Source organism: Micromonospora sp. DT48 (assembly GCF_049844495.1).
In the GTDB taxonomy this organism is placed as follows: Bacteria; Actinomycetota; Actinomycetes; order Mycobacteriales; family Micromonosporaceae; genus Micromonospora.
The window spans coordinates 1-57143 of record NZ_JBNCLE010000011.1; the positions used below are offsets into that span (position 1 = coordinate 1).

At 71.6% G+C, this 57143-nt stretch carries 51 protein-coding genes and 3 pseudogenes (1 of these 54 running past the window's edge); 40 read left to right on the top strand and 14 right to left on the bottom strand.

Features of this window, described 5'->3' with window-relative positions:
• Positions 1-193: 193 nt before the first annotated feature.
• Positions 194-367 (top strand): annotated as a pseudogene (locus ACLQ2S_RS14745) (GNAT family N-acetyltransferase); the annotation flags it as partial.
• A 24-nt stretch (positions 368-391) separates the two neighbouring features.
• Here the strand turns inward: ACLQ2S_RS14745 and ACLQ2S_RS14750 are convergent.
• Positions 392-1075: a hypothetical protein gene (locus ACLQ2S_RS14750; protein WP_425701855.1), complete on the bottom strand. Its 684-nt coding sequence runs from the start codon at positions 1073-1075 to the stop codon at positions 392-394.
• 69 nt (positions 1076-1144) lie between these two features.
• Between ACLQ2S_RS14750 and ACLQ2S_RS14755 the strand changes: the two genes are divergently transcribed.
• The 3 genes from ACLQ2S_RS14755 to ACLQ2S_RS14765 all read left to right on the top strand — a co-directional run bounded on the left by ACLQ2S_RS14755 (position 1145) and on the right by ACLQ2S_RS14765 (position 5576).
• A complete protein-coding gene (locus tag ACLQ2S_RS14755; RefSeq protein WP_309223648.1) occupies positions 1145-3763 on the top strand; it encodes a valine--tRNA ligase in 2619 nt (872 codons plus the stop codon).
• 179 nt (positions 3764-3942) lie between these two features.
• Complete coding sequence (locus tag ACLQ2S_RS14760; protein ID WP_425701954.1) at positions 3943-5214, top strand: bifunctional folylpolyglutamate synthase/dihydrofolate synthase; 1272 nt, start codon at positions 3943-3945, stop codon at positions 5212-5214.
• Complete coding sequence (locus ACLQ2S_RS14765) at positions 5211-5576, top strand: DUF4233 domain-containing protein (protein ID WP_425701856.1); 366 nt, start codon at positions 5211-5213, stop codon at positions 5574-5576. The genes ACLQ2S_RS14760 and ACLQ2S_RS14765 overlap by 4 nt, the downstream gene beginning before the upstream one ends.
• A 51-nt stretch (positions 5577-5627) precedes the next feature.
• On the opposite strand, the gene ACLQ2S_RS14770 is transcribed toward ACLQ2S_RS14765, so the two are convergent.
• The gene (locus ACLQ2S_RS14770; protein ID WP_425701857.1) at positions 5628-7094 is read right to left on the bottom strand and encodes a VOC family protein; all 1467 of its coding nucleotides are present in this window, start codon (positions 7092-7094) and stop codon (positions 5628-5630) included.
• 141 nt (positions 7095-7235) lie between these two features.
• On the opposite strand from ACLQ2S_RS14770, the gene ndk reads away from it, so the two are divergent.
• Positions 7236-7661, top strand: a complete 426-nt coding sequence (ndk, locus tag ACLQ2S_RS14775; protein ID WP_309223646.1) for a nucleoside-diphosphate kinase — start codon at positions 7236-7238, stop codon at positions 7659-7661.
• Positions 7662-7676: 15 nt separating this feature from the next.
• Here the strand turns inward: ndk and sigJ are convergent, their stop codons facing one another.
• Both sigJ and ACLQ2S_RS14785 read right to left on the bottom strand, forming a co-directional pair.
• The gene (sigJ, locus tag ACLQ2S_RS14780) at positions 7677-8555 is read right to left on the bottom strand and encodes an RNA polymerase sigma factor SigJ (protein WP_309223645.1); all 879 of its coding nucleotides are present in this window, start codon (positions 8553-8555) and stop codon (positions 7677-7679) included.
• Positions 8552-8992: a carboxymuconolactone decarboxylase family protein gene (locus ACLQ2S_RS14785; protein WP_155220817.1), complete on the bottom strand. Its 441-nt coding sequence runs from the start codon at positions 8990-8992 to the stop codon at positions 8552-8554. The genes sigJ and ACLQ2S_RS14785 overlap by 4 nt, the downstream gene beginning before the upstream one ends.
• Positions 8993-9385: 393 nt before the next feature.
• Between ACLQ2S_RS14785 and ileS the strand changes: the two genes are divergently transcribed.
• Together ileS and ACLQ2S_RS14795 are read left to right on the top strand one after the other, a co-directional pair.
• Positions 9386-12574, top strand: coding sequence for an isoleucine--tRNA ligase (ileS, locus tag ACLQ2S_RS14790; RefSeq protein ID WP_425701858.1), 3189 nt, complete (start codon positions 9386-9388; stop codon positions 12572-12574).
• Positions 12575-12719: 145 nt separating this feature from the next.
• Positions 12720-13418 (top strand): lysophospholipid acyltransferase family protein, encoded by a 699-nt coding sequence (locus tag ACLQ2S_RS14795; RefSeq protein WP_425701859.1) that lies wholly within the window; start codon positions 12720-12722, stop codon positions 13416-13418.
• A gap of 22 nt (positions 13419-13440) precedes the next feature.
• On the opposite strand, the gene ACLQ2S_RS14800 is transcribed toward ACLQ2S_RS14795, so the two are convergent.
• On the bottom strand, positions 13441-14754 hold the full coding sequence (locus tag ACLQ2S_RS14800; RefSeq protein ID WP_425701860.1) for a hypothetical protein: 1314 nt from the start codon (positions 14752-14754) through the stop codon (positions 13441-13443).
• 202 nt (positions 14755-14956) lie between these two features.
• Between ACLQ2S_RS14800 and ACLQ2S_RS14805 the strand changes: the two genes are divergently transcribed.
• From ACLQ2S_RS14805 to obgE, 7 genes are all read left to right on the top strand, one after another.
• Complete coding sequence (locus ACLQ2S_RS14805) at positions 14957-16942, top strand: TIGR03960 family B12-binding radical SAM protein (RefSeq protein ID WP_155220813.1); 1986 nt, start codon at positions 14957-14959, stop codon at positions 16940-16942.
• Between the two features lie 99 nt (positions 16943-17041).
• Positions 17042-17761: a TIGR03936 family radical SAM-associated protein gene (locus tag ACLQ2S_RS14810; protein WP_425701955.1), complete on the top strand. Its 720-nt coding sequence runs from the start codon at positions 17042-17044 to the stop codon at positions 17759-17761.
• 129 nt (positions 17762-17890) lie between these two features.
• On the top strand, positions 17891-20929 hold the full coding sequence (locus ACLQ2S_RS14815) for an Rne/Rng family ribonuclease (protein WP_425701861.1): 3039 nt from the start codon (positions 17891-17893) through the stop codon (positions 20927-20929).
• Positions 20930-21098: 169 nt separating this feature from the next.
• Positions 21099-21605, top strand: a complete 507-nt coding sequence (locus ACLQ2S_RS14820) for a hypothetical protein (RefSeq protein ID WP_425701862.1) — start codon at positions 21099-21101, stop codon at positions 21603-21605.
• A gap of 162 nt (positions 21606-21767) precedes the next feature.
• Positions 21768-22082, top strand: a complete 315-nt coding sequence (gene rplU / locus ACLQ2S_RS14825) for a 50S ribosomal protein L21 (RefSeq protein WP_131304423.1) — start codon at positions 21768-21770, stop codon at positions 22080-22082.
• Positions 22083-22093: 11 nt separating this feature from the next.
• Positions 22094-22348, top strand: a complete 255-nt coding sequence (gene rpmA / locus ACLQ2S_RS14830; protein WP_155220806.1) for a 50S ribosomal protein L27 — start codon at positions 22094-22096, stop codon at positions 22346-22348.
• 90 nt (positions 22349-22438) lie between these two features.
• The gene (obgE, locus tag ACLQ2S_RS14835) at positions 22439-23890 is read left to right on the top strand and encodes a GTPase ObgE (protein ID WP_425701863.1); all 1452 of its coding nucleotides are present in this window, start codon (positions 22439-22441) and stop codon (positions 23888-23890) included.
• A gap of 33 nt (positions 23891-23923) precedes the next feature.
• On the opposite strand, the gene ACLQ2S_RS14840 is transcribed toward obgE, so the two are convergent.
• On the bottom strand, positions 23924-24403 hold the full coding sequence (locus tag ACLQ2S_RS14840; protein ID WP_425701864.1) for a DUF4383 domain-containing protein: 480 nt from the start codon (positions 24401-24403) through the stop codon (positions 23924-23926).
• Positions 24404-24546: 143 nt separating this feature from the next.
• Positions 24547-25794, bottom strand: coding sequence for a cytochrome P450 (locus ACLQ2S_RS14845; RefSeq protein WP_425701865.1), 1248 nt, complete (start codon positions 25792-25794; stop codon positions 24547-24549).
• 282 nt (positions 25795-26076) lie between these two features.
• Here ACLQ2S_RS14845 and ACLQ2S_RS14850 point away from each other — a divergent pair, with 282 nt between their 5' ends.
• Entirely contained in the window at positions 26077-26460 is a 384-nt protein-coding gene (locus ACLQ2S_RS14850; protein WP_155220799.1) for a hypothetical protein, read from the top strand.
• A gap of 54 nt (positions 26461-26514) precedes the next feature.
• Here ACLQ2S_RS14850 and ACLQ2S_RS14855 read toward each other — a convergent pair whose 3' ends face one another.
• Positions 26515-26733 (bottom strand): DUF397 domain-containing protein, encoded by a 219-nt coding sequence (locus ACLQ2S_RS14855; protein ID WP_093407559.1) that lies wholly within the window; start codon positions 26731-26733, stop codon positions 26515-26517.
• 69 nt (positions 26734-26802) lie between these two features.
• On the opposite strand from ACLQ2S_RS14855, the gene pepN reads away from it, so the two are divergent.
• From pepN to ACLQ2S_RS14905, 10 genes are all read left to right on the top strand, one after another.
• Positions 26803-29316 (top strand): aminopeptidase N, encoded by a 2514-nt coding sequence (gene pepN, locus ACLQ2S_RS14860; RefSeq protein WP_425701866.1) that lies wholly within the window; start codon positions 26803-26805, stop codon positions 29314-29316.
• A gap of 87 nt (positions 29317-29403) precedes the next feature.
• On the top strand, positions 29404-30000 hold the full coding sequence (gene nadD / locus ACLQ2S_RS14865) for a nicotinate-nucleotide adenylyltransferase (protein ID WP_309223642.1): 597 nt from the start codon (positions 29404-29406) through the stop codon (positions 29998-30000).
• A gap of 99 nt (positions 30001-30099) precedes the next feature.
• Entirely contained in the window at positions 30100-30504 is a 405-nt protein-coding gene (gene rsfS, locus ACLQ2S_RS14870; protein ID WP_309223641.1) for a ribosome silencing factor, read from the top strand.
• Complete coding sequence (locus ACLQ2S_RS14875; protein WP_309223640.1) at positions 30501-31151, top strand: histidine phosphatase family protein; 651 nt, start codon at positions 30501-30503, stop codon at positions 31149-31151. Before rsfS ends, ACLQ2S_RS14875 begins: the two co-directional genes overlap by 4 nt.
• A 47-nt stretch (positions 31152-31198) precedes the next feature.
• Positions 31199-32062, top strand: a complete 864-nt coding sequence (locus ACLQ2S_RS14880; protein ID WP_155220794.1) for a DegV family protein — start codon at positions 31199-31201, stop codon at positions 32060-32062.
• 52 nt (positions 32063-32114) lie between these two features.
• Positions 32115-32888 carry an SDR family NAD(P)-dependent oxidoreductase gene (locus ACLQ2S_RS14885; protein WP_155220792.1) on the top strand — a complete coding sequence of 258 codons (774 nt, stop codon included), beginning with the start codon at positions 32115-32117 and terminating at the stop codon, positions 32886-32888.
• A 159-nt stretch (positions 32889-33047) separates the two neighbouring features.
• Positions 33048-34061, top strand: a complete 1014-nt coding sequence (locus tag ACLQ2S_RS14890; RefSeq protein ID WP_309223639.1) for a helix-hairpin-helix domain-containing protein — start codon at positions 33048-33050, stop codon at positions 34059-34061.
• On the top strand, positions 34058-36487 hold the full coding sequence (locus tag ACLQ2S_RS14895; protein WP_309223638.1) for a ComEC/Rec2 family competence protein: 2430 nt from the start codon (positions 34058-34060) through the stop codon (positions 36485-36487). The genes ACLQ2S_RS14890 and ACLQ2S_RS14895 overlap by 4 nt, the downstream gene beginning before the upstream one ends.
• Before the next feature lie 121 nt (positions 36488-36608).
• Entirely contained in the window at positions 36609-37589 is a 981-nt protein-coding gene (gene holA, locus ACLQ2S_RS14900) for a DNA polymerase III subunit delta (protein ID WP_155220786.1), read from the top strand.
• Positions 37586-38092 (top strand): hypothetical protein, encoded by a 507-nt coding sequence (locus ACLQ2S_RS14905; protein ID WP_425701867.1) that lies wholly within the window; start codon positions 37586-37588, stop codon positions 38090-38092. Before holA ends, ACLQ2S_RS14905 begins: the two co-directional genes overlap by 4 nt.
• A gap of 166 nt (positions 38093-38258) precedes the next feature.
• On the opposite strand, the gene rpsT is transcribed toward ACLQ2S_RS14905, so the two are convergent.
• Positions 38259-38525, bottom strand: a complete 267-nt coding sequence (rpsT, locus tag ACLQ2S_RS14910) for a 30S ribosomal protein S20 (protein ID WP_309223636.1) — start codon at positions 38523-38525, stop codon at positions 38259-38261.
• A 128-nt stretch (positions 38526-38653) separates the two neighbouring features.
• Positions 38654-39637, bottom strand: coding sequence for a phosphotransferase family protein (locus ACLQ2S_RS14915; RefSeq protein WP_425701868.1), 984 nt, complete (start codon positions 39635-39637; stop codon positions 38654-38656).
• A 75-nt stretch (positions 39638-39712) separates the two neighbouring features.
• Here ACLQ2S_RS14915 and ACLQ2S_RS14920 point away from each other — a divergent pair, with 75 nt between their 5' ends.
• The 5 genes from ACLQ2S_RS14920 to ACLQ2S_RS14940 all read left to right on the top strand — a co-directional run bounded on the left by ACLQ2S_RS14920 (position 39713) and on the right by ACLQ2S_RS14940 (position 43861).
• On the top strand, positions 39713-40246 hold the full coding sequence (locus ACLQ2S_RS14920) for a DUF4240 domain-containing protein (protein ID WP_155220783.1): 534 nt from the start codon (positions 39713-39715) through the stop codon (positions 40244-40246).
• A 94-nt stretch (positions 40247-40340) separates the two neighbouring features.
• Entirely contained in the window at positions 40341-42215 is a 1875-nt protein-coding gene (gene lepA, locus ACLQ2S_RS14925; RefSeq protein ID WP_425701869.1) for a translation elongation factor 4, read from the top strand.
• Between the two features lie 116 nt (positions 42216-42331).
• On the top strand, positions 42332-42622 hold the full coding sequence (locus tag ACLQ2S_RS14930) for a GlsB/YeaQ/YmgE family stress response membrane protein (protein ID WP_155220781.1): 291 nt from the start codon (positions 42332-42334) through the stop codon (positions 42620-42622).
• Positions 42623-42805: 183 nt separating this feature from the next.
• Positions 42806-43093: a GlsB/YeaQ/YmgE family stress response membrane protein gene (locus ACLQ2S_RS14935; RefSeq protein WP_155220778.1), complete on the top strand. Its 288-nt coding sequence runs from the start codon at positions 42806-42808 to the stop codon at positions 43091-43093.
• A 123-nt stretch (positions 43094-43216) separates the two neighbouring features.
• Positions 43217-43861, top strand: a complete 645-nt coding sequence (locus ACLQ2S_RS14940; protein WP_425701870.1) for an MOSC domain-containing protein — start codon at positions 43217-43219, stop codon at positions 43859-43861.
• 132 nt (positions 43862-43993) lie between these two features.
• On the opposite strand, the gene ACLQ2S_RS14945 is transcribed toward ACLQ2S_RS14940, so the two are convergent.
• From ACLQ2S_RS14945 to ACLQ2S_RS14955, 3 genes are all read right to left on the bottom strand, one after another.
• Entirely contained in the window at positions 43994-44899 is a 906-nt protein-coding gene (locus tag ACLQ2S_RS14945; protein ID WP_425701871.1) for a phytanoyl-CoA dioxygenase family protein, read from the bottom strand.
• A gap of 219 nt (positions 44900-45118) precedes the next feature.
• Positions 45119-46078 (bottom strand): hypothetical protein, encoded by a 960-nt coding sequence (locus ACLQ2S_RS14950; protein ID WP_425701956.1) that lies wholly within the window; start codon positions 46076-46078, stop codon positions 45119-45121.
• Positions 46079-46181: 103 nt separating this feature from the next.
• Positions 46182-46970: an enoyl-CoA hydratase-related protein gene (locus ACLQ2S_RS14955; protein WP_425701872.1), complete on the bottom strand. Its 789-nt coding sequence runs from the start codon at positions 46968-46970 to the stop codon at positions 46182-46184.
• A gap of 20 nt (positions 46971-46990) precedes the next feature.
• Here ACLQ2S_RS14955 and hemW point away from each other — a divergent pair, with 20 nt between their 5' ends.
• Positions 46991-48214, top strand: a complete 1224-nt coding sequence (hemW, locus tag ACLQ2S_RS14960) for a radical SAM family heme chaperone HemW (protein ID WP_155220770.1) — start codon at positions 46991-46993, stop codon at positions 48212-48214.
• Positions 48215-48236: 22 nt separating this feature from the next.
• On the opposite strand, the gene ACLQ2S_RS14965 is transcribed toward hemW, so the two are convergent.
• Positions 48237-48815, bottom strand: a complete 579-nt coding sequence (locus ACLQ2S_RS14965) for a DUF4870 domain-containing protein (RefSeq protein WP_155220768.1) — start codon at positions 48813-48815, stop codon at positions 48237-48239.
• A 208-nt stretch (positions 48816-49023) separates the two neighbouring features.
• On the opposite strand from ACLQ2S_RS14965, the gene hrcA reads away from it, so the two are divergent.
• From hrcA to ACLQ2S_RS15010, 9 genes and pseudogenes are all read left to right on the top strand, one after another.
• On the top strand, positions 49024-50046 hold the full coding sequence (gene hrcA, locus ACLQ2S_RS14970; RefSeq protein WP_425701873.1) for a heat-inducible transcriptional repressor HrcA: 1023 nt from the start codon (positions 49024-49026) through the stop codon (positions 50044-50046).
• A gap of 73 nt (positions 50047-50119) precedes the next feature.
• Positions 50120-51259 carry a molecular chaperone DnaJ gene (gene dnaJ, locus ACLQ2S_RS14975; RefSeq protein ID WP_309223631.1) on the top strand — a complete coding sequence of 380 codons (1140 nt, stop codon included), beginning with the start codon at positions 50120-50122 and terminating at the stop codon, positions 51257-51259.
• Between the two features lies 1 nt (position 51260).
• Positions 51261-51995: a 16S rRNA (uracil(1498)-N(3))-methyltransferase gene (locus ACLQ2S_RS14980; RefSeq protein WP_425701874.1), complete on the top strand. Its 735-nt coding sequence runs from the start codon at positions 51261-51263 to the stop codon at positions 51993-51995.
• 46 nt (positions 51996-52041) lie between these two features.
• Positions 52042-52401 carry a histidine triad nucleotide-binding protein gene (locus tag ACLQ2S_RS14985; protein ID WP_155220764.1) on the top strand — a complete coding sequence of 120 codons (360 nt, stop codon included), beginning with the start codon at positions 52042-52044 and terminating at the stop codon, positions 52399-52401.
• On the top strand, positions 52398-53786 hold the full coding sequence (locus ACLQ2S_RS14990; RefSeq protein ID WP_425701875.1) for a serine hydrolase domain-containing protein: 1389 nt from the start codon (positions 52398-52400) through the stop codon (positions 53784-53786). The genes ACLQ2S_RS14985 and ACLQ2S_RS14990 overlap by 4 nt, the downstream gene beginning before the upstream one ends.
• Positions 53787-53967: 181 nt before the next feature.
• Positions 53968-54714, top strand: a pseudogene (locus ACLQ2S_RS14995) (PhoH family protein); the annotation flags it as partial.
• 933 nt (positions 54715-55647) lie between these two features.
• Positions 55648-56004: pseudogene (locus ACLQ2S_RS15000) on the top strand (PhoH family protein); the annotation flags it as partial.
• 13 nt (positions 56005-56017) lie between these two features.
• Positions 56018-56488 carry an rRNA maturation RNase YbeY gene (gene ybeY / locus ACLQ2S_RS15005; RefSeq protein ID WP_155220758.1) on the top strand — a complete coding sequence of 157 codons (471 nt, stop codon included), beginning with the start codon at positions 56018-56020 and terminating at the stop codon, positions 56486-56488.
• Positions 56488-57143 carry the 5' end (the start) of a hemolysin family protein gene (locus tag ACLQ2S_RS15010; protein WP_155220756.1) on the top strand. It continues 727 nt past the right edge of the window, so 656 of the gene's 1383 nt are visible here — the first part of the coding sequence; its start codon is at positions 56488-56490; its stop codon lies beyond the right edge, outside the window. The genes ybeY and ACLQ2S_RS15010 overlap by 1 nt, the downstream gene beginning before the upstream one ends.

Here is a 57143-nt window from a genome sequence, read left to right on the forward strand (position 1 = left end):
ACCCGTATGATACGCCCTCCAGCGCCTTTGGTACTGCACCGGGGCGGGTGTGGTTGATTAGGACACCGCCGCACAAACGTAACTGTCGAGGGCCGCCCGGAATCGGGTCGGCCCTCGACTGCGTTCTTCCGTTGAGGGCCACCCCACATGGGGTGGCCCTCAACGCATTTCCAGACCCTCCACCACGGGTGCTGACCGAGGTCATGGTTACGGCACGGCGATCACGTTCGCCGCCCTTCGCGACATGGGTTCGTCCAGCGCGACTGTGTGCGTGCACAGTTCCAACGTCGGCGCGGTAGCTACCTACGCGTCGGCCGGCTTCACGATGTCAGACGAGGTGGCCGATCTACGCCGCGGTTCCCGGTGAGCACCGCGACGCCGCCGACCAGGGCTAGTCGCGGGACTGGATGCCGTTCCGGATCTGCCGCAGCAGGCCGGCGGCTTCGTCAGTCGAACGGGCGGGGAACATGGCCAGCACCACGCTGCCGTGGTCGGCCCAGCCGCAGACCGCGAACTCGCCACCGTCGCCGCTCGTGCTGCCACACTTCATCACGCCGCCCAACGGGCCGGGTGACACGTCGCGCAGGCCGGTCACCGTCGCGGTCTCGTCGGCCATCAGCCCGAACAGACTCTCCAGATCCCGCTCGGGCTGCCACAGCAAGGTCGTCCCACCGAAGATCAGCACCGATCGGCGTTCGTCGGCCGGGTCCTGGTAGACGGCTCCGAAGCTGCTGTCCAACTGGATGTCGGCGGCGATGCCGCTACGCAGGTAGTCGGCGGTGCTGGCCGCCCGGTCGCTGGTGTCCAGACGAAGCCCGGCGACCTGGTCGGGCGTGGTGATCCGGGCGTCCTTCTGCTGGACGATCCGCCACCCCCAGGTGCCGAACACGCCCACCCCCAGAGCCGCGACGACCGCGAGCAGCACCATGACCAGGCGTCCCCGCCGGGATCGCGCGTCGCCCTGGCCGGTGCCGTCTGCCTGCTCGCGGGCGTCCAACTCGATCGGCTCGTCGGTCAGTTGGACCAACGGGGTGCCGTCGTCGAACTGGCGGCCACTGAGATGTGCGTCGGACATAGCCGACACCGTACGCGAACGACAGGTGGTGCACGTCAGGTCCGTCGAAGCGCTCCGTAGACTTTCAGAGTGACCGAGAGACTGGATGCCCGACGCCCCGACGCCCCGACCCTTGCCGGCCAGTACCAGCCAGGTGAGGTAGAGCAGCGACGGTATGAGCAGTGGGTAGCCGACGGTCGATTCCGGGCCTCCGCGGACAGCGACCGGGAGCCCTTCACCATCGTCATCCCGCCGCCGAACGTCACCGGTTCGCTGCACATGGGTCACGCGCTGGACCACACGGTGCAGGACGCGTTGGTGCGGCGTAAGCGGATGCAGGGCTACGAGGCGCTCTGGCTGCCGGGCATGGACCACGCCGGCATCGCCACCCAGAACGTGGTCGAGCGGCAGCTCGCCGCGCAGGGGCTCTCCCGCCACGACCTGGGCCGCGAGAAGTTCGTCGAGCGGGTGTGGGAGTGGAAGGCCACCTCCGGTGGCGCGATCCTCGGCCAGATGCGCCGGCTCGGTGACTCGGTCGACTGGGACCGGGAACGCTTCACCATGGACGAGGGCCTGTCCCGCGCCGTCCAGACGATGTTCAAGAAGCTGTACGACGACGGCCTGATCTACCGGGCGAACCGGATCATCAACTGGTGCCCCCGCTGTCTCACCGCCCTGTCCGACATCGAGGTGGAGCACACCGACGACGACGGCGAACTGGTCTCGATCCGCTACAGCGACGACGTGGTGGTGGCCACCACCCGGGCGGAGACGATGCTCGGTGACACGGCGGTCGCCGTGCACCCGGAGGACGAGCGGTACCGCCACCTGATCGGCACCGAGGTGGAACTGCCGCTCACCGGGCGGCGGATCCCGATCGTGGGTGACCCGCACGTCGATCCGGCCTTCGGTACCGGCATGGTGAAGGTGACTCCGGCGCACGACCCGAACGACTTCGAGATCGGCCAGCGGCACGACCTGCCCACCATGACGATCATGGACGAGCGGGGCGTCATCACCGCGCCCGGTCCGTTCGAGGGCCTGGACCGGTTCGAGGCCCGCCCGGCGATCGTCGCCGCGCTGCGCGCCGAGGGCCGCATCGTCGCCGAGAAGCGGCCGTACGTGCACGCTGTCGGGCACTGCTCCCGGTGCCGGACCACCGTCGAGCCCCGGCTGTCGTTGCAGTGGTTCGTCAACACCTCGCCGCTGGCCAAGGCGGCCGGTGACGCGGTGCGCGACGGCCGGGTGCGCATCGAGCCGGCGGAGTTGGCCAAGCGTTACTTCGCCTGGGTCGACAACATGCACGACTGGTGCATCTCCCGGCAGCTCTGGTGGGGTCACCGGATTCCGGTCTGGTACGGCCCGGCCGGCGAGGTCGTCTGTGTCGGACCAGATGAGCAACCGCCGACCGGTGCGGGCTGGCACCAGGACGAGGATGTGCTGGACACCTGGTTCTCCAGCGGCCTCTGGCCGTTCTCCACGCTCGGCTGGCCGGAGCAGACCCCCGACCTGGCCAAGTTCTACCCGACGAGTGTGCTGGTCACCGGGTACGACATCCTGTTCTTCTGGGTTGCCCGGATGATGATGTTCGGCCTGTACGCGATGGACGGCCGGCAGCCGTTCGACGTGATCGCGTTGCACGGGATGGTCCGCGACGAGCACGGCAAGAAGATGTCCAAGTCGTTCGGCAACGTGGTCGACCCGCTGGACTGGATCGACCGCTACGGTGCCGACGCCACCCGCTTCACGCTGGCCCGGGGCGCCAACCCGGGCGGCGACGTGCCGGTCAGCGAGGACTGGTGCCAGGGGTCGCGCAACTTCTGCAACAAGCTCTGGAACGCCACCCGGTTCGCACTGATCAACGGGGCGCACACCGACGGCCCGATGCCGGACGCGGCGCGCCTGTCGACCGTCGACCGGTGGATCCTGTCCCGGCTGGCCCACGTCACCGCCGAGGTCGACCAGCAGTTCGAGGCGTACGAGTTCGCCAAGGTCTGTGACCTGCTGTACCACTTCGCCTGGGACGACGTCTGCGACTGGTACGTGGAGCTGAGCAAGCCGGTGCTCGCCGCCGGTGGGGAACCGGCCGAGGTCAGCCGCCGGGTCCTGGGGCACGTGCTGGATCAGCTGTTGCGGCTGCTGCACCCGGTGATCCCGTTCGTCACGGAGGAGCTGTGGACGGCGCTCACCGGCGGGGAGACCGTCATGACGGCGGCCTGGCCGACGGCTGACCGGGCGTTGATCGACGATGCCGCCGAGACGGAGGTGGCCACCCTCCAGCGGGTGGTGACCGAGGTCCGTCGGTTCCGGTCCGACCAGGGCCTGCGGCCGACCCAGCGGGTCGCGGCCCGACTCGACGGGCTGGCCGGTGCCGGTGTCGCGGTGCACGAGCCGTTGATCCGGTCGCTGGCGCGGCTGGATCCGGCCGGTGACGACTTCCAGGCCAGTGCGACGTTGGCCATGCCGGGCGAGGTCAGTGTCGCGTTGGACACTCGGGGCTCGATCGACGTGGCCGCGGAGCGGGCCCGGTTGACCAAGGACCGCGCGGCGGCGGAGAAGGAGGCGGGGCAGGCTCGTGCGAAGCTGGCCAATCCGGCGTTCGTCGACAAGGCCCCCGAGCACGTCGTTTCCAAGATCCGTGAACGTCTGGCGGTCGCCGAGGCCGACCTGGCCCGCATCGATGCCGCCCTGGAGGCGCTTCCCTCGTGACCGACCCTGTTGACCGCGCTGACCGCGTCCCTGCCGAGCGGGCGGGTACCGGATCCAGCGAACCGACCGACCGACCCCGTACCGGTGCGGGCGCGGACCGCCGTGAGCGGACCGGCCGGGCCGAACGCTCCGCCTTCGCGGAAGTGGAGACGGAGCTGGCCGGGCGTGGTTTCACCCGGATGGTCTTCGAACTGGACCGGATCTCGTCCCTGCTGGACCTGCTGGGCAGCCCGCAGCGGGCGTACCCGTCGATCCACCTGACCGGCACCAACGGCAAGACGTCCACCGCCCGGATGATCGACTCGCTGTTGCGGGCCTTCGGGTTGCACACCGGGCGGTACACCAGCCCGCATCTGGAGACGGTGCGGGAGCGCATCAGCCTGGATGGCGAGCCGGTGGACGAGGCTCGGTTCACCGGCGTGTACCAGGAGGTGAAGCCGCTGGCCGAGTTGGTGGACACCCGCTCGGCCGAGCCGCTGACCTACTTCGACATGACCACGGCACTGGCCTTCGCCACCTTCGCCGACGCTCCGGTCGACGTGGCTGTGGTCGAGGTGGGTCTCGGTGGTGCCGAGGACGCCACCAACGTCATCCAGGCCGGGGTGTGCGTACTGACCCCGATCGGGCTCGACCACACCGAGTGGCTCGGTGACACGCTCCAGGACATCGCGGTCGCCAAGTCCGGCATCATCCACCCGGGTGCGACGGTCATCTGCGCCGCCCAGGAGGAGGAAGCGGCCCGGCCGATCCTGCAACGCTGCGCGGAGGTGGGCGCGACCGTCGCCCGGGAGGGCTCGGAGTTCGGCGTACTGCGCCGGGCAGTCGCGGTCGGCGGCCAGGTGCTCACCCTGCAAGGACTGGGTGGGGTGTACGAGGAGGTCTTCGTCCCGTTGCACGGCGCCCACCAGGCGCAGAACGCGGCGGTGGCGCTGGCGGCGGTCGAGGCGTTCCTCGGCGCGGGTGCCCGCCGTCAGCTTGATGTGGAGGCGGTACGGGAAGGATTCGCCACCGCCAGCTCTCCCGGTCGGCTGGAGCGGGTGCGTACCGCGCCGACGATCCTGCTCGACGGCGCGCACAACCCGCAGGGCATGGCGGCCACGGTCGCCGCCCTGCAGGAGGAGTTCGCGTTCAGCAAACTGGTCGCCGTCGTCGGCACGCTGACCGACAAGGACGCCGCCAGCATGCTGGAGCTGCTGGAGCCGGTGGTCGACCAGGTGGTGGTGACCCGGAACAGCTCACCCCGCGCCCTGCCGGTCAAGGAACTGGCCGCGCTGGCCGCAGAGGTGTTCGACCCGGAGCGGGTCGAGGTCGCCGAGGAGATGCCGGACGCCATCGAGGCGGCGGTGGCGTTGGCCGAGGAGGACGTGCCGGGCGAGCTGGCCGGCGTCGGCGTGCTCATCACCGGCTCCGTGGTGACGGTGGCCGACGCACGTCGGCTGCTGAAACGATGACCGGGGACGGCGACGGTCAGCCGCGCCGGTCCGGTCTGCGTAACCCGCAGCGGGCGGTACGTGGGCTCGGCGCGGCGGCGCTCGCGTTGGAGGCGTTGGTGCTGCTGTTGGCGATCCAGCCGATCCGGGCGGTCGACGGCGATCTCGGTGGCGCGGTCATCGCCGTGGTCGTGGCACTGGCGGTGGCCGCCGCCGGGCTGGCCGGCATGATGCGTCGGCCGTGGGCCTGGCACGCGGGCACCGTGTTGCAGGGACTGCTGCTCCTGTCCGGTCTGCTGCACTGGTCGCTGTTCGTGCTGGGCGTGATGTTCGCGCTGGTGTGGGCGTACGCGCTGCACGTGCGCCGGGTGATCCTGGGCTGATCCGGTCGCCGTCGCCGGCGGTCGGAGGCGTGAGCCGCCCCGACGGCCGGGTCACGCCTCCGCGAGTTCCCGCCACTGGGTCAGTGCGATGCCGTGCCCGTCGGGGTCGCGGAACGCCGCCGCCCACACCTCCAGCTTGCTGCCCCGGTTGACCACCCGGGGAGCGTAGGTGAACCGGACGCCGGTCTCGCGTAGCCGTTCGTACGCCGACTGGATGTCGTCCACGTCGAGGTTGACGTGGACCAGCCGACGGTTGATCGGTTGAGCCCCGGTCACCTCGCGGAGCACCAGGCGGGTCGTCCCCGAGGAGAGCACGGCGTTGGCGGCACCCCGGTCGACCTCGGTGAAGCCGAGCCGGTCCCGGTAGAACTCCAGCGAGCGGGACAGCTCGGTCACCAGCAGGGTGATGCCGACTCCGCTGATCGGGGCCGTGGGGTCGGCGGCGTCCAGGTCGTACCCGAAGATCGCCTCGTCCAGTTCCCCCGGGTCGACCGCCGCCGCCCGCTCGCCTGCCGGTGGGGGGTGACCGACCCTGGTCTTCGGCTGGCCGGTGGCGGTCACCCGGTCGGTGGCGTTCGGTGCTGGTTCCGGGTCGTCGAGCGGTAGATCGAGCGGGTCGACGGGATCCGCCGGGTGGGCCGGTGGCTGCTCGGGTGCCGGATCGGCCGTCCGGTCTCCGCGCCCCGCGCCGCCCGGGTCGAGGGTCGTGGGTTCGTCTGCGGCGGCGGTGGCGAATCCCTCGTCGGGGAACTGCTCCTCGGCCGGCATCCGTGGGGCGGGCGTGGCGCGGCGGGGCAGCCGTTGCTCGTCGGAGCGTTCCACCACGGTGCCCTCCAGCACGACCGGTTTGGCCGGGCGCTGGCGTACCCGCACCGTCTCGCGATGCTCCACGGGCTCGGCCACCGGATCGTGCGTCGGGCCGTCGGACGACGCGCCGGGCGAGCCGTCGGACACCTCGCCCAGCGGGTCGCGGAAGTCGTCCTCCGGCGCCCGGTCGGCCCACGGGGGCGCCTCCTGGCCGATCAGCACCTCGTCCGGTGGCACCGTGGCGAACTCGGGAGGCAGGTCGGCGGTGTTGCCGGCCTCGGTGTGGGTGAGCACCTCGTCCCAGAGCACCCGGACGTGTCGCGGGTCGTCCAACGCCACCCGGATCGGCAGGGTCTGGCCCAGCGACGGCCATTTCGACACCGGAACCCGTGGCTCGATGATCTTCTTCGAGCGCGGTGGCAGCCCGGGAGCGTCGATCACCAGCTGAAGTTCGCAGCGACCGAAGGCGTACTGGGTCGGTGGCTCGGAGGCGCTGTGCACGTGGCCAACGCCGACCACCCAGGTGCGGCCACCGGCGCGGACGGTCGCCAGCGCGATCGCCAGGGCGAGCAGGGCGACACCGAGCGCGACGATGGCCCAGCTGGTCATGCCGAGGCCGAAGAGGATCACGAAGGTGGCCACGGTGCCCAACACCGCGGCGATCAGCTTGCGTACCGGTGCGATGGGTCGGTTGCCGCCACCATTCGCCACAGTGGACCTCCCGGGGGTCAGGGCCAGGCTAGGCCGGATCGGGGGCCGGGGGAAGGCCGACCACCGCGCCGGTGCCGGGTCCGGGTCGCTAGGCTGACCGTACCCAGCCCGACCGGCTTCCGCTCTGAGGAGGAACCCAGCGTGTCCAGCAGCAGCCCGGATGAGCGTACGCTCGTCCTGATCAAGCCCGACGCGGTCCGCCGAGGGCTGGTGGGCGAGATCATCTCCCGGTTCGAGCGTAAGGGGCTGCGGCTCGACGCTATGGCGACCCGGACCATGGACGACGCGCTGGCCGACGAGCACTACGCCGAGCACGTCGACAAGGCGTTCTACCCGCCGCTGAAGGCGTTCATGACCGGAGGGCCGCTGGTCGCGCTCGTGCTCTCCGGCGACGATGTCATCAACGTGGTGCGGGGCCTGATCGGTGCCACCGACGGGCGTAAGGCCGCGGCCGGGACCATCCGTGGCGACCTCTCCCTGTCCAACCGGGAGAACCTCGTGCACGCCTCCGACTCGGCCGACAGCGCCAAGCGCGAGCTGGCACTCTGGTTCCCCGAGCTGGACTGAGCCGGCCCGCTCGGCTCAGCTCGCCCAGGGCAGCTTGTCCGGGTTGGCCACCAGGAAGATGTCGGTGATCCGACCGGCGGCCGTGCCGAGCGTCACCGCGTACGCGTCACCGGCCGCTGTGCTGAACACGGCGGCCGGCTGGCCGTTGAGTTCCGTGCGCCGCACGGTGAACGGCCAGCCCTTCGCCCGGATGCCCAGCAGGAACCGGGCGACCCGGTCGGCGCCGCTGACCGGGTTGCGGGCGGCCCGCACCCGGCCGCCGCCGTCGCTCCACGTGGTCGCGTCCGTGGCCACCAGGTCGGTCAGCGCGGCCAGGTCGCCGTCGTCGACAGCGGCGACGAACGCGTCCAGCAGTCGCTGTCGCTCCGCCCGGTCGACGGTGAAGCGGCGCTGGTCGCGCCCGATCCGCAGGCTCGCCCGGTGGTGCAACTGGCGGCAGTCCTCGGCGGAGCGGTCCAGCAACTCGGCGATCTCGGCGTAGGGCAGCTCGAAGGCGGTGTGCAGCACGTAGACGGCACGCTCCGGCGGGGTGAGCCGCTCCAGCAGGTGCAGCAGTGCGGTGGACAGGGAGTCGCGCAACTCGGCCCGCTCCAGCGGCCCGAACGGCGACGGCGAGGTCGGCACCGGCTCCGGCAACCACGACCCGACGTACGTCTCGCGGGTGGCCTGCCGGGCCCGCAGCCGGTCCATCGACAGGTGGGTCACCACCCGGGACAGGTAGCGACGCGGTTCGCTCACCTCGGCGCGGTCGACTCGCAACCAGCGCAGGTACGCCTCCTGGAGGACGTCCTCGGCGTCGTGGCGGCTACCCAGTAGACGGTAGGCCAGCCCGAGCAGCATCGGCCGGTGCGCGTCGAGCGCACCGGCCGCCTCCGCCGCGTCCAGCGGGCTCACACGTCCGTCGGCAACTCGGTGCGGAAGGTCACCGCGATCCGGTTCCACACGTTGATTGTGGCAATCGCCAGAACCAGGTCCGCGAGGGCCTTCTCCGGCCACACCTTCGCCGCGGCGTCCCAGACGTCGTCGGGCACCCCGTGCTCGCCCAGCCGGGTGACCGCGTCGGTCAACGCGAGCGCGGCACGTTCCCGCTCGTCGAAGAAAGGTGCCTCCCGCCAGGCGGCCACCGCGAACAGCCGCCGGCTCGACTCCCCGGCGTCCATCGCCTCCCGGCTGTGCATGTCCACGCAGTACGTGCAGCCGTTCAGCATCGACGCGCGCAGTTTCACCAGCTCCAGCACGGTGTGGTCGACGTTGGCCCGGACGTACTTCTCCAGCCCCAGCACGGTCCCGAATGCCTCCGGTGCCACCTCGGCCGCGTTCATCCGCTGCATGACAACAACCCTCCCGATAGTTCGAACCGACACCACCTGGACGGATGGCCCGATCCGGGGCGTGACAACTGGGGCGTGTGACGCCCGTCATGCGTCGTGTCCCGGGTGGGGCCGGGGGGAGGGTTATTGGCGGGAGGGATGGGAGGTGGGGTGGGTATCATGGGCGGGCGATGATCCGGCTATCACCGGGGAGCTTCCGGAAGAACGGCCGGGTGACCGGCTCAGTAGAACCGGACGGGACGGCCCGTTATCGCCGACCAATGAGCGGGTGGTCGACCCTCGACCGCCAAGCGGGGTGGTACCGCGGGCCCCGGGGCGCTGGTGACGGCGTACCGGACGCTCGTCCTCGCAGACCCACACGACAGTGAGCGTCAGCGAGGAGAGCGACCCCCGATGGCCTATCCGTTGCACGACCCGACTGCCGGCGGCGTACCGGCGAGCCCGGACCTGCCCGCGGTCGAGCGCCGGGTCCTGGAGCACTGGACGGCCGACAAGACCTTCGAGGCGTCGGTGGAGGCCCGGCCGGCCTCCGTCCGGCAACCGGAAGCAGCGCCGGGCTCCGCTGCCGACGGCGCAGCCGCCGACAACGAGTACGTCTTCTACGACGGCCCACCGTTCGCCAACGGCCTGCCCCACTACGGCCACCTGTTCACCGGGTACGTCAAGGACGTGGTGCCGCGTTACCAGACCATGCGTGGTCGACGGGTGGAACGGCGCTTCGGGTGGGACTGCCACGGCCTGCCCGCCGAGGTGGTCGCCGAGAAGCAGCTCGGCATCACCAGCAAGGCGGAGATCCTCGACCTCGGCGTGGCCCGGTTCAACGAGGCGTGCCGCAGCTCGGTGCTGGAGTTCACCCAGGACTGGGAGCGTTACGTCACCCGGCAGGCCCGCTGGGTCGACTTCGCCAACGACTACAAGACCCTCGACCTGGACTACATGGAAAGCGTCATGTGGGCCTTCAAGACCCTGCACGACAAGGGGTTGGTCTACGAGGGCTTCCGGGTGCTGGCGTACTGCTGGCGGTGTGAGACACCACTGTCGAACACCGAGACCCGGATGGACGACGTCTACCGGGACCGGCACGACCCGACGTTGACGGTGTGGTTCGAGCTGACCGCCGACGAGTCCGCGCCGGAACTGGTCCGTGGACCGGTCCGGCTGGGGGTGTGGACCACCACGCCGTGGACCCTGCCGTCGAACCTGGCGCTCGCCGTCGGCCCGGATATCGAGTACGCGGTGCTGGAGCGCGACGGCGAACGCTACGTCGTCGGCGCCGGTCGGCTCGGGGCGTACGCCAAGGAACTCGAGGGGTACGAGCAGGTCGGCACGGTGCGTGGCGCCGACCTGGTGGGGCGGCGGTACACCCCGCTGTTCGACTTCCTCGTCGCCCACGCCGGGTCGAACGCGTACCAGGTGCTCGGGGCGGAGTTCGTGACCACCGAGGACGGCACCGGGATCGTGCACCTGGCTCCCGCCTTCGGTGAGGACGACCAGAACGTCTGCAACGCGGCCGGTATCCCGACCGTGGTCACCGTCGACGACCACACCCGGTTCACCGCGCTGGTGCCGCCCTTCGAGGGTGAGCAGGTCTTCGACGTCAACAAGCCGGTGATCCGTCAGCTCAAGGAGCGGGGGGTGGTGCTCAAGCAGGACACCTACACCCACGCGTACCCGCACTGCTGGCGCTGCGACACCCCGTTGGTCTACAAGGCGGTGTCGTCGTGGTTCGTGGCGGTGACCAGGTTCAAGGACCGGATGGTCGAGCTGAACCAGCAGATCAACTGGACGCCGGAGCACATCAAGGACGGCTCGTTCGGCAAGTGGCTGGCCAACGCCCGGGACTGGTCGATCAGCCGGAACCGGTTCTGGGGTTCGCCGATCCCGGTGTGGCGCTCGGACGACCCGAACTACCCGCGCGTCGACGTGTACGGCTCGCTGGCCGACCTCGAGCGGGACTTCGGCGTACGCCTGACCGACCTGCACCGGCCGGCGGTGGACGACCTGGTCCGCCCCAACCCGGACGACCCGACCGGCAAGTCGATGATGCGCCGGGTGCCGGAGGTGCTGGACTGTTGGTTCGAGTCCGGCTCGATGCCGTTCGCCCAGGTGCACTACCCGTTCGAGAACCGCGACTGGTTCGAGCACCACTACCCGGGCGACTTCATCGTCGAGTACATCGGGCAGACCCGGGGCTGGTTCTACACCATGCACGTGCTGGCCACCGCGTTGTTCGACCGACCGGCGTTCCGCAACTGCCTCAGCCACGGCATCCTGCTCGGCTCCGACGGACGCAAGATGTCCAAGAGCCTGCGTAACTACCCGGACGTCTACCACGTCTTCGACTCGTACGGGTCGGACGCCATGCGCTGGATGTTGATGTCCTCGCCGGTGATGCGCGGCGGGGACATGCCGGTCACCGAGGCGAGCGTGCGCGACGCCGTCCGGCAGGTGCTGCTGCCGCTGTGGAACGTCTGGTACTTCTTCTCGCTCTACGCCAACGCCGATTCGTACACGGCGCGGCGGCGGACCGACTCGATGCACCTGCTCGACCGGTACGTCCTGGCGAAGACGAACGAGCTGGTGTCGACGGTCGGCACGCAGATGGACGCGTACGACATCTCGGGTGCCTGCGCCACCGTCCGGTCCTACCTGGACGCGTTGACCAACTGGTACGTGCGCCGTTCACGGGACCGCTTCTGGGCGGGCGACGCGGACGCGTTCGACACGCTGTGGACCGTGTTGGAGACGCTCTGTCGGGTGGTGGCGCCGCTGGCGCCGCTCACCGCGGAGGAGATCTGGCGTGGCCTGACCGGCGAGCGGTCGGTGCACCTGACCGACTGGCCGGTGGCCGAGGAGTTCCCGGCCGACCACGAGCTGGTCGCCGCGATGGACGCGGTGCGGGCGGTCGCCTCCGCGGCGTTGTCGCTGCGCAAGGCCAAGGGGCTGCGGGTGCGACTGCCGCTGTCGAAGCTGACCGTGGCCAGCCCGGCGGCCGAGCAGCTGCGGCCCTTCGCCGACCTGGTCGCCGACGAGGTCAACGTCAAGGAGGTGGTGTTCACCGACGAGGTGTCGGCGTACTGCCAGCAGGTCTTGACGGTGGTGCCGCGCGCGCTGGGCCCCCGGGTCGGCAAGCAGGTGCAGCAGGTGATCAAGGCGGTCAAGGCGGGGGAGTGGGAGCTGCGCGACGGCGCTCCGGTGGCCGCCGGGGTCACCCTCGCCGAGGGCGAGTACGAGCTGAAACTGGTCGCCGCCGACGCCGAACACTCGGCGCCGTTGCCCGGCGGTGAGGGGGTGGTGGTGCTGGACACCGAGGTCACCGCCGAACTCGCCGCGGAAGGGTTGGCCCGGGACTTCGTCCGCGTGGTGCAGCAGGCGCGCCGGGACGCCGGCCTCGACGTCTCCGACCGGATCACGGTGACGGCGTCGGGCCCGGACGAGGTGCGGGCGGCGGTGGCCGGGTACCGCGACTTCGTGGCCCGGGAGGTGCTGGCCGACAGCGTCGACTTCGCCGAGGGGGTCGACGGCTTCGCCGGTGAGGTCGGTGAGGGTGTGCCGGTGACGGTCGCCGTTCGTCGCGTGTGAGGTGTCCGGAGGGGCCCCGTCGACCGGGGCCCCTCCCCGGCACCCCACTCATCCTGCGGACCAGCCCGACCTCACGCATGCTGTCGTGGGGCGGTCCGCTACGGTGACACCGCCTCGTACCTCACTCGATCCGCCCGGAGGACCAGTGCCGCTGCTCTACACCATCGGCAAGCTCACCGTGGGGCCCGCGATGCGGCTGGCGTTCCGTCCGACGGTGGAAGGGCTGGAGCACATCCCGGAACGGGGTGGCGCGATCTTCGCCGGCAACCACCTGTCGGTGGCCGACGAGCTGTTCCTCGGCACGGTGGTGCCCCGGCATCTGGCGTTCTGGGCCAAGTCCGAGTACTTCAAGGGCACCGGCGTCAAGGGTCGCTTCTCCAAGTTCATCCTCACCGGTCTCGGCGCGATCCCGGTGGAGCGGGCCGGTGGCCGAGCGGCGCTGGCCGCGTTCGACGCCGCCATCCCGGCGCTCAAGGGCGGTGACCTGGTCGTCGTCTATCCGGAGGGCACCCGCTCGCCGGACGGGCGGCTGTACCGGGGGCGTACCGGGGCGGTCCGGCTCGCCATCGCAGCCGGTGTGCCGATCATCCCGGTGGGTATGATCGGCACCGAGAAGGTGCAGCCGATCGGTGCCCGGGTGCCCCGCCCCTTCACCGCAAAGATCACCGTCCGGTTCGGTAAGCCGCTCGACTTCACCGGGCGGCCGGACGACCGGCAGTCGCTGCGGCAGATGACCGACGAGATGATGGGTGAGATCCAGAAGCTCACCGGCCAGGAGTACGTGCCCCGCTACGCCCCGCCCCGGGGTCACCCGCCGGTCACCGGTGAGGCCGACGCCGGCTGAGTCGGCTCACCGCGCGGCGCGATCAGCCGTCGGTGGTGACGATCCGCTCCCGCAGGGTGCCCAGGAGCCGGGAACTGTCGGCCACGGATAGCCCGGTGAAGACACCGGTGGTGATGCTGCCGTGGTCGACCGAGGTGCACACCACCGCGCCGACACCGTCGGTGCGGCCCACGGCGCAGCGCTCGTGGCGACCCCGGATACCGGTCTTCATGACCTGCGTGTCGCGCAGCGCGTACTGCTCGGTGAGACGCTTGATCTCCGCGTCGGCGTCCGCCGACGGAGTGAGCCGGAAGCCGGTGCCACCGAAGACGGTCACCCGCTTGCCGTTGCTCGTGTGGTAGATCCCGGCGAAGGTCCGGTCGGCCAGCAGGTGCGCCTCCCGCATCTGGTTCTCCAGCTGCTTTGCGTCGCGGGTGCTCCGGGGGTCCTCACGCAGTCGCAGGTCGGCCACCTGCTGCGGCAACGAGGCGCTCGCCGGGTACTGACTGGCCATCGGCAGGCCGTAGTAGGTCGGGCAGCCGCAGCAGCAGGCCAGGGTCAGCAGCAGGAACCAGGGCCAGCGGCGACGTTTGCGGCGCGGCGGAGCGTACCCCGGGGGTGGCTGCCAACCGGCCGGCGGCGCGACGGGTGCGGCCGGCTGCGGGCCCGGCCGACCGATCGGGGCGGCGGGCACCGGAAGGCCGGCCGGCACCGGCGGGTAGGGCCCGGGCGACTGCGGGTGCGGCGTGACCGGCGGCGGCGGAACCGGCGAGACCGGTGCCGGGGATACCGGCGGCTCCGGGGGAGCCGAGTGCGGCCGGGTCGGCGGTGGGCTCGGGTAGGACAGCGTCGGCGGCAGAGTGGGGTAGTCGCTGGAGGGGAGGTTCCAGCCGCTGGTGTCGGCACCGGCCCACGGGTCGACCGGAGTCTGGTGCTCCGGCTGTGGAGCCGCCGGCGGCGGCGTGGGTTCGGCGGACTCGCCCCAGCTGCGGCGGCGTGGTGCCGCCGGGGGCACCGGTGCCGAGCCGCTCCACCGAGGGGTGGTCTCCTCCGGGGCGGACTCGGGCAGCAGGCGGGTGCCCTGCGGACCGACCTGCGGCGGGGACTGTCCGTCGTCGGGGCCGGTGTCGAGGGGTGGTCCGACCTTGGTGGGCGCCGGGTCGGCGGCCGGGGCGACGAGGGTGGGTGCCACGTCGGTGGGCCCCGCCTCGACCTGCTCGGTGTCGTCCGGGCCGGCCGACTCGGCTGGTGCGGGGTCGGTGGGCAGTTCGTGGGTGACCGCCGGCTCCTCGTCCCGGTGTTGATCCGGACGGCTCCCGTCGACCGGCCGGTCTGCTTCCGGCTGCGGCTCCGGCATCGCGGCAATCTCCTCTCGCGCCGGTCCGAGGTTAGTACCGGGGTGCCACCTGTATCGAATCGGCTGCCCGCCCGAACGGTCGACGGGGCAGCTCGTGGTCGCTGGCGGTGCCGGGTCCACCGCACGGCGTCGCGTGCGGCGCCCCCGTACGACGGCGGGTGTGAGCGGGGCGGTGACGGGCGGGCGCGTACCCTTGGGCATCATGAGCGTCCCGTCCACCACTTCGCGTCCCGCCGCGGCGAACTCCGTGTGGCCCCGCCTGGAGCCGCTGCTGCCCCAGGTGACCAAGCCGATCCAGTACGTCGGTGGTGAGCTGGGCGCGGTGGTCAAGGAGTGGGACGCGGCGACCGTACGGTGGGCGTTGATGTACCCGGACGCGTACGAGGTGGGGCTGCCCAACCAGGGCGTGCAGATCCTCTACGAGGTGCTCAACGAGCTGCCGGACGTCCTCGCCGAGCGGACGTACGCGGTCTGGCCGGACTTGGAGAAGCTGATGCGCGCCCACGGCGTGCCGCAGTTCACCGTTGACGCGCACCGCCCGGTCCGGGACTTCGACCTGTTCGGCGTGTCGTTCGCCACCGAGCTGGGTTACACCAACCTGCTCACCGCGATCGACCTGGCCGGCATCCCGCTGCTCGCCGCCGACCGGACCGACGCCGATCCGGTGCTCGTGGCCGGTGGGCACGCCGCGTTCAACCCCGAGCCCATCGCCGACTTCATCGACGCCGCCGTGCTCGGTGACGGCGAGGAGGCGGTCCTGGAGATCACCGGGATCGTCCGGCAGTGGAAGGCCGAGGGCTGCCCGGGCGGGCGCGACGAGCTGCTGCTGCGGCTGGCGCGTACCGAGAGCGTCTACGTGCCGCGCTTCTACGACGTGGACTACCTGCCGGACGGCCGGATCCAGCGGGTCGTGCCGAACCGGGCGGACGTGCCGTTCCGGGTGCACAAGCGCACGACGATGGACCTGGACGCCTGGCCGTACCCGAAGAAGCCGCTCGTGCCGCTGGCCGAGACGGTGCACGAGCGGTACGCGGTGGAGATCTTCCGGGGCTGTACGCGGGGCTGCCGGTTCTGCCAGGCCGGCATGATCACCCGACCGGTGCGGGAACGTTCCATCACCACGGTCGGACAGATGGTGCAGCAGGGGCTGGAGTTCTCCGGCTTCCACGAGGTGGGCCTGTTGTCGTTGTCGTCGGCCGACCATTCCGAGATCGGTGACATGTGCTCCGGCCTGGCCGAGCAGTACCAGGGCACCAACGTCTCACTCTCGCTGCCGTCGACCCGGGTCGACGCGTTCAACATCGAACTCGCGCAGGAGCTGTCCCGCAACGGTCGCCGGACCGGTCTGACCTTCGCCCCGGAGGGCGGGTCGGAACGAATCCGCAAGGTGATCAACAAAATGGTCTCCAAGGACGACCTGATCCGCACCGTGGTCACCGCGTACACCAACGGATGGCGGCAGGTGAAGCTCTACTTCATGTGCGGCCTGCCGACCGAGACGGACGACGACGTCCTGGAGATCGCCGACATGGCGCACGAGGTCATCCGGGCCGGGCGTGCCGCCACCGGGTCGAAGGACATCCGGTGCACCGTCTCGATCGGCGGATTCGTGCCGAAGCCGCACACTCCGTTCCAGTGGGCGGCGATGCAGCGGCCGGAGGTCATCGACCACCGGCTCCGGCTGCTCAAGCAGGCCATCAACGCCGACCGCTCGCTGGGTCGCGCGATCGGTTACCGCTACCACGACGGCGAGCCGTCGCTGATCGAGGGCCTGCTGTCCCGTGGCGACCGCCGGGTCGGCGCGGTGATCCGCCGGGTCTGGGAGAAGGGCGGGCGGTTCGACGGCTGGAGCGAGCACTTCTCGTACCAGCGCTGGGTGGACGCCGCCGCCGAGGTGCTGCCCGACTTCGGGGTCGACCTCGACTGGTACACCACCCGGGAGCGCGACGAGCTGGAGGTCCTGCCCTGGGACCACCTGGACTCGGGCCTGGACAAGGACTGGCTCTGGCAGGACTGGCAGGACGCGCTCAGCGAGTACGAGCAGGACGACTGCCGGTGGACGCCCTGCTTCGACTGCGGCGTCTGCCCGGCGATGGACACCGAGATCCAGATCGGCCCGACCGGCCGGAAGCTGCTCCCGTTGACCCCGGTCAACGGTTTGAAGCTGCCCACCGGCGCGCAACAGTGACCCCGGCGGCCCGGGTGGGTTCCGACACCGAGGAGTAGGACGATCAGTAGGAAACCACAGCCCGAGGGCGGCCAGGCACCGGTCGTCCAGCGCATCCGGATCCGGTATGCCAAGCGCGGCCCGCTGCGGTTCACCTCGCACCGGGACTTCGCCCGGGCCTTCGAACGGGCACTGCGCCGTGCCGGCGTACCGGTGGCCTTCTCCCAGGGCTTCACCCCGCACCCGAAGATCTCGTACGCCAGTGCGGCGCCGACCGGGGTCGCCAGCGAGGCGGAGTACCTGGAGATCGGCCTGCGGGAGGCGGTCGATCCGGAGCAGTTGCGGGTGGCGCTGGACGCGGCGCTCTCGCCCGGTCTCGACGTGCTCGACGCCGTGGTCGCCAGCGGAACCAGCCTGCCGGACCGGATCGAGGCGTCCCACTGGCGGATCGAGCTGCCACAGGTGGAACCGGAGGTCCTGGCCAAGGCGGTGGACGCCTTCACCGCCGCCGACGAGGTGTTGGTCGAACGGATGACGAAGCAGGGGCGGCGGACCTTCGACGCGCGTGCCGCAGTCGTCAGTATCGATGTGTCGGCCTCGTCGGCGACGCCTTCCGGGGCCCCAGCCGTACCGTGTGCGATACTCGAACTGGTCGTGCGGCAGGTCACCCCGTCCGTACGGCCCGATGACGTCCTTTCCGGCTTCCGCGTGGTGGCCGGCCTGGAGCCGCCGGTGGCCCCGAAGGTGATCCGGCTGGCTCAGGGCACGCTGACCGCGCAGGGTGCGATCGTGGATCCGCTGGACGCGGAGCGCGACGGGGCAACCATCGGCGGGCGCTGACCGACGGTCGGCGCCTAGGCAGGCAGACTTCGCCGGCGCGCACCACGTGCGCCCGGGGAAACACCTTTGCGGCAACCCTGCGTGGCAGCGCTCACCCGCGCCCGGGGAAGCCAGAACTGGAGAACGTCCATGCTCGAGAACGAGCCCGAGGGCAGCGAACGAACCGGTACCGACCCGGCCGACGAGAACAGCACCGGTGAGGTGACCGACTCCCACCCGGCACCGGAGGTGACCGAGCCCGAGCCGGTCGCCGATCCGCCGCAGGAGATCAGCGGCGCGGTGAGCGGCACCGCCGACCTGGAACCGGGCGACACCGCCACCGCTGAGCCGGCCCCCCGGCGTCGGACGACCCGCCGTCGGGCGGCCAGTCGACCCGAGCAGACCGACGCACCCGTGGAGGCGTCCGGCGCCGCGCCGCTGGGCAGCGGGGAGTCGCCCCAGGCCGAGGTCTTCGCCCCGGTCTCGGGCGATTCCGACACCGCGGCGAAGACGCCACGTCGCCGTCGCAAGACCACCAAGGCTGTCGAGGCGCCGGTGGCCGAGGCGGCGGCTGCCGAGAGTGACGTCGCGCCGCCGGTGAAGGCGACCCGTACCCGCCGTCGGAAGGCGGCGTCCCCGGTCGAACCGCCCGCCGACGCCGCGACCGAGCCGTCGCAGCCGACCGCCGCCGAGGCGGATGCTGGTGTCGCACCGGCTGCCGGGACCGACTTCGGTTCCGCGGCGCCGCCCGCCGAGGGCGCCGCCGACCCGGAGCAGCCGGTCGAGCCGACCGAGGTCGTCGAGCCGGTGGCACCCGTCGTGCCGGAGGGCGCGGGTGAGGCGACGGGCGCGGCGGAGCTGCCGGCCGAGCCGGAAAGCCGGTCCCGTCGACGCAAGGCCGCCCTCATCGCGCCGACGGTGCTGTTCATGGCTCCGGAAGAGACCGCTGCCGCCCGCGCCGCCGCCGCCACGCAGCCGAGCGAGGAGGAACCGGTCGAGGAACCGGCCGAGCCGTCGCGGCGTCGCCGCCGGAGCCGGCGGGAGACCGAGCCGATGGTGGCGGCCGACACCGAGGAGGAACCGATCTCGGAGGCCGAGGAGGCCACCGAGGACGAGGACGACGACGAGGAGACCGCCGGTGGTCGGCGTCGCCGCCGTCGTGGTCGCCGGGGTCGGGGCCGGGGCAAGGGCGGTGCCGACGACGGCGACGAGGCCGAGGGCGGCGAGGTCGAGCGGCCCGTCCAGGCCGAGACGGCCGAGGCCGAGTCCGAGCCCGAGGAGAGCGACGAGACCGAGGGCGACGGGATGACCCGGCGGCGTCGGCGGCGTCGACGCCGAGGTGCCGGTGACACCGACAGCGCCGCCGACGACGGTGTGCCCACCGTCGTCAAGATCAGGGAGCCGCGCCGGACCGTCGACGAGGTGCAGGGAGTCTCCGGTTCGACCCGGCTGGAGGCCAAGCGGCAGCGCCGTCGGGACGGTCGCGAGCAGCGCCGGACCCGCCCGCCGATCCTCAGCGAGTCGGAGTTCCTGGCCCGCCGCGAGGCGGTCGATCGAGTGATGGCGGTGCGCCAACGCGGCGACCGGACCCAGATCGCGGTCCTGGAGGACGGCGTCCTGGTCGAGCACTACGTCACCCGCAATTCCTCCGGGACCATGGCCGGCAACGTCTACCTCGGCAAGGTGCAGAACGTGCTGCCGAGCATGGAGGCGGCGTTCGTCGACATCGGTCGAGGCCGTAACGCCGTCCTGTACGCCGGAGAGGTCAACTGGGACACCACCGGCCTGGAGGGCAGGGCCCGCTCGATCGAGCAGGCCCTCAAGTCCGGTGACTCGGTGCTGGTGCAGGTCACCAAGGACCCGATCGGTCACAAGGGCGCCCGGTTGACCAGCCACATCGCGCTCTCCGGCCGGCACCTGGTCTACGTACCCGGTGGCAACGCCTCCGGGATCAGCCGCAAACTGCCGGACACCGAGCGCAAGCGCCTGCGTGACGTGTTGAAGAAGCTCGTGCCCGACGGCGCGGGAGTGATCGTCCGGACCGCGGCCGAGGGGGCCAGCGAGGACGAACTGGCCCGGGACGTCAAGCGGCTCCAGGCGCAGTGGGAGGACATCCAGGCCAAGGCCGCCGAGGGTGGTGCGCCGGTGCTCCTCTACCAGGAGCCGGATCTGGTGATCCGGGTCGTCCGCGACCTGTTCAACGAGGACTTCCGCGAGCTGGTCATGCAGGGCGACGAGGCGTACGACATGGTCGAGTCGTACCTGTCGCACGTGTCACCGGACCTGGTCGCGCGGCTGCGCAAGCACGTCGGCACCACCGACGTCTTCGCCGAGTACCGCATCGACGAACAGATCCTCAAGGGGCTGGACCGCAAGGTCTTCCTGCCCTCCGGCGGGCACCTGGTGATCGACCGGACCGAGGCGATGACGGTCGTCGACGTGAACACCGGCAAGTACACCGGTGCCGGGGGCAACCTGGAGGAGACGGTCACCCGCAACAACCTGGAGGCGGCCGAGGAGATCGTCCGGCAGTTGCGGTTGCGGGACATCGGCGGAATCGTCGTGATCGACTTCATCGACATGGTGTTGGAGTCGAACCGCGAACTGGTGCTGCGTCGGCTGACCGAGTGCCTCGGCCGGGACCGTACCAAGCACCAGGTCACCGAGATCACGTCGCTGGGTCTGGTGCAGATGACCCGGAAGCGGATCGGCGCCGGGCTGCTGGAGGCGTTCAGCGAGACCTGCGAGTGCTGCAAGGGCCGGGGTCTGATCATCCACACCGAGCCGGTGCCGGAGAAGCCGCGCTCCGGCGGCGGGGACAAGGTCAAGGCGGTCGCCTCGGCGACTGCCCCGGCGGCCGAGCAGACCACCGGGTCGGCCCGCCGCCGCGCCCGCAAGAGCGCCGCAGCGGCGGAACGGACCGTGGTGGAGGTCGTGGAGACCGAACCGCCCGCGAGTACCTCCGCCGCCGACTACGGCGACACCATGGGTTACGACCTGTCGCGTTACGAGACGGACCTGCCGGCCGAGCCGGACATCGCCGACAGTCAGCAGGGCGAGTCGGCGCGACTCGCCGCTCCGGACGACCCGGACGCGCTCGGCGAGCCCGACGAGGAGGAGAGCGGCGAGAGCGGCACCGGTCGGCGTCGTTCCCGCCGTGGGGGCGCGCGTCGGCGTACCCGACCCTGACGCGGCTCGGCCACGAGCCGGCTTCATCCGGTCCCGCCCGGTGGTGATGTCCACCGGGCGGGCCGTCCCGTATGGTCGATGCTCGGTCGCCGTGTCCCGGGCCGGGCACGGCCCGCCCCCGTGCGGTCAGGCACGCGGTGGGTGGACGCGGCCGTCGGAGGAGGAGACGATGCGCCGACCGTTCACCGTCACCGTGGCCGTCGCCGTGCTGCTCGTCGGCGCTGCCTGCTCGGCCGAGCGCCGCGACGCCGACGAGTCGGTCGCGCCGACCCCGACGAGCGTGGACGCCACCACCGACCCGGTGACCCCCGCCCCGCCGACGACGTCCGCTCCCGGGGCGGCGGGTGGCAACGCCCCCGAGGTCTGTGCCGCCGCGCAACAGGCCAGCGGAGAGGCGGGCAAGAAGTACGTCGAGCAGTTGGCCGCGATGGTCACCGCGACCGGCGCGGGCGACACCGCCGGTGCGGAGGCGGCCGGCAAGCGGGCTGAGGCGGCCCTGTCCGACTGGGGGAAGGCGCTCAGCGCGCAGGCGGCGCGCGCCGACGACCAGCAGCTGAAGAAGCTGCTGACGCAGTTGTCGACGGAGGTCGGCCGGCTGGGCACCGACGTCAAGGCGCTGGAGGATGCCTCGTTCGACCGGTTGCAGCAGCGCCTCGACCAGCTCTGTGCCCGCTGACCCGGCCCGGTTTGGGTCCCGGCCCGCCCATGGCGTACGCTAGCCTGCGGCGCACTTTGGTGTGCCGAGTTCCCGCGTGCCCGCGCCGCCGTGCTTCTGCTGCCCGGCGAGCCGCCGTGGGGACGACCGCCAGCAGCCTCAACGACAGGGAGTCCGCCTCCGATGTACGCGATCGTCAAGACCGGCGGCAAGCAGTACAAGGTCGCCGAGGGCGACGTGATCGAGGTCGAGAAGCTCGCCGGTGCCCCCGGTGACGCGGTGAAGCTCGCCGCGGTGCTCCTCGTCGACGGTGACGACCTGGTGACCGACGCGGCAAAGCTCGCTCAGGTCGAGGTGTCCGGCGAGATCGCCGCACACACCAAGGGCCCGAAGATCCGGATCCACAAGTTCAAGAACAAGACCGGCTACCACAAGCGCCAGGGTCACCGCCAGCCGTTGACCCAGGTCAAGGTGACCGGCATCTCCAGCGGGAAGTAGGTCGTCCTCCAATGGCTCACAAAAAGGGTGCGTCCAGCTCGCGTAACGGTCGTGACTCCGCGGCCCAGCGGCTCGGCGTGAAGCGCTTCGGTGGTCAGGTCGTCAGCGCGGGCGAGATCATCGTCCGTCAGCGTGGCACCAAGTTCCACCCCGGTGACCTGGTCGGCCGCGGTGGAGACGACACGCTCTTCGCGCTGGCCGCCGGTTCGGTCCAGTTCGGCACCCGGCGCGGTCGCAAGACCGTCAGCATCGTGCCGCAGCAGTAGCTATCCGGCGTAAGCGGGCCGTGGACCTGATGTCCCGGCCCGCTTCGTCTTTTCTCGCGCAGGGCCGCGCCCTGCTGGAAGGATTACGGCGTGACGACGTTCGTTGACCGGGTCGTCCTGCACCTGCAGGCCGGCGACGGCGGGCACGGCTGTGTCTCGATCCACCGGGAGAAGTTCAAGCCGTTCGGCGGCCCGGACGGGGGCAACGGCGGGCACGGCGGCAGCGTCTCCCTGGTGGTCGACCCGCAGGTGCACACGCTGCTCGACTTCCACTTCCGGCCGCACGTGAAGGCGGAGAACGGGAAGGGCGGCGCGGGCTCGAACCGGGACGGCGGCAACGGTGCCAACCTGGTGCTCAAGGTGCCCGACGGGACGGTCGTGCAGACCACCGACGGTACGGTGCTGGCCGACATGGTCGGGGCCGGCACCACCTTCGAGGTCGCCCGGGGCGGCCGAGGTGGCCGGGGCAACGCCTCGCTGGCCAACGCCCGCCGCAAGGCGCCCGGGTTCGCCGAGCTGGGTGAGCCGGGCGAGCAGCTGGACGTGGTGCTGGAGTTGAAGAGCGTCGCCGACGTCGGCCTGGTGGGTTTCCCGTCGGCCGGGAAGTCGTCGCTCATCTCGGTGATCTCCGCCGCGAAACCGAAGATCGCCGACTACCCGTTCACCACGCTGGTGCCGAACCTCGGCGTCGTCCGGCTCGACAACCACACCTTCACCGTCGCCGACGTGCCCGGGCTGATCCCGGGCGCGGCCACCGGCAAGGGACTGGGGCTGGAGTTCCTCCGGCACATCGAGCGCTGCGCCGTGCTGGTGCACGTCATCGACACCGCCACCCTGGAACCGGGGCGGGACCCGGTGGCCGACATCGACGCCATCGAGGCGGAGCTGGCCGAGTACGGCGGACTGGCCGACCGGCCCCGGCTGGTCGCGCTGAACAAGGTCGACGTGCCGGACGGCCGCGACCTCGCCGAGATCGTCCGACCTGACCTGCACGCGCGTGGGCTACGGGTCTTCGAGGTCTCCGCGGCCACCCGGGAAGGGCTCAAGGAACTCACGTACGCGATGGCGGAGCTGGTGGAACAGTCGCGTGCCGCGACGCCGACGGCCGAACCGACGCGGACCGTGATCCGGCCGAAGGCGGTCGACGACGCCGGCTTCACCATCGAGGCCGAGGCGGACGGCTCGTTCACCGTGCGCGGTGTCCGACCGGAGCGCTGGGTACGACAGACGAACTTCGACAACGACGAGGCGGTCGGTTACCTCGCCGACCGGCTGGCCCGGCTCGGCGTCGAGGAACAGCTGGCCAAGTCGGGTGCCCAACCCGGCGACCTGGTCCGCATCGGCGAGCGGGAGTTCGACTGGCAACCGACCCTCTACGCCGGTGTCGAGTTCGTTCCCGGCGCCCGGGGCCGGGACGTCCGGTTGGAGGAGCAGTCGACCCGCCCCAGTGCGGCCGAGCGTCTGGCGGCCCGCAAGGCACGGCGGCAGCGACCGGCCGACGAGGTCGTGCCGACGCCCGACGACGGGGACGACGCCGAGTAACTGCGCACCTCAGAGCGGGCACGGCGGTGACGGTCAGGGGCGGTCGAACGGCTGGTCGAGGGGACCGCCGCCGCCACCGGCCCGCTCCGACAGCAGTAGCCCGAGCAGGACCATCCCGAGGCCGAGTCCCAGGTGCAGCCAGTTGTCCGCGTCGTTGAGCGGGATGACGTTCGCGGCGCTCTCCTCCCCGACGGCCAGGCCGTAGATCCACAACCCGAGGTAGAGCACCCCACCTCCCACCAGGTAGACGCGGGCACCGGCCACGGTGCGGGCCAGTACCAAGCCGACCACGCCGAAGCCGAGATGCAGCAGGTTGTGCAGGACGGAGACCTGGAAGAGGCCGAGGAGCCGGGCGTCGGAGTGATGCCCGGCGAAGGCCATGTCGCCATAGTCGGTGGTGATGCCGGGCACGAAGCCGAGCACCCCGAGGAGCAGGAACAATCCCGCCACGGCCAGGGCGGCGAGTTGGACCCGGGCGCGCGAGGCCCGACCGTCGGCTGACCGACGCGCCATCGATGTCACCTCCGTGGAGCCGCGGGACCACCCCGCGACGGGCTGACCGGCGGGCGGCCACGCCGTGAGGTGAGGGTGTGCCGCCGATCCTTCATCTTGTCGCCCGTCGCGGCTGTCCCGCAGGGAAACCCCCGATCGTGGGCTCAGCCGGTACGCCGTACGGTGGTGACCACGAAGCCGCTGGCCGGCAACGTTGGCATCCGGCGCAGGTCCACCGCGAGGTCCTGCGGCGGTACGTCATAGCGGATGACCTCGGTCAGCACGCTGACCGCCCGCTTCATCAGTTCGATGGTGATCCACTCTCCGGCACAGCGGTGCCCGGTGAGATGGCCGCCGCCGCCCTGCGGCACCAGCGCGAACGGGTCGCCCCGCCAACCGGCGAAACGTTCCGGTCGGAACCGCTCCGGTTCCGGCCACAGCGCGGGGTCGTGATCGGTGCCGTAGAGATCCAGCAGCACCCGGCGGCCCTGCGGGAAGTGGTAGCCCCGCCAGTCGAAGTCCCGTCGTACCCGGGCCGCGCTCACCGGGAAGAACGGATAGTAGCGGCGTACCTCCTGCACGAACTGCTCGGTGGCGTCGTCGTCGCCGCGTACCCGCTGCTGCCAGGCGGGATGGTCGTGCAGGGCCAGCGCGGCGAAGACCACGAACCGGGCCACGGCGACGGTCGGGCGGATCACGTTGAGCAACTCCACCGCGGCGATCGGGCGAGGCAGCGGACGGCCCGTGCCGTCGCGGTGTTCGGCGATCACCCGCAGGGCGGTGTCCTCGGGCGCGGCCAGCGATCCGTCGCGTACCCGCTCGACGAGGTCACCGGCCCAGCTCTCGCTGCGCTTGCGGCCCAACCGGCCACGCCAGTGGCGCGGCCCGACCGCCCCGGCGCTGTCGATCATGGCTTGGAGATCGGCGGTACGCCGGTCGGCCTCGCCGTCGGAGAGCGGTACCCCTGCCCAGGCACAGACCGCGCGGGTCAGCATCGACGCGATCTCGGGGTGCAGGGTCACCGTCCCGGCCAGCACCCAGGCGGGCAACCGGGCCTGCCACTCGTCGGTGAAGAGCTGTCCGAGCCGCTGGACGGCGGCCGGAGTCATCAACGACATGAACATTGCCTTGCGGTCGTGGTGGGCGTCGCCGTCGAGCCCCTGGACCCCGCCCCGGCCGGTCAGGGTGCGTTGGCCACGGGTCGGCATGGCGTTCTCCCGCACGAACCGCTCGGTGTCGTAGAAGAGTTCGGCGGCGGCCCGCCCGCGCAGGCAGATCGTCGGCTCCAGCAGGAGACGGGTCTGGAAGATGTCCGAGCCGTACCGCTCGCAGCGCTGTCCGATGAACGGGTATCCGGTCCGCAGGAAGGTCAACGTGCTGTCCGGGCTGCGGTCCGTCGGGATGGTCGCCATCGGGCCCCCTGCTGCCGGGCGCGGCCGTCGCCCGGCCGGGCCGTTCGTCCTCGCAGCCTGCTTCTACCCAGGTCAGGGCCGCTGAACCCAGGTTGCCGGAGGCGGGCTGTCGCAGATCGGGCCGGATTGTCGCCGGCTGGCCCCTCCCAGCGACGGTCGACCCTGGTTGGCTTGGCCTCGGCGGCGTCACCGCTCGCTGTCCGAGGCGGTCGTCCGGCCCCGGTGTGGGCTGTCGTGGGTGCGCCGCCGGTGAGGAGTTCGACGTGCCACGGGGGAGGACCGATGCGGGACAACCGAGCGACGTACTGGCGGCGATGGATGACCGGGACACCCGGCGCGCCACGACCACCGCTGGTGGCCCCGCCCCGCCGACCGTCCCGGCCCGACCGTCATTTCACCGTGCATCTCGGTTTCGTCGCCGCCGACCTCGTCGCCGCCCGTGAGGTGGCGGTCGGGTACGCCGAGGCGCTGAGCGTGCTCCGGCCCGAGCTGATGATCGGTGCCTCCGCGCTGTCCCCGGCCGACGCCTGGCAGCGTGCCGAGCGGCTGTTCTGCGGGGCGGTCGGGCCGGACAGCGAGCGTTGCGTCGACGTCGCCGGCCACCCGGGCTTCCACCACGGGCCCGGCCCCGGTGCCCTCGGCTGGGGTGACGGTGACCGTGGCTAGTGCGGTGGCCAGGGCCGGCGGCCCGGGGGACCTTCCTGGACACCGCACTCCCGCTCAGTCCAGGTCGAATTCACCGTCCTGGGCGCCCGCGACGAAGGCGTCCCACTCGGCCTGGGTGAACACCAGCACCGGGCCGTCCGGCTCGGCGGAGTTGCGCATGCCGATGAGATCGTCGACGAAGGCGACCTCAACCGCGGCCTCCGAGGTGTCGCCCTCGGCCCGCTGCCAGACCGCCCGGGAGAGGTCGAAGTCACCCTTGGGGTGCGCTGTCATGGTCCGTCCTCCAGTACCAGGGGGAAATTGGGGAAGCCGGTTCGTTCCCTCATCGGGCAGGATAAGCGGATGCCGAGCCTGAGCCGTGCAGAGGCGACCGCGCGTGGCGCGTCGATTACCGTCGAGTCCTACCAGGTGGACCTCGACCTCACCGGGGGCGGTGAGTGGTTCCGTTCCCGTGTCACGATCCGGTTCCGGGCTACCGACGCCGACACCTTCGCCGAGGTCAAGCCGGCGCGCCTGCTGGCGGTACGCCTCAACGACACCGATCTCGACCCCGCCGCGCTGGCCGACAACCGGCTGCCGCTGACCGGGCTGGCGGCGGACAACACGCTCACCGTCGAGGCCGAGATGGCGTACACGAACACCGGCGAAGGGGTGCACCGCTTCGTCGACCCCGCTGACGGCGAGACCTATCTCTACGCGATGTCGTTCCTGGACGACGTACAGCGGATCTTCGCCGCCTTCGACCAGCCGGACCTGAAGGCACCGGTCACGTTGTCGGTGACCGCGCCGGAGCACTGGACGGTGGCGGCCAACGCACCGCTGGCCGCCAACCCGGCGCCGGGCCGCTGGGAGTTCGCCCCCACCCTGCCGATCGCGACGTACTTCTTCACCCTGATCGCCGGTCCCTGGCACGTCCGGCGGGACGTCCACGACGGGATCCCACTGGGTGTGTACTGCCGACGTTCACTCGCCGAGCACCTCGACGCCGACGCGGAGGAGATCTTCACCGTCACGAAGCAGTGCCTCGACCGCTTTCATCAGTTGTTCGACGAGCGCTACCCGTTCGGCAAGTACGACCAGGCGTTCGTGCCCGAGTTCAACGCGGGGGCGATGGAGAATCCGGGGCTGGTCACCTTCCGCGACGACTACGTGTTCCGTTCGGCGGTCACCGACAGCCAGCGCGAGCTTCGCGCCACCACCATCGCCCACGAGATGGCGCACATGTGGTTCGGTGACCTGGTCACCATGCGTTGGTGGGACGACCTGTGGTTGAACGAGTCGTTCGCGGAGTACCTGGGCACCCGGGTCACCGCCGAGGCGACCCGGTTCGACCGGGCGTGGACGACGTTCGCGTTGCGCCGTAAGGCGTGGGGGTACGCCGCCGACCAGCGCCCCTCGACCCACCCGGTGGCACCCGAGCGGGTCGCCGACGCCGCCGAGGGGCTGTTGAACTTCGACGGCATCTCGTACGCCAAGGGAGCCAGCGTGCTGCGGCAGCTGGTGGCGTGGCTCGGCGACGAGGCGTTCCTGGCCGGTCTCAACGACCACTTCGCCCGGCACCGCTTCGGCAACGCCACCCTCGCCGACCTACTGGAGAGCCTGTCCGCCAGCAGCGGGCGGGAGCTGACCGACTGGGCGGAGTGCTGGCTGCGTACCGCGCAGGTCAACACGTTGCGCGCCGAGGTGGCGGTGGATGCCGACGGTCGGTACGACGAGGTCTTGATCGCCCAGACCGCGCCGTCGACGCACCCGGTGCTGCGCCCGCACCGCATCGGTGTGGGCCGGTACGCCGTGGACGGCACCGCCGAGCGGATCGAGGTCGACCTCGATCCGAAGACCGACGACGGCCGTACCCGGCTCGTCGCGTTGACCGGGGAGCCGGCGGCGGCGGTGCTGTTGCCCAACGACGGCGACCTGACCTTCGCCAAGATCCGCCTCGACGCCGCCTCGGCGGACGCGGTGCCGCTGCTGCTGCCCCGCCTCGCCGACCCGCTGGCCCGCGCCCTGCTCTGGGGTGAGGCGCTGGACGCGGCCACCGACGGGGAACGACCCGTCACCGGTCTGGTCGACCTCATCGTCGCGGCGCTGCCCGCCGAGACGGAAGTGATCATCGTCGAGGACGTGTTGGCGATGAGCCGTTCGCTGGTCGACCGCTACCTCGACCCGCTGGCCCGCCGGTCCGCCCTGGCCCGGATCGCCACGGCCTGCCGACGGTTGCTCGACGGCGCCGCACCGGGGGAGTCGCTGCAACTGGCCGCCGCGCGAGGACTGATCGCGACGAGCACCGACGTCGAGTTGCTCACCGGCTGGCTCGCCGGCCGCGACGTACCCGACGGGTTGGCGGTGGACGCCGAACTGCGGTGGGCGCTGCTCGGTCGGCTGGTGGCGCTCGGTGCCGCCGGTGCGCCCGAGATCGCCGCCGAGGTGGCGGCCGACCCGAGTGCCACCGGCGCCGAGCGGGCCGCCCGGTGCCGGGCCGCCGTTGCCGATCCCGCTGCCAAGCAGGCTGCGTGGGAGATCATCGTGTCGAACACGGAGTTGTCGAATCGGCTGGTCGAGGCGACGGCCGAAGGCTTCTGGCAGCCTGAGCAGTCGGAGCTGACGGCCGGCTACGTCGAGCGCTACTTCTCCGACATGCCGGCCGCCGCGCGGCTGCGTACGCCCTGGGTGGCCGACGAGGTCGCGAAGCTGGCCTTCCCCCGGCACGCGGTGTCGCAGTCGACCCGGGAGGCGGCCGCGGCGCTGCTGGCCCGCGACGACCTCACGCCGGGGCTGCGTCGGGTGGTCACCGATGCCGACGACGACCTGCGCCGGGCGCTGGTGGCGCGCACGGCGGTGGCGGCCACGAGCGCCTGACGGACGGCGACGGCGGGCCGACTCGATCGCGTCGCAGCGAGGTCGGGTGTGCCCTCCTGGTTGGCGAGGAGGATCTACGATCATCCGGTGGAGGAAGACATCCGGCGGATCGGGATCATGGGCGGGACGTTCGATCCGATCCATCATGGGCACCTCGTGGCCGCCAGCGAGGTTGCCGACCGGTTCGGCCTCGACGAGGTGATCTTCGTGCCGACCGGGCAGCCGTGGCAGAAGGCCGACACGCCGGTCAGCTCGGCCGAGGACCGTTACCTGATGACCGTGATCGCCACGGCCTCCAATCCCCGCTTCCAGGTCAGCCGGGTCGACATCGATCGCGGCGGGCCCACCTACACCGTCGACACCCTGCGCGATCTTCGCTCCCGGTACGGCCCGAAGGCGCAGCTGTTCTTCATCACCGGCGCGGACGCTCTGGAAAGGATCCTGAGCTGGAAGGATCTCGACGAGATCTTCGAGCTTGCGCACTTCATCGGGGTCACCCGGCCGGGCTTCGAGCTGACCGACGCGCACCTGCCCGCCGACACGGTGAGCCTGGTGCAGGTGCCGGCGATGGCGATCTCGTCGACCGACTGCCGGGCGCGGGTCGCCCGGGGCGAGCCGGTCTGGTATCTGGTGCCCGACGGTGTGGTGCAGTACATCGCGAAGAGGCGTCTCTACCGAGCGTGACTCGACCGTTTCATCCCTCTTTCCGGGCGAAACTGACGAGTCGCGAATTCAGGCTTTGTGAGAGGCTTGACGCATCGCACGGTTGATCGAAGGAGAACGGTGACAGTTTCCGAACGCGCTCACGAGCTGGCGATGGTCGCCGCTCAGGCCGCGGCCGACAAGAAGGCTCAGGACATCGTCATCATCGACGTGGGTGACCAGCTCGCCATCACCGACGCGTTCCTGCTCGCCTCGGCCCCGAACGAGCGCCAGGTGTTGGCCATCGTCGACGCCGTCGAGGAAGCCCTGCTCGACCTGCCGGAGAAGGCGAAACCGGTGCGGCGCGAGGGCGAGCGCGGTGGCCGCTGGGTGCTGCTGGACTACGTCGACCTCGTGGTGCATGTGCAGCACACCGAGGAACGCGAGTTCTACGCTCTCGACCGGCTCTGGAAGGACTGCCCGACGATTCCGTTCGTCGACCGGGACCTCGCCGGTGCCGAGGCGGCTGCCGGGTCGGGCGAGTGACCAGACTGATCATCTGGCGGCACGGCAACACCGACTGGAACGCGGCCAGCCGGGTTCAGGGGCAGTCCGACGTACCGCTTAACGATCTCGGTCGGGAGCAGGCGCGTACCGCCGCGCCACTGCTGGCCGCGTTGCGTCCGGACGCCCTGCTCGCCAGCGACCTGAGCCGCGCCACGGAGACCGCCGCCGCGTTGGCCGCGCTGACCGGCCTGCCGGTCCGCTGCGACGCCCGGCTCCGGGAGCGCCACTTCGGCAGATGGCAGGGGCTGCTGATCACCGAGGTGGCCGAACAGTTCCCCGAGGAGTACGCCCGCTGGCGGGCCGGGGACGCCGACCCGGGCGCGGAGGTCGAACCGCTGGACGAGCTGGGCAAGCGCGTCGGCACCGCGTTGCAGGAGATCGTCGAGGGGACACCCGGCGGCACTGTCGTGGTGGCCACCCACGGTGGCGCGGCCCGGCAGGGCTGCGGTCACCTGCTCGGCTGGGAGCCCGAGGTGCTGCGTAGCGTCGGCGCGTTGGGCAACTGCCACTGGACGGAGCTGCGCCACGACGTGGACCGCGGCTGGCACCTGCGCGCGCACAACGTCGGCGCGATGGATGTCCCCGCCGTCCCGACCGTCCCCCCGGTCTCCGCCGAGTCGGTCTGAGGGGCGCGATCGGGCGGACACCGCACGGGATCCGCTACGGTGCCCGCATGCCAGTCGCGGTCGTCACCGACTCCACCGCCTACCTTCCACCCGAGCTGCTGCGGGAGTATCCGCTCACCGTGGTGCCGCTGACCGTGGTGCTGGCCGGCGTCGAAGGGTTGGAGGGCGTCGAGACCTTCCCGGCGGACGCCACCCGGGCGCTGCGGGCGCGACGCGTGTCGGTGAGCACGTCCCGCCCGTCGCCGGAACAGTTCGGCCGCACCTATCGGGAACTGCTCGCGGCCGGGGCGGAGGGCATCGTCTCGGTGCACTTGTCGGCCGGTCTCTCCGGCACCGTGGAGGCCGCCGAGCTGGCCGCCGCCGAGCTGGGAGATCAGGTCAGCGTGGTGGACAGCCGCTCCTGCGGGATGGGCCTCGGGTTCCCGGCGATCGCGGCGGTCCGGGCCGCCGCGCGGGGGGCCGACCTGGCCGGGGTACGCGCTGCGGCCCTGGCCGCCGTGCGCCGCACCAGCATCCACTTCTACGTCGACACGCTGGAGTTCCTCCGTAGAGGTGGGCGGATCAACGCGGCGGAGGCGTTGCTCGGTACCGCCCTGTCGGTCAAGCCGATCCTGCACATGCCCGAGGGGCGCATCGTGCTGCGGGACAAGGTCCGGACCGCCAGTCGGGGCATGGCGCGCCTGGTCGACCTCGCCGTCGAGACGGCCGGCGACGCGTCGGTGGACCTGGCCGTGCACCATCTCGACGCGCCACAGCGGGCCGAGGAACTGCTCACCACGTTGGCCGGCCGACTCGGCGATCGGCTGTGCGACGCGTACGTCTCGGAGGCCGGTGCCGCCGTCGCCGTGCACGTCGGGCCGGGTCTCGTCAGCGTGGTGCTGCACCGTCGGACGGACCGCCCTGGCTCGTGAACCCGCTCGCCGTGGCGGCGATGCGCGAGGATCGGTCGCAGGGGGTGGGGCGATGTCCTGTGTGGTGACCGGTGGTGGTCGTGGGGTCGGTCGGGGGATCGTGGAGCGGCTGCTCGCCGACGGCCTGGCCGTCGTGGTGGTCGAACGCGACCCGAGCGCGGTGTCCTGGGTGGAGACCCACGCCCGGGGCGACCAGCTCGCGGTGGTGGTCGGTGACGCGGGTGACGAGCGGGTGACCAATCGGGCCGCCGACCTGGCCGAGCGTGCCCAGCCGCTCACCGGGTGGGTGAACAACGCCGCCGTGTTCCGCGACGCCTCGGTACATGACGCGCCAGTCGGCGAGGTCGTCGACCTGATCAGCCGTAACCTGCGCCCCGCGGTGGTCGGTGCCGCCACTGCGGTACGCCGGTTCCTCGCCGCCGGTACCGCCGGTGCCGTCGTGAACGTCTCGTCCCACCAGGCGGCCCGACCGGTGCCGGGCTGCCTGCCGTACGCCACGGCCAAGGCGGCGGTGGAGGGACTGACCCGTGCGCTGGCCGTCGAGTACGGCCGACACGGCATCCGGGCCAACGCGGTCGCCCTCGGCTCGGTGGCCACCGAACGCCACGAGGCCCTGCTCGCCGAGGCCCAGCCGGAGCAGGCGCGGCGGATCGAGGCGGAGTTGGCCCGGCTGCACCCGGTGGGACGGATCGGTCAGCCGCAGGAAGTGGCGGAGGCGGTCGCGTACCTGCTGTCGTCGGCGGCGGGCTTCGTCAACGGGGTGACCCTGCCGGTCGACGGCGGGCGGCACGCTCTCGGACTCGACCCGCAGTCGCGCCCGGACTGACGTCGGTGACCAGCCGCTCCGCCGCCGCGACCGCGACGGTGCCCCCGCTGCCATAGCAGACCGGACGCATGATCAGGGCGTTGTCCACAGTGGGTTCTCTGTCCACAGGCCGGTCGGCTCGTCGCCCCTGCCGAGGGCTCACCGCCCTAGCCTCGCCCCGTGTCGAAGGACGAGGACGAGCAGGCGGTCCGGCGGCGTCTGCGGCGACTGATGCCCGGCGCGGCGGACCTCCCAGCGGACGCCGCCGCAACACCGGTCGAGGACCGGAGGTCGGCTCCCGCCGGGTTGCCGCCGTCTGGGGCGTCACCGCCGGACGGAGCGTCCGGTACGGCGTCGCCGCCGGTGACCGACTGGCCGACGGTGCTGCTGCCACTCCCGGCTGGCGCCGAGGTCGGTGACGCCGGGCAGGGACGGGCCGCCCGGTCGGCCAGCACCGGTGGTCCGGTCCGTGCCGGCGACGAGGAGCCACTCGACGCCGAGCGGGAGCGGACGGCCGACGAGGCGTCGCCGAGGCTCCCGCTGCCGGGTCCGGGGGCCTTCGACCCGGGGCGGCGGGGAGTCCGCGCGCTCGCCGCCGTCGCCGTCTCGGTGGTGCTGGCCGCCGGCATCTGGGCCTGGCGGTCCCGCCCCCAGGTGGAGCCGGTCGTGGCCGAGACCGGCACCGCCGTGTCACCGGCTCCCTCGGTTGTGGCCGGTGACGAGCCGTCGGTGCCGGAGACGGAGGTGACCGGTGAACTGGTGGTCGCCGTCGCCGGCAAGGTCCGGCGACCCGGGCTGGTGCGGCTGGCAGCCGGTGCGCGGGTGGCCGATGCCCTCGACGCCGCCGGAGGCGCGTTGCCGGGGGTGGACGTGGCGATGCTCAACCCGGCCCGCCGGATCAGCGACGGGGAGCTGATCGTGGTCGGCGTCGCGGCACCGACGCTGAGCGCGGGCACCGCGTCCGGCCCCGGCACGGCTCCGGGTGGTGCGCCGGTCCCGGGCGGACGGGTCAACCTGAACACCGCCACCTCGGCGCAGCTCGAAACACTGCCCGGGGTGGGGCCGGTGCTCGCCCAGCGGATCATCGAGCATCGCGACCAGCACGGCGGCTTCCGGTCCGTCGGCGACCTGCGTCGGGTGAGCGGGATCGGCGACGCGCGGTACGAACAGCTCAAGGACCTGGTGACGGTGTGAGGGCCGAGACGTCGGCCGCCCGGACCGACTCGTCCACCGGCGACGTCGGTGGCACGGCACACGCGGCTCCCCTCGACCTTCGCCTGGCGGGACTGGCCGTGGCGGCCTGGCTCACCGCGTTGGCGGGGCTGCACCTCGATGCCCGGCGGACGCTGCTGGTGGCAGCCGTCGCGGCGAGCCTGGCCGGGACGGTGACCCTGCACCTGCTCGGGCTCGTCGGCCGACCCGGCCCGGCCGCGCGCCGACTCGGCTGGATCGCGGTGGCGATCCTGATCGGCGTGGTCTGCGGCGGGGCGGCGACCTCGGCGCGGTTGACCGTACGGGATGCGGCACCCCTGCGCGTCCTGGTCGACGAACGGGCCCGGGTCAGCATCGAACTGCTCGTCCGGGACGATCCCAGGCCGGTGCGTGGTGGCATCGTGGGCCGTCCACCGACCCTGCTGGTGCCGACCAGGCTGGTCACCCTGACCGGACCGCAGGGGCAGCGGATCACCGCACCGGCACGGGTGCTGGTGCTCGCCGACGACCCGGCGTGGCGAGGGCTGCTGCCCGGGCAACGTCTCAGCGCCGAGGGGCGCCTGGCGGCCCCACGCGGTGGTGATCTCACCGGTGCGGTTCTGATGGCACGTGGCGCGCCGGTCCGACTCGGGGCTCCCTCGGCGCTGCAACGCGCGGCCGGTCGGCTCCGGGCCGGCCTCCAGCGGGCGTGCGCGCCCCTGCCCGACGACCCGGGTGGTCTGCTGCCCGGCCTGGTGGTCGGGGACACCAGCCGGCTACCCGACACCGTGGAGGAGGACTTCCGAGCCACCGGAATGACACATTTGAATGCTGTTTCGGGATCAAATGTCGCAATTATCACGGGTGCGGTGTTGCTGCTGGCCCGTTGGGCCCGAGCCGGGCCCGCGCTGGCCGTGGGCCTCAGCGGGCTGGCCCTGGTGGGGTTCGTCATCCTGGTCCGGCCGTCGCCGAGCGTGGTACGCGCGGCCACCATGGGCGCGATCGGGCTCGCCGCGCTGGCCGCCGGGCGGCCCCGGGCGGCGGTGCCCGCGCTGTCCGCCGCCGTGGCGGTGCTGGTGCTGGTCGACCCGGCGCTTGCCGGCGACGCCGGTTTCGCGCTGTCCGTGCTGGCCACCGGTGGGCTGCTGGCGCTCGCGCCGGGTTGGCGGGACGGTCTGCGTCGACGGGGCGTACCACCGGGAGCGGCGGAGGCGCTGGCGGTGCCGGCTGCCGCACAGCTCGCGTGTGCACCGGTGATCGCCGGCCTGACGGGCACGATCAGCTTGGTCGCGGTGCCGGCGAACCTGCTCGCGGTACCGGCGATCGCGCCGGCGACGGTGCTCGGTGTGGCGGCGGCGATCATCTCGCCGATCTGGCCTGCGGGGGCCGAGAGCGTCGCCTGGCTGGCGCACTGGCCGGCGTGGTGGCTGGTGCTCGTCGCCCGGTACGGTGCCCGGCTGCCGGTGGGCAACCTGCCGTGGCCCGGTGGGGTCTCCGGTGCGCTGCTGCTGGCCGGGCTGACCGTGGCGCTGCTGGTCGCCGCCCGCCGACCGTTGGTACGCCGTCTGGTGGCGGTGTGCGCCGTCGCGGCAATGCTGGGCAGCCTGCCGGTGCGGCTGATCGCGTCGGGATGGCCGCCCAAGGGTTGGGTCGTCACGGCGTGTGCGGTGGGGCAGGGGGACACGCTGCTGCTGCCCGTGGCGTCCGGCCGGGCCGTCGTGGTCGACGCCGGTCCGGATCCGGCGGCGGCGGACGCCTGCCTGCGCCGGCTCGGCGTACGTCGGGTGCCGCTGCTGGTGATCAGTCACTTTCACGTGGACCACGCCGGCGGGGTGGCCGGGATCTTCCGGGGCAGGCGGGTGGACACGGTGCTGATTCCGCAGTGGTCGGAACCGGCGGTCGGGCGGGACCTGGTGCGGGACGCCGCTGCGGCGCACGACGTGTCGGTGGTGCCCGCCCCGGCGGGTTGGCGTTATCGGGCCGGTGCGGTCGAGCTGACCGTGCTCGGCCCGCCGCATCCGATGCGCGGAACCCGATCGGACCCCAACAACAACTCCCTGGTGCTGCGCGCCACCGTCGACCGGGTGCGGATCCTGCTGACCGGCGACGCGGAGATCGAGGAACAGCGGGAGTTGCGGGAGCGGCTGTCACCGGACCTGTTGCGGGCCGACGTGCTCAAGGTCGCCCACCACGGCAGCGCGTACCAGGATCCGGCATTCCTGGACGCGGTGCGCCCTGCGGTGGCGCTGGTGCCGGTCGGCGCGGGGAACACCTACGGGCATCCCGACGAGGCGGTGCTGGCCCGGCTGGCTCGGGGCGGGGCGCGGGTGTTGCGTACCGACATCGGTGGTGACGTGGCGGTCGTGCGGTCACCACGGGGGCTCGGGGTGGTGAGCACCGGGGTCGACCGGGCCGGTCCATCGCGATGAATCGACAGTGATTTACCGCGAAAAGCGGAAAATGGGCACTATGTCTGGATTTGCGTTGAGTGCGGGGTCTGCCAGCAGAGTAGCCACGAGCAGGCTGGACCAATCGGCTCAGCGTGCGAATATGGGCGGCGTGACCGTCGCCAGTGCCGCTCCTATTGTGCTCGTCCTCGGCGACGAGGAGCTGCTCGCCACGCGCGCGGTGACCGAAACCGTTGCCGCTGCCCGAGCCACCGACCCCGGCGTTGACGTGCGCGAATACCAGGCCGGCCAGCTGACCGTCGGCGAGGTCGACGAGATGCTCAGCCCGTCGCTGTTCGGTGGGCGGCGGGTGCTGGTGCTCCGGTCCGGTCAGGACGCGCGCAAGGACCTGGTCGCCGCCCTGCTGGCGTACGCGAAGCACCCCGACCCGGAGGTGCAGCTCGTGGTGACGCATCTCGGAGCGGCGAAGGGCAAGGCGTTCGCCGACGGACTGAAGGCGGCCGGTGCCCAGGTCGTGTCGGCCGCCAAGCTCAAGGTGCATCGTGAGCGGGTGTCGTTCGTCCGGGACGAGTTCCGCCGGGCCGGTGGGCGGTGCACGGACGACGCCGCCGAGGCGCTGATCGCCGCGGTCGGCAATGACCTACGCGAACTCGCCGCCGCCTGCTCCCAGCTGATCGCCGACACCGACGGGCGGATCGACGCCGACACGGTGGCCCGTTACTACCGGGGTCGGGTGGAGGTGAGCGGGTTCACGGTCGCCGACGCCACGATGGTCGGTGACGTGCCGGGTGCGTTGGAGGCCCTGCGCTGGGCGCTGCACGTGGGTGTGGACCCGGTGCCGATCGCCGACGCCATCGCCGACGGCATCCGTACCGTCGCCCGGGTCGCCTCGGCCGGGCGGGGTAGTCCGTACCAACTCGCCAGCAAGCTGGGCATGCCGCCGTGGAAGATCGAGCGGGCCCAACGGCAGGCCAGGGGGTGGAGCCCCGACGCTCTGGTGTTGGCCATGCGGGCGGCGGCAGAGTGCAACGCGGCGGTCAAGGGTGGCTCCGACGACCGGGCGTACGCGCTGGAGAAGGCGGTGTTCTCGGTGGCGGCAGCACGGCAGGGTGGCGCTAGGTGAGCGGAGCCCTCCGTGGCTCGTGGGCCACGATCCCCGCCGACGAGGAGCAGTACCGTCCGTTCTACGCACGGGCGCTCGGTCTGCGGTTCATCAACCCGGGCGGGGTGCTCTGCTTCGTCTTCTTCGAGGGGACGATCGCGCTGGCGGCCCTGCTCGCCCTCGCCGAGCTGGTGAAGTGGTGGGCGGTGCTGGTGCTACCCGCAGTGGTGGCCGTGATGGTCAAGCTCAACGATCTGGTGGTCGCCGCAGTGGTGCGCTCCGCCGCAGCCGTGCCGGAGCAGGAACGGGACCGCTTCCGCCGGCAGATGGAGCCGGTGGTCGGGCGGGCCCGGGTCGACTGGCTACGGCACAGTGTGCCGGGCGTCGTGGTGCGCGAGTCGACCGACCAGTGGCACGGGACACCACCGGACGACCGGCACGGGTCGGCCTCGCGTGGTGTCGCGGGCGCGACCGATCGCAGGCGGCCCGATCCTCGACCCGGCACCACCGAGCCCGGGTGCTGATCGTGGTCCACGCGCGCCGGGGGTGACCGGAAGCCCGGGTGGGCCGCTCCCAGCCGATCGTCCGGCCCAGCACCGCCGTATGGCCGCAGCCAGCGGGGGCGGGTGACCCGACGTGCGGAAGCCCCGAGGCGATGCCCCGGGGCTTCCGTCAGGTCTGGGCGCTAGCTCAGGAGGCGAGCGACGCGACGCGCTTGGCGATCGCGGACTTGCGGTTCGCGGCCTGGTTGCTGTGGATGACGCCCTTGCTGGCCGCCTTGTCCAGCTTGCGCGAGGCGTCCTGCATGAGGGCGGTGGCCTTCTCGACGTCACCGGCCTCAGCGGCCTCGTGGAACTTGCGGATGGCGGTCTTCAGCGACGACTTGACCGACTTGTTACGCAGCCGGCGCTTCTCGTTCTGCCGGTTGCGCTTGATCTGGGACTTGATGTTCGCCACGCGACAGCCTCGTCTTGATAGCTCGGGTTGGTCAGCTTATGCGCGCGACGAGCATGCGTCATCGCTGCGCGAAGAGCCAGGTTACCAGGTCCGGTTCGGGCGGGCCAAAGCGGCACCGGAGGTGGCGGTCAGACCCAGCCCCGACGCTGACAGAGCCAGGCGAGCGCCTGCCCGCCGGTCCACCGCTGGTGTGCCGGCAGATGGACCGACGCGGTCGGCGGTGCCGACGTCGCGGCGGTGAGGTGATAGCCGGCCAGGGCTGCCAGCGCGACGTCCAGCGCGTCGTCGGGTGCGCCGGAGGCGGCCGGATGGGCGGCGAAGAGCGAGTCGGCGTCCAGCCCGGTGGCGTACCCGGTGATGAGCAGGGTGACCAGGTCGAACCAGGCGGGCCCGTGGCACAGCCAGGACCAGTCGCAGAACCACACCGAGCCGGCGGTGTCGACCAGGACGTTGTCGACGCGCAGGTCGCCGTGGGTCAGGCCGGTGGCGGTGCCGGCGTAGTCGGGCAGGCGCGACTCCAGCGCGACCAGGTCGGCCAGGTGCCCCCGGGCGGGGGCGGGCAGCGGCGGTACCGGTTCCCGACCGGCGGCGACCTCACCCCACCAGAGGATGTCGTCGCGGGCCAGGTCGGCGAGATGGGGCAGGCCGAGAGCGGTCAGTTCGGTCGGTGGGTCGGCGAGCGCCTCGGCGACCCCGGTGAAGGCGGCCAGGGTGGCGGTCAGTTCGGCCTGGTCCCAGGGGAGTCGGGGGGTGTGACCGTCGACGGGGTCGAGGCAGAGGACGTACCAACCCGCCTCCCACAGGGTCCAGCGCGGGCGGGGCACCGGCAGCCCGCCCGGCAGCCGGGCGAGGATCGCGGCCTCCCGGGCGTACCAGTCGACCAGGTGTGGTTGCTCGGCGCGCGGCGCGGCCTTGACGAACGCGCGATCTCCGTCGGCGGTGCGCAGCAGCGCCGCGAAGCCCCGGGTGAAGCCGGCGCCAGCGGTCCGGGCCTCGACCACCGGGGCGCCCAACCGCGTCGTCACCTCGGCCCGCAGCCGCGTCGGCAGCGACGACCATCCGGGCCGTTGCGCGGTGGCGTGGTATGGCACGGCGGGCTGGGGAACGCTCACCCCACCATGCTGCCGGGCCGCGACATCCGGCGCGGATCCGGGCACCCGGTGCGGCGTCTGCCAGACTCCCAGGCCATGAGGACCGACGACTTCTGGCAGCTGATCGACCGCGCCCGTACCGGCGGGGGAGCGCCGGACGCCATCGCCGCCCGGACCGTCGCGCTGCTCGCCGCCGCCGACCCGGAGGAGATCGTCGGGTACGCCCACCATCAGCAGCGGGTTCTGGCCGCGTCCTACCGGGTCGATCTGTGGGGCGCGGCGTACCTGATCAACGGTGGTGCCTCCGACGACGGATTCGAGTCCTTCCGGGGCTGGCTGATGACCCAGGGGCGGCAGGTCTTCGCCCGGGCGGTGGCTGATCCGGACTCGCTGGCCGACCTGCCGCAGATCCGGTCCGCCTCGCTCAGCGGCGAGGAGTTCGAGTGCGCGGACATGCTCGCGGTGCCGTGGGACGCGTACCGGAAGGCCACCGCGACCGACCTGCCGGGGGAGCGCGCGGCGACGCCGCAGCCGGACCTCAACGAGTTCTGGGACTTCGACGACGAGGAGGAGGCCCGCCGCCGACTGCCACGGCTCGCCGCCCTCTTCGTCGAGCCGCCGCAGGAGTGACGGAGGCCCGACCGATGCCCGTGAGGGACATGGGAGCATAGAGGGGGCCGGCGGGTGCCGGCCCGCTCACGTCAGCCGACCAGAACGGACCGCTGTGCCACCGACGCTCGATCCCGGCGCGAACGCTCCTGGTGCCACCGACCCGGGGCGGATCAGGAACTTCTGCATCATCGCTCACATCGACCACGGAAAGTCGACCCTGGCTGACCGGATGTTGCAGCTCACCGGTGTGGTCGATCCACGGCAGATGCGCGCGCAGTACCTCGACCGGATGGACATCGAGCGCGAGCGCGGCATCACCATCAAGAGCCAGGCGGTCCGGATGCCGTGGACGATCCGGGAGGGCGAGCGGGCCGGTGAGCAGGCCGTGCTCAACATGATCGACACGCCTGGCCACGTCGACTTCACCTACGAGGTGTCCCGGTCGCTGGCTGCCTGCGAGGGTGCGATCCTGCTGGTCGACGCGGCCCAGGGCATCGAGGCGCAGACGCTGGCGAACCTCTATCTCGCGCTCGAGAACGACCTGCGCATCGTCCCGGTGCTCAACAAGATCGACCTGCCGGCCGCCCAGCCGGAGAAGTACGCCGAGGAACTGGCTCACCTGATCGGTGGTGACCCGGCGGACTGCATCAGGGTCTCCGGCAAGACCGGCGAAGGCGTGCCGTACCTGCTCGACGAGATCGTCCGCCAGTTCGTCCCGCCGGTCGGCGAGGCCGAGGCTCCGGCCCGCGCGATGATCTTCGACTCGGTGTACGACGTCTACCGGGGTGTGGTGACCTACGTCCGGGTGGTCGACGGGCGGATCAGCGCCCGCGACCGGATCAAGATGATGTCCACCGGCGCGGTGCACGAACTGCTGGAGATCGGTGTCATCTCGCCGGAGATGGTGAAGGCCGACGCGCTCGGCGTCGGCGAGGTCGGCTATCTGATCACCGGGGTGAAGGACGTCCGGCAGTCCCGGGTCGGTGACACGGTCACCATCAACGGCCGCCCGGCGGCCGAGCCGCTCGGTGGCTACAAGGACCCGAAGCCGATGGTCTACTCGGGTCTCTACCCGATCGACGGGTCGGACTACCCGGCGCTGCGCGACGCGCTGGACAAGCTCAAGCTCAACGACGCCGCGCTCACCTACGAGCCGGAGACCTCCGGTGCGCTGGGCTTCGGCTTCCGCTGTGGCTTCCTCGGCCTCCTGCACCTGGAGATCATCAGGGAACGGTTGGAGCGGGAGTTCAACCTGGACCTGATCTCCACCGCGCCGAACGTGGTCTACCGGGCGATCCAGGAGGACGGCCAGGAGGTCGTGGTCACCAACCCGAGCGAGTACCCCACCGGCAAGATCGCTGAGGTGTTCGAGCCGACGGTACGCGCCACGGTGCTGACCCCCAACGACTACGTCGGCGCGGTGATGGAGTTGTGCCAGGGCCGCCGGGGCAGCCTGCTCGGCATGGACTACCTCTCCGCCGACCGGGTGGAACTGCGCTACACGCTGCCCCTGGCGGAGATCATCTTCGACTTCTTCGACCAGCTCAAGAGCCGCACCAAGGGCTACGCCTCACTGGACTACGAGCCCTCCGGCGAGCAGGCGTCCGACCTGGTGAAGGTCGACATCCTGCTGCACGGTGAGCCGGTGGACGCGTTCAGCGCCATCGTCCACAAGGACAAGGCGTACACCTACGGCACCACAATCGCCGCGAAGCTGCGCAACCTCATCCCGCGCCAGCAGTTCGAGGTGCCCATCCAGGCGGCCATCGGTAGTCGGGTGATCGCCCGGGAGACGATCCGCGCCATCCGCAAGGACGTGCTCGCCAAGTGCTACGGCGGTGACATCAGCCGTAAGCGCAAGCTGCTGGAGAAGCAGAAGGAAGGCAAGAAGCGGATGAAGATGGTGGGCCGGGTGGAGGTCCCGCAGGAGGCGTTCATCGCCGCGCTCTCCTCCGACTCCGACGGGAAGTCGTCCGGAAAGAAGTGACATCGACCGGTGGCGTTCGGTGACGACGCTCCGGCGGTTTGGGGATTCGACGCCGAGGGAATTCGATCGGCACGACAGAAATCCCCGATGACATCTTCTGGGTAAGGAGAGCCGCCATGGAGCTCACCGTCTGGGGCATCATCACCGCGCTGTTCGTGGGTCTGATCATCGGCGCGTTGGGCCGCCTCGTAGTGCCGGGCCGGCAGGACATGCCGATCTGGCTGCACATGATCATCGGTGTCGGCGCGGCGCTGCTCGGCACCGTGCTCGCCCGCGCGATGGGTATCGCCACGGTGACCGCCGGCATCGACTGGGCCGAGCTGGCCATCCAGGTCGCACTGGCCGCGATCGCGGTCGCCCTGGTGGCCGGCGTGGGCAGTCGCCGTCGCGGTGTCACCCATCGGTAATCCGCGATTCGTCTTGACGGGCGCCCGGCCAGCTGGCCGGGCGCCCGTTCGCGTGCGCGACGTTTCGGCGTCGCTGCGACGATCGCTCTGAAAGGCGGTTTGAGATCTTCACGCGCCGGGCATTAGGCGGTCCACGACAGGAACGCCACTAATGTGGAACGTCTTTTGTGAAGGAGAGCGACCATGGAGCTCACCGTTTGGGGCATCATCACCGCGCTGTTCGTGGGTCTGATCGTGGGCGCGTTGGGTCGCCTGGTGGTACCGGGCCGGCAGAACATGCCGATCTGGCTGCACATGCTCATCGGTGTCGGTGCCGCGCTGCTCGGCACCGTGATCGCCCGTGCGTCCGGCTTCGCCGAGACCGCCGGTATCGACTGGCGGGAGCTGATGCTCCAGGTGCTGCTGGCCGCCATCGCGGTCGCCCTGGTCGCCGGTGTGGGCCGCAACCGCCGGGGTGTCACCCACCGGTAAACAGCTGAACGTCGAACGGCGCCCGACCACCGAGGTCGGGCGCCGTTCGCGTACGCGGAGCCCCGCTCACGGTGCCGCCCGGGGGAGGAGGTGCGAAAGGGCAGCTCCCGTAGGATGCGGATCATGACGGGCAAGGTGACATCGGTCAACGTCGGCATCGTGACCGAGGCGGCGTGGGCGGGTGACGCGAGCGGGCGCAGCGGCATCGACAAGCGACCGGCCGACGGCCCGGTGCTGTTCCACACCGGCGGGGTGGCCGGTGACTTCATCGGTGAGCCTGCCCACCACGGCGGGCCGGACAAGGCCGTGTACGCGTACGCGGTGGAGGACGCGGCCTGGTGGGAGACGGACCTCGGGCGCGGCATCCGCCCCGGTGGCTTCGGCGAGAACCTCACCACGTACGCGGTGGACGTGACCGGAGCCGTGATCGGCGAGCACTGGGCCGTCGGTGAGGCGCTGCTTCAGGTGACCATGCCGCGTACCCCGTGCACCACCTTCGCGGGCTTCTGGGGCGTACCGGATCTGGTCAAGCGGTTCACTGCGCGCGCGACCCCCGGGGCGTACCTGCGGGTGGTCCGTGCGGGGGCGGTGTCCGCCGGAGACCCGATCGAGATCGTGCGCCGGCCGGTGCACGGGGTGACCGTCGGTGAGGTGTTCCGGGCCACCAGCCTGGAGCCGGAGCTGCTGCCCCGGTTGCTGGAGGCCGACGACCTGCCCGAGCAGATCCGGGAGAAGGTGCGTCGCCGCCTCGGCGAGGTGACCGACTGACCGGTGGACGCTCCGGCGCGGCGCGCGGTCGCGGCAACGGGAAAGGTCCCGTGACGGGAAAGGTCCCGTGACGGGAAAGGTCCCGTGCGCCACGACCTGTCGCGGCACACGGGACCTTGTCGTCGGGTCCGGTCAGCGGAGCCAGGGGATGTTGCGGTCGAGCAGACCGCGCTGCTTGAGCTCCTTGCGCAGCGGGATCTCGTCGTCGATGTAGCCGTCCCAGTTGATGCCCCAGTAGTTGGCGGTGTGAGTGCCCTCACCGAGCAACTGGCGCTGCACCGGCGTGCGGTTGCGGTACCACTCGCCGTCCTTGTCGATGTGCAGCTCGTCCAGCGGCCGGATCCACCGGTAGGTGTAACCGACGAACAGCATCTTGCGGGTGATGTTCGACAGGTTCGTCGACCGGGAGTGCCACTGGCGGCGGTCGAAGATGAAGGCGTCACCCGGGTTGGCGGTGATCTCGACGGTGCCCTCCGGGTCCGGGTTGTGCACGCTCAGGTCCGCCGGGCGGGGCAGCGAGTTCCACAGGTGGCTGCCCGGGATCACCTTCGTCGCACCCCGACCCTTCTCCGACAGGTCGGAGAGCACGTAGGCGACCTTCAGCGAGAACATCGGCCGAGGCACGTTCGGGTCCATCGTCTCCGGGTCGGAGTTCTGCCGGTACCCGTCCTGGTGCCAACCCCAGTACGGCTTCTCGGGCTCCAACGCCGGCGGCGTGACGTCGAGGTGGTTGTGGTGGGTGTAGATGTTCCAGCCGGCCAGGCCCCACATGTACGGGAACGCGATCGGGTGGGTGAGCAGCTCGCCGAAGAGTTCGTCACGCTCAAGGAAGCCCAGCAGGTGCAGGGTGCCGTCCTTGGTGGTGTTGCCCTTGGCCTTCTCCTCCTCGTAGACGCGGTCGACCGCGGCCTCGAGAGCGGCTCGGTGATCCTCGGTCAGGACGTTGCGCAGCAGGAGAAAGCCCTGCTCGTGAAACTCCTTGCGGTCGACGTCGCTGATCGGTTCGTAGCCGGTCCGGTCGCCGTAGTCGAATGCCACGTCGTACCCCTCCCCAAGAGGTGAAACCATTTCTGGCACAGGCCGCCGATCGTAACGCGCACGGGGACCGGCCGGGGGGCGGCTCCGGACCATTCCGCGGGTGCCCACCACCGACGGGGGTTGAGCGGCTACGGTTCGTTACGTAAAGTTGCAGCGGCAGGGGATATGCGACGATAAGCCTGATTTTGCGGTTACTGCGGGTAAGGAGATCAGGGTCGCTCAGACATCTTCGTGGACCTCGGCGAGGACCTCCGTGTCGCCCCGGTCGCGGTCGGGCAAGCGCTTCCAGCCGCCGCGCTTGGCGGTCCACTCCCGGCCGTCGAAGGCCACCCGCTTCACCCCGTGCTGCTTGGCGTGGGAGACCAGCCAGTGCGCGTACCGCCAGCCGGCCCGCAGGCCCTCGTCGGACGTCGCCCGGCTGCCGGCGGAGCGGCGCTGGACATCGTCGATCCCCACCTTCAGCAGGGTCGGGTTGCCGTAGCTGTCGACGGCGGAGCTGACGTAGCCCCGGCCCGCCGGTCGATCATCGCCGGAGGTGAACTCCACCAGGCCCCAGTCGAGCGTCAGTCCCTCGGTCAGCGCGGCGATCGCCGCCGCGCCGCGCAGCACCGGATCACCACCCACCGTGCAGGTGACCGCGGTGGTGGCGTGGCCGAGCAGGGCGCGGGTGAGCACCTCCGACTCGTCGGCCCACTTCTCGTACGCCTCCGGGAAGGCCGAGCGCTGCACCTTCTGGGCGGCGTCGGTGACCCGCATGTCCTCCCAGCCGCGCACCTTCTTCAACGCCGCGTAGAACTTGCCCGCCGCGTACCGGGGGTCGCGGATCTGTTTCGGCGTGCCCCAACCCTGGCTCGGGCGCTGCTGGAACAGCCCCACCGAATCGCGGTCACCGCCGGCCAGGTTGCGCAGGCCGGACTCCTGGTACGCCGTGGCCAGCGCCACCACCACCGCCCGCTCGGGCATCTCGCGCTGCACGCCGATCGCCGCGATGGTCGCCGCGTTCGCCATCTGCTGCGAGTCGAGCGTCACCTCGCCGTCGGCCTGGACGGTGCAGGCCCGGCCGGCCAGGGGCAGCCGTAGCCCTTCACCGGCCTGCCTCAGCACCACGATCATCCCGATCGCGGCGACCAGGACGAGAACCACGAAGCCCGTCGCGACAGCCCGAGTTCGCACCCGCACCTCCTGTTTCACGTCGCCAAGGGTACGTCCCGCATCGACCGCTACGGGCCGTCCGACCGGTTCCACCCCCGGGTACCGGAAGGTTCCCCGTCCCGGTCGCCGCTCACCTGTCGAGTTCCGCCACCCACCGTGGCGGTCGCTTCTCCCGGAACGCGGTGACGCCCTCGATCCCGTCCGCCGACAGGAAGTACCCGGTCGACAGCTCTGCCAGCTCGGCCAGCTCGGCGCGCAGGTCGACGGCCGTGGGACGGCGCAGCAGGCGTTTCGCCCCGGCCAGCGCCGCCGGAGCGCCGCGCACCAGCGAGTCGCAGTACCGCCGCACCACGGCGTCCAACTCCCCGGTCGGCACCGCGGTGGTGACCAGGCCGATCTCGGCCGCCCGCCGGCCGTCGAAGGTGTCACCGGTCAGGTAGAGCTCGGCCGCGGTCCGGGAGGAGAGCCGAGGCAGCACCGTCGCGGAGATCACCGCGGGGATCACCCCGATCCGCACCTCGGTGAAGGCGAACGTGGCCTCGGCCGCGCAGACCGCCAGGTCAGCCGCCGCGATCAGACCCAGGCCGCCGGCCCGCGCCGGTCCGGCCACCTTCGCCAGCACCGGCTTCGGGCACTCCCAGACGGCCGCGAGCACGTCACCCAGCATCCCGGCGGGCACCGTGCCGCTGGCGTACGCCGCAGCGGTCTCCTTCAGGTCGGCACCGGAGCAGAAGACCGGCCCGGTGTGGTCGAGCACGATCACCCGGACGGCGTCGTCGGCGACCGCGGCGGCCAGCCCGGCCAGCAGCTCGGTCATCAGCGGGGTGGAGAGCGCGTTGCGGTTGTGCGGGCTGTCCAGCGTGAGCGTGGTCACGCCGTGGACCGTGGAGACCCGTACCAGCGCGTCGGTAGACGTCATGGAACGGCACACTAGTGGCCATGCCCGGCGTCCTTCCAGCAGGCGAGCCCGTACCCGTCGACGGGTCACTGCCCGCGTCCGCCCGTGCGTCCGTGGGCGCCCGGGGGTTCGGCGTGTACGTGCACGTGCCCTTCTGCGCGAGCCGCTGCGGCTACTGCGACTTCAACACCTACACCGCCGACGAGTTGGGCGGTGGCGCGAGCCGGGAGGGGTACGCCGACGCGGTGCTGGCGGAGCTGACGCTCGCCGCCCGGGTGCTGGGCGAGGCCCCGCCGGGCCGGGTGGACACGGTCTTCGTCGGCGGCGGTACCCCCACCCTGTTGCCCGCCCACGACCTGGCCCGGATCCTCGAGGCCGTCGACCGCACCTGGGGGCTGGCCGCCGACGCGGAGGTGACCACCGAGGCCAACCCGGAGTCGGTGACGCCCGCCTCGTTGAAGGAGTTGCGCGCGGCCGGCTACACCCGGATCTCGCTGGGCATGCAGTCGGCCGCGGCCGGGGTGCTTGCCGTGCTCGACCGCCGGCACCACCCGGGCCGGGCCACCGCCGCCGCGCTGGAGGCCCGTGACGCCGGCTTCGACCACGTCAACCTCGACCTGATCTACGGGACGCCGGGGGAGCGGGCCGAGGACTTCGCCGCCTCGCTGGACCAGGTGGTGGCCGCGGGCGTGGACCACGTCAGCGCGTACGCCCTGATCATCGAGGACGGCACCCGGCTGGCCGCCCGGATGCGTCGTGGCGAGCTGCCGTACCCGGACGAGGACGTGGCCGCGGACCGCTACCTGGCCGCCGAGTCGGCCCTCGACGCGGCCGGTTTCTCCTGGTACGAGGTCTCCAACTGGGCCCGCACACCGCAGGCGCGTTGCCGGCACAACCTGCTCTACTGGACCGGCGGGGACTGGTGGGGCCTCGGGCCGGGGGCGCACAGCCACGTCGGCGGCGTGCGCTGGTGGAACGTCAAGCATCCCGGGGCGTACGCGAAGCGCCTGGCCGCCGGGGAGTCACCGGGCCAGGCGCGCGAGGTGCTCACCGGCGACGAGGCGCACATGGAGGAGGTCATGCTCGGGCTGCGGCTGGCCTCCGGCCTGCCCCTGGACGTGCTGACCGACGTCGGGCGAGCCGGCGCGGCGCGGGCCGTGGCCGAGGGGTTGCTCGCCGAGGCCGCGTACGCAGCCGGCCGCGCCGTGCTCACCCTGCGCGGCCGGCTGCTCGCCGACGCCGTGGTCCGCGACCTGCTGCCCTGATCCCCGTCACCAGGCGCTTCGGTCAGCGCTTCACGAACGCGTAGCTCATCGGGTACTGGTAGAGGACTCCGTCGTTGGCCTTCACCCCGCCGATGATGCCGAAGATCAGCGGAATGATCCCCGCGATGATCGGAAGGAAGAACAGGAGGCCGCAGGTGATCGTGGCGAGCACCCAGCTCAGCACGCCGGCGATGGCCCAGGTGAGCTGGAAGTTCAGTGCGGCCACGGAGTGCGCCCGGACGACCGGGGACTGCTGACCACGGGCCATCATCGCGATCAGCGGGGCCACCCAGCCGAGGAGTCCGCCGCCGACGACCACGCCGAGCGGGCCACCGAAGTGGGCGATCAGGGCCCAGGTCTTGTCCTCGTTGTTGGCGTAGCCACCGCCCGGCGCGCCGTAACCGCCGGTCGGGTAGCCGACACCGGGCGTTCCCGGTGGCGGTGGGTAACCGCCGGGTGGGGGATAGCCGGCCGGCGGCGGCTGGTCGCCGGTGGGGGGCGGATAGCCGCCGGGTGGGGGATAGCCGCCCTGGCCAGGCGAGCCGGACAGTGGTGTCGTGGATTCGTCGCCGGAGTCCGGGGGACGAGGTGGTTCAGTCATGGGGGTCACGGTAGGTGTCACCGGCAACGTCGCACCATAGCGACACCGGCGAGGGTCAACCCGCCGATCGGCTCGATCATGGGCGGAACGACTTGATCATCGCGTCGACGGGAGCGCCGACGTAGACTGGCACTCGCTACAGTCGAGTGCCAGGGCGTTTCCCTGATGGCCGTGACTCGGGACTGACCTGCGACAGGAGGTGGGGAGGGTGGGTCTGGACGACCGCAAGCTCGCCGTGCTCCGGGCGATCGTCGAGGACTACGTCGCCACCCAGGAGCCGGTCGGTAGCAAGTCACTGGTCGAGCGGCACCAACTGTCCGTCTCACCGGCGACGGTCCGCAACGACATGGCCGTGCTGGAGGAGGAGGGTTACATCCGCCAACCGCACACCAGCGCGGGGCGGGTGCCCACCGACCGTGGCTATCGACTCTTCGTCGACCGGTTGAGTCGGGTCAAGCCGCTCAGCCCGGCCGAGCGCCGGGCGATCGAGCGCTTCCTGGCCGGTGCGGTCGACCTCGACGACGTGGTGCAGCGTACGGTGCGGCTGCTGGCGCAGCTGACCCGGCAGGTCGCGGTCGTGCAGTATCCGAGCCTGGCCCGATCCCGGGTGCGTCACCTGGAACTGGTGCCGATCTCCACCACCCGGCTGATGCTGGTGATGATCGCCGACACCGGCCGGGTCGAGCAGCGGCTGGTCGAGATGCCCGCGCCGATCCTCGCCGACGACGTGCTGGACCTGCGCCGGCTGGTCAACGAGAAGCTGGTCGGCGTGTTCCTGTCGGAGACCCCGCCGCTGGTGCAGACCCTCATCGACGACTCCCCGCCGCACCTGCGACCGGCCATGACGACGCTGTCCACGGTGCTGTTGGAGACCCTGGTCGAGCGGCACGAGGAGCGACTCGCCCTGGCCGGCACCGCGAACCTCGCCCGGGGCGGCCTGCTCGACTTCCAGGGTTCGCTGCGCCCCATCCTCGAGGCGCTCGAGGAGCAGGTCGTGCTGCTCAAGCTGATCGGCGAGGTGGAGCCGAGCACCCTGCGGGTACGCATCGGCGACGAGAACGAGATCGACAACCTGCGGGCGGCCTCCGTGGTCAGCACCGGGTACGGCCCGGGCGCGACCATCGTCGGGGGGATGGGCGTGCTGGGACCGACCCGGATGGACTACCCCGGAACCATCGCCACGGTGAGGGCCGTGGCACGCTACGTGGGCGAGCTGCTGGCCCAGAACTGACCAGTCAGGGCCGACGGCAGGCTGCCGCCGCCGAACGGCGTAACGCGAGACGAACACGAGGACACGGAACGCAGTGGCCAAGGACTACTACGGCATTCTCGGCGTGAGCAAGGGTGCCTCCGATGACGAGATCAAGCGCGCCTACCGCAAGCTGGCGCGCCAGTTCCATCCGGACGTGAATCCGGACCCGGAGGCACAGGAGAAGTTCAAAGACATCAACGCCGCGTACGAGGTCCTCTCGGACGATCGGAAACGGCAGATCGTCGACCTGGGCGGAGATCCGCTGGCACCGGGCGGTGGCGGCGGTCCGGGCGGCCCCGGCGGGGCCGGTCCCTTCGTCGGCTTCCAGGACATCATGGACGCGTTCTTCGGTGGCGCCACCGGCGCCGGACGGGGACCGCGACCACGCACCCGTCCCGGTGCCGACGCGATCCTGCGGCTGGAACTGGACCTCCAGGAGACCGCCTTCGGCGTGGAGGCGCCGATCACCGTCGACACGGCGGTGCTCTGCACCACCTGCTCCGGCGCGGGCACCGCCGCCGGTACCCACCTGGCCACCTGCGAGGCGTGCGGTGGTCGGGGCGAGGTGCAGTCGGTGCAGCGCACCTTCCTCGGCCAGGTGGTCTCGGCCCGACCGTGCACCGTCTGCCAGGGCTACGGCACCACCATCCCGCACCCCTGCCCGACCTGCGCCGGTGACGGCCGGGTCCGCACCCGCCGGTCGCTGACCGTCAAGATCCCCGCCGGGGTGGAGGACGGCATGCGTATCCGCCTCGCCCAGCAGGGCGAGGTCGGCCCGGGTGGCGGCACCGCCGGTGACCTCTACGTGGAGATCCACGAACGGCCGCACGACGTCTTCTCCCGCAAAGGCGACGACCTGCACTGCCGGGTGACGGTGCCGATGACCGCCGCCGCGCTCGGCACCCGGCTGACCATCAAGACGCTCGACAGCGAGGAACCGGTCGACGTCAAGCCGGGCACGCAGCCGGGCAGCACCCTGCGGCTGCGGGCCCGAGGCGTACCGCACCTGCGGGGGGCCGGGCGCGGGGACCTCTACGTCCACCTGGACGTGCGTACCCCCACCAAGCTCGACGCCGAGCAGGAGCGGATGCTGCGCGAGTTCGCCAAGACCCGTGGCGAGGAGGTCGCCGAGCTGACCAAGCAGGGTGGCTTCTTCTCCCGGATGCGGGACGCCTTCAACGGCCACGCCTGACGTGTCCGCCCCGCTGTTCCTGGTCGAGTCGCTGCCGACCGCCGACACGATGGTGCTGGACGGCCCCGAGGGCCACCACGCCGCCACCGTGCAACGGCTGCGCGTCGGCGAACAGCTGCTGCTCGCCGACGGCCGAGGCGGCACCGCCACCGCCGTGGTCACCGCCGTCGGCCGGGGCACCCTCGACCTCGTCGTGACCGACCGGGGGTACGTCGACGCGGCCAACCCGCGTCTGGTGGTGGTCCAGGGCATCGCCAAGGGCGACCGGGGCGAGTTGGCCGTGCAGGCGATGACCGAGACCGGGGTGGACGAGATCGTCCCCTGGGCCGCCGGCCGCTCGGTGGTGCAGTGGCGCGGCGAGCGGGGCGTACGGGCCCGGGGGCGGTGGGTCGCCACCGCCCGCGAGGCGACGAAGCAGGCGCGCCGGGCGTGGCTGCCGGTGCTGGCGGGGTCGCCGGACGAGAGCACCGCCTCGGTGGCCCGCCGGATCGCCGGGGCGGCGGCCGGGTACGTGCTGCACGAGGAGGCGACCGACCGGTTGACCACCGTCGAGTTGCCCGAGCACGGTGAGATCGTGCTGGTGGTGGGGCCGGAGGGCGGTATCACCCCGGACGAACTGGCCACCTTCCAGGAAGCCGGTGCCCGGCCGGTCCGGCTCGGCATCTCGGTGCTGCGCACCTCCACCGCGGGCGTGGCCGCACTGGCGGTCCTCGCCACCCGTCTGTTGCGTTGGTGAGCGTCGCGGCGGACGCCGCCGGGGACACCTTCCTTAGACTGCCCGCATGGGAACCGACTGTCTGTTCTGCCGCATCGTCGCCGGAGAGATTCCGGCCACCGTGGTCCGTGAGACGCCCACCACGCTCGCCTTCCGCGACATCGACCCGAAGGCGCCGGTACACGTGCTGGTCGTGCCGAAGGAGCACTACGCGGACGTGGCCACGCTCGGCCAGGGCGATCCGGCGCTGGCCGGCGAGGTGCTGGCCACGGCCGCCGCGGTGGCCGAGGACGAGGGGCTGCTCGGCGACGGGTTCCGGCTGATGTTCAACACCGGCGCGTACGGCGGCCAGGAGGTCTTCCACGTGCACGCCCACGTGCTGGGCGGCGCGCCGCTGGGCCCGATGCTGGCTCGGAACCCCGGATGACCCTCGCCGTCGGCCGTACCGTGGCCGCCGGTCGTCTGGAACGGATGGTGCGGCAGGTCCAGGCGCAGGCCCGGGTGCCGGCGATCTCGGCCGCGCTGTACCGAGCCGACCGACCGATGTGGACCTGCACCGTCGGCGGCACCGGCAACGACACGGCGCTGGACGAGCAGACCCGGTTCCGGATCGGTTCGGTGACCAAGACCTTCACCGCCGTGCTGGTCATGCAGTGCCGCGACGACGGGCTGCTCGACCTCGACGACCCGCTGAGCCGACACCTGGACCTGCCGGCGCACGGCGAGCTGACCGTACGTCGGCTGCTCTCGCACACCGCCGGGCTGCAACGCGAGCCGTACGGCGACGTCTGGGACACGCTGCGCGCGCCGGATGTCGACCGGTTGATCGCCGAGTTGGGCCGGGCCGAGCGGGTACTGCCGGTGGGACGCCGCTACCACTACTCGAACCTGGGCATGGCGCTGCTCGGTCACCTGGTCGCCGAGGTGCGTGGCGGCACCTGGGCGGAGGTGCTCACCGAGCGGGTGCTGACCCCGCTGGGGTTGACCGCCACCTCCGTCGACCCGGGTCCGCGCGCCGCGACCGGGTTCCTGGTCGACGCGTACTCCGACGAGGCGCATCCGGAGCCGCCCACCGATTTCGGCGCGGTGGGGCCCGCCGCGCAGCTGTGGAGCACGGCGACGGACATGGCCCGCTGGGCCGCCTTCCTGGCCGACCCGGCGGCGATGGACGCGGCGGGGCGGGTGCTCACCCCCGCCACCCTGGACGAGATGCGCTGGCCGGTGACGGTCACCGACGAGACGGTGTGGGCCGGTGGTTTCGGCCTGGGCCTGATCCTGGTGCCGCAGGGGGAGCGGGTGGTGCACGTCGGGCACGACGGGGCGATGCCCGGTTTCCTCGCCGGGGTGTACGGCCGACGGGGCGGCGAGGGCACCCCGGCCGCCCTCGGTGTCGCCGTGTTGGGCTCCTCCGGCACCGCCGCCGAGGTGCTGGAGTTGCCGCACCGGCTGCTCGCCACGGCGGTCGAACACGACCCGGCCGACATCGACCCCTGGCGGCCCGGTGAACCGGCGCCACCGGAGGTGCGGGGGCTGCTCGGGCGCTGGTGGGGGGAGGGCTTCGAGTACGTCTTCTCGTGGCACGACGGGACGCTGCGCGCCCGTGGCGCCGGTGACCCGCCAGGGAAGCCGCCAGCGGTGTTCGCCCCGGTGCCGCAGCGTCCGGACGTGTTCCGGACCGTCTCCGGCCGGGAGGCCGGTGAGCTGCTCCGGCTGACCCGGGACTCCGCGGGCGTGGTGGTCCGGATGCACTGGGCGACGTACCGCTTCACCCGTGGTCAGGAGACCTTCGAGGGTTTCGACTTCCGGTCCTGAGCCGGGCTCACCTAGGGTGGATTGACTGTTTTGTCCCGTGGTGCAGGGGGTCCACGGCGGCGGAAATGGGCAGCGTGTCCGCGCCGTGGACCCGATACGATGGGGGTAACGTCCGCACGCCGTGCCACGGGCCCGGCGCCGAAATCGAGAGCAGGTGGCGCAGGGCCCTTCGGCCCGACCTATGACCGGCACCCCACCTCCCGGCCCGCCCCGGGTGCAGACCAGGATCACGGTCCCCGACTCGAAGATCATGGTCAGCCTGCTCGGCGCGGGTGACGAGATCCTGCGACTGGTCGAGCGCTCGGTGAACAGTGACGTGCACGTGCGTGGCAACGAGATCACCATCACCGGCGCTCCCGCCGACAACGCCCTCGCCGAGCGGCTCTTCAGCGAGTTGCTCGAACTCATCGAGAAAGGCGAAACCCTGACCACAGATGCCGTCCGGCGTACCGTCGGCATGCTCGAACAGGGTGGTACGGAGCGACCCGCCGAGGTGCTCACCCTCAACATCCTCTCCCGGCGCGGGCGCACCATCCGGCCCAAGACGCTCGGGCAGAAGCGCTACGTCGACGCGATCGACGGGCACACCATCGTCTTCGGCATCGGCCCGGCGGGTACCGGCAAGACCTACCTCGCCATGGCCAAGGCGGTGCAGGCGTTGCAGGCCAAGCAGATCAACCGGATCATCCTGACCCGGCCGGCGGTCGAGGCGGGCGAGCGGCTGGGCTTCCTGCCCGGCACGCTCAACGAGAAGATCGACCCCTACCTGCGTCCGCTCTACGACGCGCTGCACGACATGCTCGACCCGGAGACCATCCCGAAGCTGATGGCGGCCGGGACGATCGAGGTCGCCCCGCTGGCCTACATGCGGGGGCGGGCGCAGCCGTACGACGCGCGCGTACTGACGCCGGAAGGCTTCAAGCCCTTCGGGTCGCTGCGGGTGGGTGATCTCGTCATCGGCTCGGACGGGATGCCCACTCCGGTGATCGGGATCTACCCCCAGGGCCCGAAACAGGTCTATCGGGTGACCACGCAGGACGGGGCCTCCACCCGGTGCTGCGGTGAGCACCTGTGGACCGTGGCCACCCCTGAGGACCGGCGTCACGGAGGCCGTCGCACGCTCGAAACCCGCGAGATGATCGGCCAGGAGCGGCAGGGCCGGATCCACCGGTACGAACTCCCGGTGGTGGCTCCGGTCCAGCTGGAGCCGCAGGACGTACCGCTCGACCCGTACGCTCTCGGCCGGTTGCTCGGTTCCGGTCCGATCGCGGGCCGGGCGACGGCCGAACTCGCCCGCGCGATCGAGCTGCACCGTGGGGGTGACCACGACGAGGGCCACCGTGGCGCGGTGATGGTCGCGGACCGGGTGACGGTCGCGCTCCACGAGCTGGGTCTGGCCGAGACGGAGTTCGTGCCTTCCGTATACCTCCGCAACAGCGTCGAGGTCCGACTGGCCGTCCTGCAAGGGCTGCTGGACGTCGCCGGTGATCCGATCGGCCCGGCGGTGCGGTACTCGACGGCCGCTGCCCGCCTCCGCGACGACGTCGTCCACCTGGTCCAGTCACTCGGCGGCGTGGCGACCTGGCGTGTTCGAGAGGCCGAGGGCCGCATGCCGGGCCCGGCGGACGACCGAGCGGTCGGGCATGGGTCGGACGCCTACGTCGTGGAGATCCGTCTGCCGGAGGGCGTAGCGCCGTTCCGGCTGTCGGGTAAGCGCCGGCGGTACGAGGAGTGCGGCGGCGACCGGCCGACGCGCTTCATCGACTCGATCGTCCCCGCCGGTGTCCAGGAGACGATGTGTATCCAGGTGGCGGCGCAGGACTCGCTGTATGTCACCGACGACTTCCTGGTCACGCACAACACGCTCAACGACGCGTTCATCATCCTCGACGAGGCGCAGAACACCACGCCCGAGCAGATGAAGATGTTCCTCACCCGGCTCGGCTTCGGCTCCAAGATCGTGGTCACCGGTGACGTCACCCAGGTCGACCTGCCCGGCGGGACGACTAGCGGGTTGCGGGTCGTACGGGACATCCTGGGTAGCGTCGAGGACGTGCACTTCGCGCAGTTGTCCAGCGCCGACGTGGTCCGCCACAAGTTGGTCGGGGAGATCGTCGACGCGTACGCGCGGTGGGACGCCGAGAACCAGCAGGCGCAGGGCGTACACGCGGTGACCGGGCGCAGTGCCCAGGGCAACCGCGGTGGCCGGCGTCGCTAACGAGGGAAGACAGTTGTCCATCGAGATCGCCAACGAGTCCGGTGCCGAGGTCGACACCGACGCAGTCCTCGCCGTCGCCCGGCACGCGCTCGACGAGATGGGGGTCAACCCGCTCGCCGAACTGTCCGTGTTGCTGGTCGACGTCGACTACATGACCGAGCTGAACCACCGGTGGATGGGTGGCGACGGCCCGACCGACGTGCTGGCCTTCCCCATGGACGAGGGCAGCGTCGACCACGGGCCGGGTGAGACCGCCGCCGGTGGCGAGCCGGCGTTGCTCGGCGACATCGTGCTCTGCCCGGAGGTGGCGGCGAAGCAGGCCGCGACCGCCGGGCACAGCACCGCCGACGAGTTGCACCTGCTCACCGTGCACGGTGTGCTGCACCTGCTCGGCTATGACCACGCGGAGCCGGAGGAGGAACGGGAGATGTTCGGGCTCCAGGCCCGGTTGCTGGCGAGCTGGCGGTCGGCCCGCTCCCGGTGATGGACACTCCGATGGCCGCGGCTGCCACCGGCCTCCCCGACCTGCAACTGCTCGTGTTCGCCGCCGGGCTGGTGGTGTTGGCCGGGCTGATCGCGATGACCGAGGCCGCGTTGACCGCGGTCTCCCCGGCCCGGGCCGCCGAGCTGGCCCGGGCGGGCATCCGGGGTGCCCGGACCCTCCAGGCGGTCGCCGGTGACGTGGTCCGGCACCTCAACCTGCTGCTGTTGCTCCGGCTACTCGCCGAGTTGACCGCCACCACGTTGGTGGCGCTGGTGGCGGTGGACACCTTCGGCGCGGGCTGGCGTGCGGCGCTGGTCACCGCCGGGGCGATGACCGTGGTCAGCTTCGTCGTGGTCGGGGTCGGCCCGCGTACCCTCGGTCGGCAGCACGCGTACGTGGTGGGCCGCTCGGCCGCGCCGCTGGTGCGCTGGCTGGGCCGGGTGCTCAACCCGTTGGCCTCCCTGCTGATCCTGATCGGTAACGCGGTCACCCCCGGGCGTGGTTTCCGGGAGGGGCCGTTCGCCACCCAGGTCGAGCTGCGGGAACTGGTCGACCTCGCCGAGCAGCGGGGAGTGGTGGAACACGGCGAGCGACAGATGATCCATTCGGTCTTCGCCCTCGGTGACACCATCGCCCGCGAGGTGATGGTGCCGCG

What these genes read in the sequence shown, in the direction of transcription:
- ACLQ2S_RS14750 (WP_425701855.1), bottom strand. Translation starts at nt 1,075, where the DNA reads ATGTCCGACGCACATCTCAGTGGCCGCCAGTTCGACGACGGCACCCCG.
- ACLQ2S_RS14760 (WP_425701954.1), top strand. Translation starts at nt 3,943, where the DNA reads ATGGTCTTCGAACTGGACCGGATCTCGTCCCTGCTGGACCTGCTGGGC.
- ACLQ2S_RS14765 (WP_425701856.1), top strand. Translation starts at nt 5,211, where the DNA reads ATGACCGGGGACGGCGACGGTCAGCCGCGCCGGTCCGGTCTGCGTAAC.
- ACLQ2S_RS14785 (WP_155220817.1), bottom strand. Translation starts at nt 8,992, where the DNA reads ATGCAGCGGATGAACGCGGCCGAGGTGGCACCGGAGGCATTCGGGACC.
- ileS (WP_425701858.1), top strand. Translation starts at nt 9,386, where the DNA reads ATGGCCTATCCGTTGCACGACCCGACTGCCGGCGGCGTACCGGCGAGC.
- ACLQ2S_RS14800 (WP_425701860.1), bottom strand. Translation starts at nt 14,754, where the DNA reads ATGCCGGAGCCGCAGCCGGAAGCAGACCGGCCGGTCGACGGGAGCCGT.
- ACLQ2S_RS14805 (WP_155220813.1), top strand. Translation starts at nt 14,957, where the DNA reads ATGAGCGTCCCGTCCACCACTTCGCGTCCCGCCGCGGCGAACTCCGTG.
- ACLQ2S_RS14815 (WP_425701861.1), top strand. Translation starts at nt 17,891, where the DNA reads ATGCTCGAGAACGAGCCCGAGGGCAGCGAACGAACCGGTACCGACCCG.
- ACLQ2S_RS14820 (WP_425701862.1), top strand. Translation starts at nt 21,099, where the DNA reads ATGCGCCGACCGTTCACCGTCACCGTGGCCGTCGCCGTGCTGCTCGTC.
- rplU (WP_131304423.1), top strand. Translation starts at nt 21,768, where the DNA reads ATGTACGCGATCGTCAAGACCGGCGGCAAGCAGTACAAGGTCGCCGAG.
- rpmA (WP_155220806.1), top strand. Translation starts at nt 22,094, where the DNA reads ATGGCTCACAAAAAGGGTGCGTCCAGCTCGCGTAACGGTCGTGACTCC.
- ACLQ2S_RS14840 (WP_425701864.1), bottom strand. Translation starts at nt 24,403, where the DNA reads ATGGCGCGTCGGTCAGCCGACGGTCGGGCCTCGCGCGCCCGGGTCCAA.
- ACLQ2S_RS14845 (WP_425701865.1), bottom strand. Translation starts at nt 25,794, where the DNA reads ATGGCGACCATCCCGACGGACCGCAGCCCGGACAGCACGTTGACCTTC.
- ACLQ2S_RS14850 (WP_155220799.1), top strand. Translation starts at nt 26,077, where the DNA reads ATGCGGGACAACCGAGCGACGTACTGGCGGCGATGGATGACCGGGACA.
- ACLQ2S_RS14855 (WP_093407559.1), bottom strand. Translation starts at nt 26,733, where the DNA reads ATGACAGCGCACCCCAAGGGTGACTTCGACCTCTCCCGGGCGGTCTGG.
- pepN (WP_425701866.1), top strand. Translation starts at nt 26,803, where the DNA reads ATGCCGAGCCTGAGCCGTGCAGAGGCGACCGCGCGTGGCGCGTCGATT.
- ACLQ2S_RS14880 (WP_155220794.1), top strand. Translation starts at nt 31,199, where the DNA reads ATGCCAGTCGCGGTCGTCACCGACTCCACCGCCTACCTTCCACCCGAG.
- ACLQ2S_RS14885 (WP_155220792.1), top strand. Translation starts at nt 32,115, where the DNA reads ATGTCCTGTGTGGTGACCGGTGGTGGTCGTGGGGTCGGTCGGGGGATC.
- holA (WP_155220786.1), top strand. Translation starts at nt 36,609, where the DNA reads ATGGGCGGCGTGACCGTCGCCAGTGCCGCTCCTATTGTGCTCGTCCTC.
- ACLQ2S_RS14920 (WP_155220783.1), top strand. Translation starts at nt 39,713, where the DNA reads ATGAGGACCGACGACTTCTGGCAGCTGATCGACCGCGCCCGTACCGGC.
- ACLQ2S_RS14930 (WP_155220781.1), top strand. Translation starts at nt 42,332, where the DNA reads ATGGAGCTCACCGTCTGGGGCATCATCACCGCGCTGTTCGTGGGTCTG.
- ACLQ2S_RS14935 (WP_155220778.1), top strand. Translation starts at nt 42,806, where the DNA reads ATGGAGCTCACCGTTTGGGGCATCATCACCGCGCTGTTCGTGGGTCTG.
- ACLQ2S_RS14940 (WP_425701870.1), top strand. Translation starts at nt 43,217, where the DNA reads ATGACGGGCAAGGTGACATCGGTCAACGTCGGCATCGTGACCGAGGCG.
- ACLQ2S_RS14955 (WP_425701872.1), bottom strand. Translation starts at nt 46,970, where the DNA reads ATGACGTCTACCGACGCGCTGGTACGGGTCTCCACGGTCCACGGCGTG.
- hemW (WP_155220770.1), top strand. Translation starts at nt 46,991, where the DNA reads ATGCCCGGCGTCCTTCCAGCAGGCGAGCCCGTACCCGTCGACGGGTCA.
- ACLQ2S_RS14965 (WP_155220768.1), bottom strand. Translation starts at nt 48,815, where the DNA reads ATGACTGAACCACCTCGTCCCCCGGACTCCGGCGACGAATCCACGACA.
- ACLQ2S_RS14985 (WP_155220764.1), top strand. Translation starts at nt 52,042, where the DNA reads ATGGGAACCGACTGTCTGTTCTGCCGCATCGTCGCCGGAGAGATTCCG.
- ACLQ2S_RS14990 (WP_425701875.1), top strand. Translation starts at nt 52,398, where the DNA reads ATGACCCTCGCCGTCGGCCGTACCGTGGCCGCCGGTCGTCTGGAACGG.